General features: G+C 60.8%; 34 protein-coding genes and 1 tRNA gene. 20 read left to right on the top strand and 15 right to left on the bottom strand.

The window, feature by feature from the left end:
* The 3 genes from QUG01_RS16215 to QUG01_RS16205 all read right to left on the bottom strand — a co-directional run.
* Positions 1 to 3,445 (bottom strand): beta strand repeat-containing protein (locus QUG01_RS16215; RefSeq protein ID WP_500831002.1); only part of this gene is annotated, 3,445 nt, incomplete at its 3' end.
* 600 nt (positions 3,446 to 4,045) lie between these two features.
* The gene (locus QUG01_RS16210) at positions 4,046 to 5,446 is read right to left on the bottom strand and encodes an HlyD family type I secretion periplasmic adaptor subunit (RefSeq protein ID WP_500831001.1); all 1,401 of its coding nucleotides are present in this window, start codon (positions 5,444 to 5,446) and stop codon (positions 4,046 to 4,048) included.
* A complete protein-coding gene (locus QUG01_RS16205) occupies positions 5,443 to 7,572 on the bottom strand; it encodes a type I secretion system permease/ATPase (RefSeq protein ID WP_500831000.1) in 2,130 nt (709 codons plus the stop codon). The genes QUG01_RS16210 and QUG01_RS16205 overlap by 4 nt, the downstream gene beginning before the upstream one ends.
* 783 nt (positions 7,573 to 8,355) lie before the next feature.
* Here QUG01_RS16205 and QUG01_RS16200 point away from each other — a divergent pair.
* The gene (locus tag QUG01_RS16200) at positions 8,356 to 9,147 is read left to right on the top strand and encodes a peptidylprolyl isomerase (protein ID WP_500830999.1); all 792 of its coding nucleotides are present in this window, start codon (positions 8,356 to 8,358) and stop codon (positions 9,145 to 9,147) included.
* Between the two features lie 98 nt (positions 9,148 to 9,245).
* Here the strand turns inward: QUG01_RS16200 and QUG01_RS16195 are convergent, their stop codons facing one another.
* The gene (locus QUG01_RS16195) at positions 9,246 to 11,210 is read right to left on the bottom strand and encodes an amidohydrolase (RefSeq protein WP_500830998.1); all 1,965 of its coding nucleotides are present in this window, start codon (positions 11,208 to 11,210) and stop codon (positions 9,246 to 9,248) included.
* 186 nt (positions 11,211 to 11,396) lie between these two features.
* On the opposite strand from QUG01_RS16195, the gene QUG01_RS16190 reads away from it, so the two are divergent.
* The 4 genes from QUG01_RS16190 (at position 11,397) to QUG01_RS16175 (ending at position 17,158) form a co-directional block, all read left to right on the top strand.
* Positions 11,397 to 14,213, top strand: coding sequence for a valine--tRNA ligase (locus QUG01_RS16190; RefSeq protein ID WP_500830997.1), 2,817 nt, complete (start codon positions 11,397 to 11,399; stop codon positions 14,211 to 14,213).
* A gap of 57 nt (positions 14,214 to 14,270) precedes the next feature.
* The gene (locus QUG01_RS16185) at positions 14,271 to 14,798 is read left to right on the top strand and encodes an AbiU2 domain-containing protein (RefSeq protein WP_500830996.1); all 528 of its coding nucleotides are present in this window, start codon (positions 14,271 to 14,273) and stop codon (positions 14,796 to 14,798) included.
* 521 nt (positions 14,799 to 15,319) lie between these two features.
* Positions 15,320 to 15,628 carry a hypothetical protein gene (locus QUG01_RS16180; RefSeq protein WP_500830995.1) on the top strand — a complete coding sequence of 103 codons (309 nt, stop codon included), beginning with the start codon at positions 15,320 to 15,322 and terminating at the stop codon, positions 15,626 to 15,628.
* Between the two features lie 855 nt (positions 15,629 to 16,483).
* Positions 16,484 to 17,158 (top strand): BRO-N domain-containing protein, encoded by a 675-nt coding sequence (locus QUG01_RS16175; protein WP_500830994.1) that lies wholly within the window; start codon positions 16,484 to 16,486, stop codon positions 17,156 to 17,158.
* Positions 17,159 to 17,631: 473 nt separating this feature from the next.
* Here the strand turns inward: QUG01_RS16175 and QUG01_RS16170 are convergent, their stop codons facing one another.
* Positions 17,632 to 18,054 (bottom strand): RrF2 family transcriptional regulator, encoded by a 423-nt coding sequence (locus QUG01_RS16170; protein WP_500830993.1) that lies wholly within the window; start codon positions 18,052 to 18,054, stop codon positions 17,632 to 17,634.
* Positions 18,055 to 18,246: 192 nt separating this feature from the next.
* Here QUG01_RS16170 and QUG01_RS16165 point away from each other — a divergent pair, with 192 nt between their 5' ends.
* The 3 genes from QUG01_RS16165 (at position 18,247) to QUG01_RS16155 (ending at position 20,987) form a co-directional block, all read left to right on the top strand.
* Positions 18,247 to 19,221 (top strand): alpha/beta fold hydrolase, encoded by a 975-nt coding sequence (locus QUG01_RS16165; protein WP_500830992.1) that lies wholly within the window; start codon positions 18,247 to 18,249, stop codon positions 19,219 to 19,221.
* A gap of 341 nt (positions 19,222 to 19,562) precedes the next feature.
* Positions 19,563 to 20,642, top strand: coding sequence for a calcium:cation antiporter (locus QUG01_RS16160; RefSeq protein WP_500830991.1), 1,080 nt, complete (start codon positions 19,563 to 19,565; stop codon positions 20,640 to 20,642).
* Between the two features lie 105 nt (positions 20,643 to 20,747).
* Positions 20,748 to 20,987, top strand: coding sequence for a hypothetical protein (locus QUG01_RS16155; RefSeq protein ID WP_500830990.1), 240 nt, complete (start codon positions 20,748 to 20,750; stop codon positions 20,985 to 20,987).
* 8 nt (positions 20,988 to 20,995) lie between these two features.
* On the opposite strand, the gene QUG01_RS16150 is transcribed toward QUG01_RS16155, so the two are convergent.
* The 4 genes from QUG01_RS16150 to QUG01_RS16135 form a co-directional block, all read right to left on the bottom strand.
* On the bottom strand, positions 20,996 to 21,340 hold the full coding sequence (locus QUG01_RS16150; RefSeq protein ID WP_500830989.1) for a FlxA-like family protein: 345 nt from the start codon (positions 21,338 to 21,340) through the stop codon (positions 20,996 to 20,998).
* A 281-nt stretch (positions 21,341 to 21,621) separates the two neighbouring features.
* Positions 21,622 to 22,530, bottom strand: coding sequence for a DNA-binding transcriptional regulator DsdC (gene dsdC / locus QUG01_RS16145; RefSeq protein ID WP_500830988.1), 909 nt, complete (start codon positions 22,528 to 22,530; stop codon positions 21,622 to 21,624).
* A gap of 3 nt (positions 22,531 to 22,533) precedes the next feature.
* Positions 22,534 to 23,880: a D-serine ammonia-lyase gene (gene dsdA / locus QUG01_RS16140; RefSeq protein ID WP_500830987.1), complete on the bottom strand. Its 1,347-nt coding sequence runs from the start codon at positions 23,878 to 23,880 to the stop codon at positions 22,534 to 22,536.
* 284 nt (positions 23,881 to 24,164) lie between these two features.
* On the bottom strand, positions 24,165 to 24,683 hold the full coding sequence (locus QUG01_RS16135) for a carboxymuconolactone decarboxylase family protein (RefSeq protein ID WP_500830986.1): 519 nt from the start codon (positions 24,681 to 24,683) through the stop codon (positions 24,165 to 24,167).
* A gap of 197 nt (positions 24,684 to 24,880) precedes the next feature.
* Between QUG01_RS16135 and QUG01_RS16130 the strand changes: the two genes are divergently transcribed.
* Positions 24,881 to 25,735, top strand: a complete 855-nt coding sequence (locus QUG01_RS16130; RefSeq protein WP_500830985.1) for a cupin domain-containing protein — start codon at positions 24,881 to 24,883, stop codon at positions 25,733 to 25,735.
* A gap of 40 nt (positions 25,736 to 25,775) precedes the next feature.
* Here QUG01_RS16130 and QUG01_RS16125 read toward each other — a convergent pair whose 3' ends face one another.
* Entirely contained in the window at positions 25,776 to 26,189 is a 414-nt protein-coding gene (locus QUG01_RS16125) for a hypothetical protein (RefSeq protein WP_500830984.1), read from the bottom strand.
* Positions 26,190 to 26,623: 434 nt separating this feature from the next.
* On the opposite strand from QUG01_RS16125, the gene QUG01_RS16120 reads away from it, so the two are divergent.
* The 8 genes from QUG01_RS16120 (at position 26,624) to serC (ending at position 35,071) form a co-directional block, all read left to right on the top strand.
* The gene (locus QUG01_RS16120) at positions 26,624 to 27,373 is read left to right on the top strand and encodes an endonuclease/exonuclease/phosphatase family protein (RefSeq protein WP_500830983.1); all 750 of its coding nucleotides are present in this window, start codon (positions 26,624 to 26,626) and stop codon (positions 27,371 to 27,373) included.
* 335 nt (positions 27,374 to 27,708) lie between these two features.
* Positions 27,709 to 28,446 carry a methionine ABC transporter ATP-binding protein gene (locus QUG01_RS16115; protein WP_500830982.1) on the top strand — a complete coding sequence of 246 codons (738 nt, stop codon included), beginning with the start codon at positions 27,709 to 27,711 and terminating at the stop codon, positions 28,444 to 28,446.
* On the top strand, positions 28,447 to 29,133 hold the full coding sequence (locus QUG01_RS16110) for a methionine ABC transporter permease (protein ID WP_500830981.1): 687 nt from the start codon (positions 28,447 to 28,449) through the stop codon (positions 29,131 to 29,133).
* 34 nt (positions 29,134 to 29,167) lie between these two features.
* A complete protein-coding gene (locus tag QUG01_RS16105) occupies positions 29,168 to 29,977 on the top strand; it encodes a MetQ/NlpA family ABC transporter substrate-binding protein (RefSeq protein ID WP_500830980.1) in 810 nt (269 codons plus the stop codon).
* Positions 29,978 to 30,333: 356 nt separating this feature from the next.
* Positions 30,334 to 32,934 (top strand): DNA gyrase subunit A, encoded by a 2,601-nt coding sequence (gene gyrA, locus QUG01_RS16100; protein WP_500830979.1) that lies wholly within the window; start codon positions 30,334 to 30,336, stop codon positions 32,932 to 32,934.
* Entirely contained in the window at positions 32,934 to 33,401 is a 468-nt protein-coding gene (locus tag QUG01_RS16095) for a PaaI family thioesterase (protein WP_500830978.1), read from the top strand. The genes gyrA and QUG01_RS16095 overlap by 1 nt, the downstream gene beginning before the upstream one ends.
* Positions 33,398 to 33,841, top strand: a complete 444-nt coding sequence (locus tag QUG01_RS16090; RefSeq protein WP_500830977.1) for a PaaI family thioesterase — start codon at positions 33,398 to 33,400, stop codon at positions 33,839 to 33,841. The genes QUG01_RS16095 and QUG01_RS16090 overlap by 4 nt, the downstream gene beginning before the upstream one ends.
* A gap of 141 nt (positions 33,842 to 33,982) precedes the next feature.
* On the top strand, positions 33,983 to 35,071 hold the full coding sequence (serC, locus tag QUG01_RS16085) for a 3-phosphoserine/phosphohydroxythreonine transaminase (protein ID WP_500830976.1): 1,089 nt from the start codon (positions 33,983 to 33,985) through the stop codon (positions 35,069 to 35,071).
* Between the two features lie 79 nt (positions 35,072 to 35,150).
* On the opposite strand, the gene QUG01_RS16080 is transcribed toward serC, so the two are convergent.
* From QUG01_RS16080 to QUG01_RS16070, 3 genes are all read right to left on the bottom strand, one after another.
* Complete coding sequence (locus tag QUG01_RS16080) at positions 35,151 to 35,540, bottom strand: hypothetical protein (protein WP_500830975.1); 390 nt, start codon at positions 35,538 to 35,540, stop codon at positions 35,151 to 35,153.
* Positions 35,541 to 35,749: 209 nt separating this feature from the next.
* On the bottom strand, positions 35,750 to 38,182 hold the full coding sequence (locus tag QUG01_RS16075) for an alpha/beta hydrolase family protein (protein WP_500830974.1): 2,433 nt from the start codon (positions 38,180 to 38,182) through the stop codon (positions 35,750 to 35,752).
* An 83-nt stretch (positions 38,183 to 38,265) separates the two neighbouring features.
* Complete coding sequence (locus QUG01_RS16070; RefSeq protein ID WP_500830973.1) at positions 38,266 to 39,249, bottom strand: LD-carboxypeptidase; 984 nt, start codon at positions 39,247 to 39,249, stop codon at positions 38,266 to 38,268.
* Positions 39,250 to 39,787: 538 nt separating this feature from the next.
* On the opposite strand from QUG01_RS16070, the gene QUG01_RS16065 reads away from it, so the two are divergent.
* On the top strand, positions 39,788 to 42,079 hold the full coding sequence (locus QUG01_RS16065) for a heavy metal translocating P-type ATPase (RefSeq protein ID WP_500830972.1): 2,292 nt from the start codon (positions 39,788 to 39,790) through the stop codon (positions 42,077 to 42,079).
* 381 nt (positions 42,080 to 42,460) lie between these two features.
* Here the strand turns inward: QUG01_RS16065 and QUG01_RS16060 are convergent.
* Positions 42,461 to 42,545: transfer RNA gene (locus tag QUG01_RS16060), tRNA-Leu, on the bottom strand.
* A gap of 185 nt (positions 42,546 to 42,730) precedes the next feature.
* Here QUG01_RS16060 and QUG01_RS16055 point away from each other — a divergent pair.
* A complete protein-coding gene (locus QUG01_RS16055; protein ID WP_043627613.1) occupies positions 42,731 to 43,420 on the top strand; it encodes a Bax inhibitor-1/YccA family protein in 690 nt (229 codons plus the stop codon).
* 73 nt (positions 43,421 to 43,493) lie between these two features.
* Here QUG01_RS16055 and QUG01_RS16050 read toward each other — a convergent pair whose 3' ends face one another.
* Positions 43,494 to 43,832 (bottom strand): P-II family nitrogen regulator, encoded by a 339-nt coding sequence (locus QUG01_RS16050; RefSeq protein WP_071108570.1) that lies wholly within the window; start codon positions 43,830 to 43,832, stop codon positions 43,494 to 43,496.
* A gap of 146 nt (positions 43,833 to 43,978) precedes the next feature.
* Between QUG01_RS16050 and purL the strand changes: the two genes are divergently transcribed.
* Positions 43,979 to 47,938: a phosphoribosylformylglycinamidine synthase gene (gene purL / locus QUG01_RS16045; RefSeq protein WP_500830971.1), complete on the top strand. Its 3,960-nt coding sequence runs from the start codon at positions 43,979 to 43,981 to the stop codon at positions 47,936 to 47,938.
* The last annotated feature ends 175 nt before the right edge of the window (positions 47,939 to 48,113 follow it).

Raw genomic sequence — 48,113 nt, 5'->3', positions numbered from 1 at the left:
CCTGGACGTGATTGCTGGCGAGATCGCTGCTGCCGATCTGCTGGCCGGCATGCTCGGTGATGGAAACCGTCGGCGCGCTCGGCGCGGTCAGGTTCAAGGTGCCGCCGGTCGTTCCGGCGGCCGAGGTGTTGCCCAAGGCGTTGCTTTGGGTGGCGGAGACGCTGACGGCCTGGCCATTGGCTGGCTCGGGAATGCCGAGGCTGAGTACGCCATTGGCGTAGTGGGCGCTGACGGCCGGGTTGCTGCTGGTCACCGAGCCGTCGCTATGGACGGTGACGCTGCTGCTGGCGCCGCCATCGCTGATCGACACCTGGGCGCTGCCGCCGTTGGCGAGGTTGCCGGCATCGAGGCTGACCGTCGCCTGCACCTGGCCGTTGGCGAGATCGCCGCTGGCGATTTGCTGGCCGCTGTGTTCGGTGATGGAAACCGTCGGCGCGCTCGGCGCGGTCAGGTTCAAGGTGCCGCCGGTCGTTCCGGCGGCCGAGGTGTTGCCCAAGGCGTTGCTTTGGGTGGCGGAGACGCTGACGGCCTGGCCATTGGCTGGCTCGGGAATGCCGAGGCTCAGCACGCCGTTGCTATAGTGGGCGACAACGGCGGAGTTGCTGCTGCTCACTGTGCCGTCGCTGTGCACAGTGACGCTGCTGGTCGCGCCGCCGTCGCTGATCGATACCTGGGCGCTGCCGCCGTTGGCGAGGTTGCTGGCGCTGAGATTGACCTTGGCCTGGACGTGATTGCTGGCGAGATCGCTGCTGCCGATCTGCTGGCCGGCATGCTCGGTGATGGAAACCGTCGGCGCGCTCGGCGCGGTCAGGTTCAAGGTGCCGCCGGTCGTTCCGGCGGCCGAGGTGTTGCCCAAGGCGTTGCTTTGGGTGGCGGAGACGCTGACGGCCTGGCCATTGGCTGGCTCGGGAATGCCGAGGCTCAGCACCCCATTGGCGTAGTGGGCGCTGACGGCCGGATTGCTGCTGGCCACCGAGCCGTCGCTATGGACGGTGACGCTGCTGCTGGCGCCGCCATCGCTGATCGACACCTGGGCGCTGCCGCCGTTGGCGAGGTTGCCGGCATCGAGGTTGACCGTCGCCTGTACCTGGCCATTGGCGACATCGCCGCTGGCGATTTGTTGGCCGCTGTGTTCGGTGATGGAAACCGTCGGCGCGCTCGGTGCGGTCAGGTTCAAGGTGCCGCCCGTCGTTCCGGCTGGAGATGTGTTGCCCAGGGTGTTGCTTTGGGTGGCGGAGACGCTGACGGCCTGGCCGTTGGCCAGCTCTGGAATGCCGAGGCTCAGCACGCCATTGGCGTAGTGGGCGGTGACGGCCGGATTGCTGCTGGCCACCGAGCCGTCGCTGTGGACGGTGACGCTGCTGGCCGCGCCGCCATCGCTGATCGACACCTGGGCGCTGCCGCCGTTGGCGAGGTTGCCGGCATCGAGGCTGACCGTCGCCTGTACCTGGCTATTGGCCACATCGCCGCTGGCGATTTGCTGGCCGCTGTGTTCGGTGATCGCTACCGTCGGCGCGCTCGGCGCAGTCAGGTTCAAGGTGCCGCCCGTCGTTCCGGCTGGAGATGTGTTGCCCAAGGCGTTGCTTTGCGTCGCGGACACGCTGACGGCCTGGCCATTGGCTGGCTCGGGAATGCCGAGGCTCAGCACGCCGTTGCTATAGTGGGCGACAACGGCGGAGTTGCTGCTGCTCACTGTGCCGTCGCTGTGCACAGTGACGCTGCTGGTCGCGCCGCCGTCGCTGATCGACACTTGGGCGCTGCCGCCGTTGGCGAGGTTGCCGGCATCGAGGCTGACCGTCGCCTGTACCTGGCCGTTGGCCACATCGCCGCTGGCGATTTGTTGGCCGCTGTGTTCGGTGATCGACACGGAAGGCGTGGCTGGCGGCGTGGTATTTACCGTGGCGGTCAGCGTGCTTGTGGCCGAGGGGTTGCCGATGCTGTCGGTGAATTGAGCGCTCAACGTCAAGTTTTGGCCGTTAGAAGCTGCCGGGACATTCAGTGCCAGACTGCCGTTTTGCAGGTCGGCGGTAGTCAAGACGTGGCTGTAGGCTTCGCCGGTGTTGCTGGTCAGCGTCAGGGTGGTGCCGGCCTGCAACGAGGGATTGTTCAGCGCGACCTGTACGCTGACTTGCTGATTATGGATATCGCCGCTGGCGATGATGCCGCCATGATCTTCTATGGCGATTTGCGGCGCAGCCGGAGGCGCGGTGCTGACTAGGCCTTGGTCGCTGGCCGGGCTGGAAACATTGCCGGCGGCATCAGTCTGGGTGGCCGCAATTTGCAATAACGTACCCGAGCTGGCGGGCTGGATGGACAATGTGACCAAACCATTGGCGTAGCTGGCCTGGATGCCGGAAGTCAGCCCGGTGATGCTGCCGTCGCTATGCACGATGAGCGTGGTGGGATGGCCGCCCTCCGTAATCGTGATGTTGGCCGCGCCTTGCTGTTGGAGATCGCTGGCGTCGAGTTGAACCGTCGCGCGGACAGCGCCATTGATCAGATCGGTCTGGCTGATGGCGGCGCTGCCGGCGCCGTCCGCATGTTGTGAGATATGGATGACTGGCGTAAGCGGTGGAATGGTGTCTACTGTCACCGTCGCCTTCGACTGCGTGCTTTGTCCGGCATTATTGCTGGAGGAGGCGATCAGCGTGCTGGCGCCTTGAGGCAAGGGCTGAGCCGGAGTGAGCGACCAGCTGCCATTGGCTGCAACCACGGCGCTGCCAAGCACCGCGCCGTTCGCTTCGGAAACGGTGACGGTCAGTCCCGGCGAGCCGGTGCCCTGCAGCACGGGTTCGCTTTGATTGGTCAGGCCTATATTGTTGAAAGTCAGCGTTACCGGCGGCGCGGGGGCAGGGGTGAACGATGCGTTAACCGGCGCGGTGGGAATCGGTGTGAAAGAGGAGTGGGTAGCCGTGGGGCCAACACTGGGGATGAAACCCGTTCCCGTGGTCCCTGCTGTATTGGTATTGCCTGTCAGGTCGATAAAAGTGTGATCGATATTCTCGCTGGTGCCGCCCGAAGCGGTCAGGCCGGCCGCAGCAGACTGCAGCTGCGCCAGCGGGTCTTGGCCATTTGCCAGGCTGGCCAGAACCGATTGCGTTTCGGCATTGGCGGTGTTGCCGTCTTGACCGGGTTGTGGCGGCTGGCCATTGATAGCGGTGTTCCAGCCTGGTACGGCTGGATTGTTTGCGTCGCTTGACGCCGTCGTTTGAGGAGAGGCATTGCTGGCGGGCGGCGTGCCAGTTTCCTTGGTGTCGGACAACAGAACCTGCTGTCCGCCATCCTGATTCAACAGTAGCGAGGCGCCCTGTTCAAATACCAGATGATCGTTCGGGTGGATGATATCCCCAATTTTGAGGATGTGTTCCTGCCCTTGGGCATCGATGACTCTGACCGTTCCTTTGAGAGTACCGATCTTCCCCGATAGTGTTGTATTTGCTGCCATCGGCATCTCCCGGCCGTATCATCCCGCGCATCAACCTCTGCTCCTGCGTGCATCTCCTTGTGGTGCGGCCGATATGTTTCAGCGCCTTGCAAAGGCGCCAAGCAAACATCTAGGCGGCTCTGTGAGCCGCTGACTCAACCTTGACTCCCCGCCTCGCGCCTTCTGGCTCAGGGGTTCTGCGTAGTTGTTTAGCGGCTCAAAATGATGGATGGACTACAGGCAGTTTTAACTGTAGCAATTAATAAAGTTATTGCTAGAAATACCTATCTGAAACATCAGGTTGCGGTGGTGAGTCCCCCCTGGCCATGCCGGCAATGGGGAGGGGCTTGGGTTCGAATGGATGTGGAGCGGGGTGATCGATCATCGAGATTCCGCCCGCGAGTCGAAGACTTGCGCGTGCCAGCAGTAGGGCGTGCGGGGCTGGCGCTTTGGGTTTCGATGTCGATTTGCCTACAGAGAGCGGGCGCGTTGGCGCAGTGGGACGGTCATGCCGAGTTCGGCTTGCTTGAGGAGGCCGGCTATCCGCTCGTCTTGATATCCGTCATTCTCCGTCCGTGACGGACTTATGTTGGCATGGCCTGAGAGGGCAGATCGGCGGCTTCATCGCTCGGTAAAGGCTTCAGACTTGGCGCGCAGCACGGGCTTCAGCAGGTAGGACAGAATGCTCTTGGTGCCGGTCATGATGTCCACCTGGGCCACCATGCCGGGAATGATGGGCAAATGGCGGTCGCCCAGCGTGCCTTGCTTGGTTTTTATCTTGGCCAGGTAAAAGGAATTGCCGCGCTCGTCGGTTTCGGTGTCGGCGCTGACGTCCTGCACCACGCCCTCCATGCCGCCATAAATCGTGTAGTCGTAGGCGGTGAAGCGCACGGTGGCGCGCTGCCCGGGGCGGATGAAGGCGATGTCGCGCGGCAGGATGCGCGTCTCCACCACCAGCGATTCGCCCAGCGGCACAATCTCCATGATGTCTTTGCCCGGCGCCACCACGCCGCCTATCGTATTGGCGTAGATCTGTTTGACTTGGCCGTGCACGGGGGAGCGCATTTCGGACAGCTTCACCTTGTTGGCCAGGCCGGAGGTGTCGGCGGACAGGCTGTTGATCTTGGCCATGGTGTCGGAAAGCTCGGCGCTGGCCTGGTTGCGGAACATCAGTTCGTTTTCCTGGATCTTGCGGTTGGCTTCCTCTATGGCGGCTTGCAGGCGGGAAATCTGCGCCTGGGCCATGTCGCGATCGCCTTTGAAGCGCGAAACCTCGCGCTCCAGCCGCAACAGGTCCACATCGGACGCGGCGCCGGAGTCCAGCAGCGGCCGCGTTTGCTCCAGCTCCTTGCTGGTGAACTGGAAGCTTTGATCAGCCTGCTGCCGGCGCGCCTTCATTTCATTCATTTCCTGCATGCGCTGGGCCAATTCCCCCCTGGCGATGGCGAGATTGTTGTCCAGCTCCTGCTTTTTGGCCTGATACAGCGCCATTTCCTGGCGGGCGATGTCCGGGGCCTGCTGGCTAACCTGGGACGGAATGGCCAGCGGCGTGCCATGGGCAATCGCGCCCAGCCGCGCGGCCTTGCCCAACAGCGCCAGATATTGGGCCTGATTGGCTTGCAGCGACGAGACAAACCGGGTGTTGTCTATGCTCAGCAGCAGCTGGTTTTGCTGCACGATCTGCCCTTCATGCACCCATAGTTTGGCTACCACACCTCCATCCAGGCTCTGAATGTGCTGGATCTGCGAAGTGGGCACTACTTTGCCCTGGCCCTTGGTCACCTCGTTGATCTGAGCGAAGGCGGCCCACATGAAGGCTACTAGAAACAAGCCGGCCATGGTCCAGATGAAGACGCGGGGGCGGCCCGGGCTTTGTTGCAAAATCGCCCAGTCGGCGTCGGTGGCGAAATCGACATGCTCTTGCAAGTCGCGCGCCTCCGCCCAGTCCATGACCCGTTCCCAGTATGGGGAGGTCTTGCGTTGGCCGTGTTCCATCCAGCGTTGCCAGAACGGCTGCTTCATGCTTTTCCCCTGGAGACTTGCCCCTGTTGCAGGGCTTGGATGACCTCCGCCTTCGGGCCGTCGGCCACAATGGCGCCGTTTTCGATGATGATGAGCCGGTCCACCAGATCGAGCAGCGCGGCATGGTGGGTGATCAGCACCACCGTTTTGCCCGGCATGATCTTGGCCAGGGTCTGTTTGATATGCGCCTCGGCGCCGCTGTCCATATTGCTGGTGGGTTCGTCCAGCAGCAGGATGGGCGGCGCGTTGAGCAGCGCGCGGGCGATGGTCACGGCCTTGCGCTGTCCGCCGGACAAGGACTGGCCGCGCTCGCCTATGATCATGTCGTAGCCCTGCGGGTGGCCGTTGACGAACTCGGACAAACCCGCCAGCTCCACGGCGGCCTCGATGCTGGCATCGTAGGCATGGGGGGAACCCATGGCGATGTTCTGGCGCAGGGTGCCGTAAAACAGCGAGGCATCCTGCGGCACATGGCCGATATTGCGACGCAGTTCGGTGGGGTCGATCTGGTGGATGTCGATGCCGTCTATGCGCACCGAACCCTGGCCCGGGTGATACAGACCCATGATCAGCCGCTGCAGCGTGGATTTGCCGGATCCGATGCGGCCGATGATGCCTACCCGCTCCCCGGCCTTGAGGTGGAACGATACATTGCGCAGCGCGTTGGCAGGGTTGTCCGGATATTGGAAATCAACATTGCGGAATTCGATGTCGCCTTTGAAACTGGTGCGGTGGAAGAAGTTGGCGTCCTTTTCCCGCTCCACGGGCATCTCCATGAAGGTGTCCAGCGACTTCAGCGACAGCTTGGCGTTATGGTATTGGGTGAGCAGGCCCACCAGCTGGCCCAGTGGCGCCATGGCGCGGCCGGAAAGCATCACCGCGGCGATCACGCCGCCCTGCGAGGCCTGGCCGCGAAAGATGGCATAGACGCCTATCACCAGCACCGCGATGGTCACGCTTTGCTGGATCAAGCCGGAAAAATTATTGGCCGACGCCGCCAGCATTTTCAGCCGGGCGCCGATATGGGCCAGATAGGCGGTGGCTTCTTCCCAGCGGCCTTGCTGCTGGCCCTCCGCGGCCAGAATCTTGATGCTTTCCAGCTCGCTCAGGGTTTCCACCAGTTGGGCATTGCGTTGCGCGGTGGAGCGCAGCGTAGCCTCCGTCAGCGCTTTCATTTTTTCCTGGATCAGCAGGGCGAAAACCAACATCATCGCCCCGCCTATCAGTATCGGCAGCATCAGCAGCGGTTGAATCCATGCCACCGCCGCCAGGAAGATCAGGACGAAGGGCAGGTCGATCAGCGCGGTGATGGAGGCGGAAGCGATGAAGTCGCGTATGGTTTCGAACGAGCGCAAATTGGCGGCAAAGGCCCCGACGGACGCCGGTTTGGCCGACATCCGCACCCCCAGCACGCGCTCCATGATCAGGGATGACAGCTGGATGTCGATGCGTTTGCTTGCCAAGTCCAGCATATAGCCGCGCGTCATTTTCAGCAGAAAATCGAACACCAGAGACAAAATCGCTCCGGCCGCCAGCACCCACAGGGTGTAAATGGCCAGGTTGGGCACCACCCGGTCATACACATTCATCGAAACCAGCGGCAGCACCAGGGCGAACACATTGATCATCAAAGAGGCGAGCAAAGAATCGCGATACAGCGGCAGTCCGCCGATGACCGCGTGCCAGAACCAGTGGCGGGAGCGGATATTGCCTATTTCCGGCGCCCGCCGGTCGTAACGGAAGCGCGGGCGCACCAGGATGGCGATGCCGCTGTACAAGGCGGCGAACTCCTCAAGCGCGCACGTCTCTTCCGATTCCGGCAGCTCGGAATGGCTGAAGCGGACAATGCCGGCCTTGACGTCTATGCCGCGCAGGATGCAGGCCTCCTCGCTTTTCAGCAGCAGCACCGCCGGCAGCAGCGCTTGCGGCAGCTGCGGCAACGGTTTTCTGACCACGCGCGACGTCAAGCCGATGCGGCGCGCAGAACGCGAAAACATGGACGGTGTCAGCCGGTTGTTCTGCAAAGGAATCCCGGCCACCAGCGATTCGCGTGTGGCATTGATGCCGTACTGTCTGGCCAACGCGAACAAGCAATCCAGCAAAGGATCAAGATGGGTGGCTTGCAAATGCAATCCCCCATTAGGTATTTCTTGACTAATGTTTTGCATTTTCACCTCGGGCGGCATGGTGACTACTCCCCGACAGATAGTATGTCCAGCCTTTTTCTGACTATAGCTAGTTTGAATCGCGCCGAAACATTCTTTTGATCCGATCTATGCCTTTGTTTTAATTAATTCTTTATATCGGTGGCATGGTGCGATGCGGCGTGGTTGGGGAGGCAGGTGTGCCTGAAAAATGAAATGTTGGACAGGGGAAAGCAAATAAGGCCAATAAAAAGCGCTTCACCTAGATTCAAGTTTTCGGGATGGCGAACAGGTCGCAAAATGCGCCGCCTGATTCCAGACAGTATGGAATGCGCAGGACAGGGGAAATGGTTCAACTGCAGTATGCGGAAATGGACTAATCGCCGGATGGCGCAGCGGGCTGGGAACCGCCAATAAAACCGCGCAGAGCACTGCGGCGAAGCGCGCCGACGCGATAGCGCAGCCAGGAGACACGACGCGGGAGCAGGGCGGCGGTTCCAAGAAAGCGGCTGCCGCGTTCATGCGACGGCAGGAAAAAGCATTCAGAGACTTGTTGTTTTGGCCGAGTCGCGTATGCAGACATGGCAACGCTTGCTTTATCGCAACGGGATGAACATGATGGACGGATAGCCGCCGGGCGGATTTCCGGCGGCATCGCCAGCGGACGGCCAGCCAATCCAAGCCGCACTTGCGCGGTTGGCCGGCTCTGGCACAATGCATCCACTGCCAACCAATCCAAATGCATATCCAGACAAGGAAACACCCATGCACAAGCCTTCCCGCCTTGCCCTGACCGCCTGCCTGCTTGCCGTCTTTGCCGCGTCGGCAGCCTTTGCCGCAGACGCGCCGGTGGCCATGGTAAACGGCGTAGCCATTCCTCAATCCAGAATGGACCTGATCCTGAAATCGCAGGAAGAGCACGGCGTCAAGGATAGCCCGGAGCTGCGCCAGCAGATCCGCGATTTTCTGGTCACCAATGAAGTGCTGGTTCAAGAAGCCAAAAAGCAAGGGATCGACAAGAGCGACGCGGTCAAGCAAGAGCTGGAAATGGCCCAACGCGGCGTGTTGCTGAATGCTTTTCAGCAAAACTTCATCAAAACCAACGTGATTTCCGATGATCAGCTCAAGGCCGAGTACGACCGCCTGAAGGCGGCCACCCCGTCCAAGGAATATCACGCGCGCCATATCCTGGTGAAAACCGAAAAAGAGGCCAACGCCATCCTGGCGCAGCTGAAGAAGGGCAAGTCGTTTGATGCGCTGGCCAAGGCCAAATCCGACGACTTGGGCAGCAAGAACAGCGGCGGCGATCTGGGTTGGAGCGACCCCAGCCAGTACGTGAAGGAGTTCGGCGAAGCCATGGTCGCCCTGAAGCCGGGTGAAATCACCCAAACCCCGGTGAAATCGCAATACGGCTACCACATCATCAAGCTGGAAGGCGTGCGCGAGGCGGAAGGCCCCAAGTTTGAAGACGTGAAGCCGCAGCTGCAGCAGGAAATGCAGCGCACGGCCTTTGACAAGATGATTCAGGACCTGAAGGGCAAGGCCAAAGTCGAGTAAGCGGTGGGCGCCGTCCGCGCCTGCGCATGGTTGGCGGCGCGGCGGATGAATAAAAGCCTGCCCGGAAACGGGCAGGCTTTTTCATATTGCTTCAGGGTTTAATGCGTAGCCGGATTGGCATACGACCGCGCGCCTGCCAGCCAGGTTTCATGGACCACGATATCGCGCAGTTCTTCCTTGGATGGATTCAGCGGGTCGGAATCCAGAATCACCAGATCGGCCAGCTTGCCCGCTTCCAGCGAACCTACCAGATGGTCCAGATGGCAGTGCCAGGCCGCGTCCAGCGTCACCGCGCGCAGCGCCTGCTCGTGAGTCAGGCCTTCTTCCGCATTCAGCGCCGGTTTTTCCGAGCCTGGCGCGGCTTCCATTTTGCGATAGATGGCCTGTTCTGCCATGCGCAGCGGCCCCAGCGGGGTAACGAAGTGGTCTGAGTGCAGGCTGACGCGCATGCCGGCGTTCAGCGCCGATTGGCAGCGATCCAGCAATCGCGCCTTGCTCTCGCCAAAGATTTTTTCCTGGAAAACGTAGCCCCAGTAGCCGACGTGTCCAATCAAAAAGCTGGGGCTCAAGCCCATCGACGCCATCCTTCTGATGTCTTCATCATCCAGCAGCGAGGCATGCTCCAGGCGGGAGCGCAGGGCGCGGCGGCGCTTGGCCGGCTCGCTGCTGGCTTCGTGCGGGAAAGGATTCAAGGCCTTGCCGTAGGCGTTCAGCACGCGCTTGATTGCCTTGTCGCCATTGGCATGCACCAGCGTGGGCCAGCCCTGGCACAGGGCGCGCAGCACCAGAGATTCGAGATCTGATTTGGGTTTGTAATTGTATTTGCCGTTGGCCGGCACGTTTGGAACCGGGTGATCGGCGGCGCAAAGATAAGGTTTGCGCTGCAAGCCGGTCAGGCCTTGGTTGGAACCGTCGGAAATGATCTTGATGCCCTTGATGCTGAAACGCTGGTCCAGATGATTATCCAGGTCCGGCTTATGGTTCTCCAGCCAGTAGCTGAGATCATCCTGAGTATGAACAAACAAACCGCCTGCCAGTCGCAGCGGGCCAAGATGGGCGACTTGCCGCAGCGCCTCCAGTTCGATCTCTTTGTCGTTCACGCCCATGCTGGGATCGAACAACGTAGTGACGCCCCGCTCCGCCGCGTTTTGCAGGACATCGGCGATGCCTTGGGGAAGCTTTTGTTGAGTCGAGGTGCAAGTACCCACGAAGCGCATTGCGGATGAAACCTGCAATTCGGTCAATATGCCGGTTTTGAGGGCGCTCCCCATCAAATTGCTGGCATGGGGATCACTTTTGAATCTGTTGATGGCGACCGAGTTTGCATAGGCCAGATGGCCGGAAGCGTTGACCAGAAAGAGGGCGAAGTCGCGCCCGTTGATGGTTTTTGCATACTCGGAGCCGTTCTCCCATCCAGAACCCTCCAGCCATTCTAAGTTGATGTTCCCCCAAGGGGTCATCAAGGAAGGATCGACGCCATAGCCGATAAACCAAATGGTTTTACCATCCTTGTCTTCCAGCAGGTATTTGGCGGGATCTTTCTGGGCTGCGTTGATCCACTCTTCCAACACCTTAAGGGAGTAATCAAGATTCAGCGTCTGGCTGGACGACGAGTCCGCATCGGCGCCTTGGCCGTGCCGGAAAGCCGAGACATTGTTCCATGCCTTGTTCAGGGCGCTGCCTAGAATATGCATGTGAGGGTCGATCAGACCGGGCATCAGTGTGCGGCCATCTAATAGGCGCTCGTGGGCATCGTAGCCTTCCTCTGCCATTTTTCTTTGAACTTCTTCAAAGGAACCCGTCGCCACAATCACGCCGTTGGCTATGCCCAGCGCTTCCACCATTCGGCTGGCTGGCGCTTCCATGGTGTGGATGGCTCCGCCATGAAAGATCACGGCTTGTTGCGGGGCCTGGGGAAAGCGCTCGCGCAGCGCCAGTTTGATGGCATCCAGCATGTTTTCATTATCTTCTTGCGTGCTGCCAAACTTGGGTGCGTGGCCGCAGCAGGCGCAGCCTAAGGTGTGGTCGTGAGGCATCGGAGGCTCCTTGATTTGTTCATTCACATGTCATTGCAAGCAAAATGCTAATCTTTTTTCATGAAAAATTTCAAATGGATTGTCAGAAGCCTGCCGAAAGGGACAGCAAGTGGGCGTGGGCTGGGCGTTCCGCAGGCATGGCGGCACTCGGAGAACAGCTGAAAACCGGTTATAATCGAACCATTTTTCCATCCAGAAAACCAAGATTCAGACATGGAACTTGCCAAGAGCTACGAACCGGGCGACCTCGAGCGCCGTTGGTACCAACACTGGGAACAGGCCGGCTACTTCAAGCCGAGCATGGACACCTCCAAGCCGTCTTTCGCCATCCAGCTGCCGCCGCCCAACGTCACCGGCACGCTGCACATGGGCCACGCCTTCAACCAGACCATCATGGATGGCCTCACCCGCTACTACCGGATGAAGGGCCATAACACCGTTTGGATTCCGGGCACCGACCACGCCGGCATCGCCACCCAGATCGTAGTGGAGCGCCAGCTGGCCGATCAGGGCCAAAACCGCCACGACATGGGCCGCGAAGCCTTCACCAGCAAGATCTGGGAATGGAAGGAAAAATCCGGCGGCACCATCACCAGCCAGATGCGCCGCGTCGGCTGCTCGGTGGATTGGGACCGCGAATACTTCACCATGGACGACGCCCGCGCCGAGACCGTCACAGAAGTCTTCGTCCGTCTGTACGAGCAAGGCCTGATCTACCGCGGCAAGCGCCTGTCCAACTGGGACGCCAAGCTGGGCACCGCCATCTCCGACCTCGAAGTGGTATCCGAGGAAGAAGACGGCCACATGTGGCACATCAAATACCCGGTGGTGGATAGCGACGAGTTCGTCACCGTCGCCACCACCCGTCCGGAAACGCTGCTGGGCGACGTTGCCGTAGCCATCGCCCCGGACGACGAGCGCTACCAGCACCTGCTGGGCAAGCAGCTGCAGCTGCCGCTCACCGGCCGCACCATCCCGGTGATCGCCGACGAGTACGTGGACAAGGAATTCGGCACTGGCTTCGTCAAGATCACCCCGGCGCACGACTTCAACGACTACGAAGTGGGCAAGCGCCACAACACCCAGCTGATCAACGTGATGAGCCTGGAAGCCAAGATTCTGGCCAAGGCGCAAATCTTCGGCTTCGACGGCGCCGCCCAAGGCACCATCGAGCTGCCGGCCGCCTACGCCGGCCTCACCGCCCAGGAGGCGCGCAAGGCCATGCTGGCCGATCTGCAAGCCCAGGGCCTGCTGCTGGAAACCAAGCCGCACAAGCTGATGGTGCCGCGCGGCGACCGCACCGGCACCGTGATCGAGCCGCTCTTGACCGACCAATGGTTCGTGGCCATGAACAAAGTCGCCGAGGGCGACGCCACCGGCCAGTCCATCGCCGCCAAGGCCATCGAAGCCGTGGAATCCGGCGAAGTGCGCTTCGTGCCGGAAAACTGGGTCAACACCTACAACCAGTGGATGAAGAACATCCAGGACTGGTGCATCTCGCGCCAGCTGTGGTGGGGCCACCAGATCCCGGCCTGGTACGACGAAGACGGCAACATCTATGTAGGCCGCACCGAGGCGGAAGCCCAGGCCAAGGCCGGCGGCAAGACGCTGCGCCGCGAGCAGGACGTGCTGGACACCTGGTTCAGCTCGGCTCTGGTGCCGTTCTCCACGCTGGGCTGGCCGGAAGAAACGCCTGAACTCAAGGCCTTCCTGCCCTCGCAAGTGCTGGTGACCGGCTACGAAATCATCTTCTTCTGGGTAGCCCGGATGATCATGATGACCAAGCACTTCACCGGCAAGGTGCCGTTCAAGGATGTCTACATCCACGGCATGGTGCGCGACCACGAAGGCAAGAAGATGTCCAAGTCCGAGGGTAACGTCATCGACCCGGTGGACCTGATCGACGGCATCGCGCTGCAGCCGCTGGTGGAAAAACGCACCACCGGCCTGCGCCGCCCGGAAAAGGCCCCGCAGATCGCCAAGGCCACGGAAAAATTGTTCCCGGAAGGCATCCCGGCCTACGGCACGGACGCGCTGCGCTTCACCATGGCCAGCTACGCTACGCTGGGCCGATCGGTCAACTTCGATTTCAAGCGCGCCGAAGGCTACCGCAACTTCTGCAACAAGCTGTGGAACGCCACCCGCTTTGTGATGATGAACGCGGAAGGCAAAGACTGCGGCCAGGACGAAAGCCTGCCGCTGGAATACAGCTTTGTGGACCAATGGATCATCGGCCGCCTGCAGCAGGCCGAGATCGACGTCACCAGCGCGCTGGAAACCTACCGCTTCGACATCGCCGCACAGGTGATCTACGAATTCATCTGGAACGAGTACTGCGACTGGTACGTGGAACTGGCCAAGGTGCAGATCCAGGGCGGCAACGAAGCGCAACAGCGCGCCACCCGCCGCACCCTGGTGCGCGTGCTGGAAGTGGCGCTGCGCCTGACCCACCCGCTGATGCCCTTCATCACCGAAGAGCTGTGGCAAACCGTCGCCCCGCTGGCCAACGCCAAGAAGACCGACTCGCTGATGCTGGCCGCCTGGCCGGTGGCGGAAGAGGGCAAGATCAACGCGCAAGCCAACGCGCGCATGGAAGCCTTCAAGGACATGGTCAACGCGGTGCGCAATCTGCGCGGCGAAATGGGCATCGGCCCCGCCGTGAAGGCCCCGCTGTTCATCGAAACCGCCGACGCGTCCATCGCGGACTTCGTGCCTTACCTGAAACTGCTGGCCCGCCTGACCGAAGGCACGCTGGTGGCCAAGCTGCCGGAAGACGACGCCCCGGTGGCGATGTCCGGCGAAGCGCGCCTGATGCTGAAGGTGGAAGTGGACAAAGCCGCGGAAACCGCGCGCCTGACGAAAGAGCAGGGCAAGGTGGAAGCCGAGCTGGCCAAGCTGACGGCCAAGCTGGAGAAGCCGGGTTATGTGGACAAGGCGCCGGCGCATTTGGTTGAGCGCGACAAGGCTCAGTTGGCTGAGCTGAATGACAAGTTGGAGAAGATTAGGGCGCAGCTTGTGAAGTTGGCTTGATAGCTTATTGTCATTTGTGATAAAACCCCCATCATCGAAAGGTGATGGGGGTTTTTAATGATTGATATGATTGAGAATGTAAATAGACTCAAGGGTGAAATTGAGCGAATTATGAGGTCAGTTGTTCTTTATGATAAATTTTTTGTAGCACAAGAGTGTGTCAGCCGTTTGAATCAAGTTGATATGGCTGCATTTAGCATTATTCAAAGAGCAATGCATGATGAGATTGTCATCTCATTAAGTAGGTTGCTAGATCGGGGACAAACGTGTGGGAGTAAGAATCTATCCTTGAAAGGATTGGGTTGTTCATTAGATGAGGATGTTGATTTTTGGAAGAAGAATTTAAATGTTGAAGGTTGGCGGAATAAGCTTTTGTCGCATAATGATATGAAAGTTTTTGGCGGTACACGCGCTAATGTGTCAGATGTGGTGCATGGTTTATGTACTGATAAAGTCATTGCTTGTCTCAACTTCTTTTATTCGGAGCTTTGTAAGTCTTCTCTTGATTATATGCCGAAGACTTTAGAAGGAAAGGTTGATGGTAAAAAGCTTGGGGAAGGGTTGTTAAGAAAATTAATGAGTTAGGTGAGTTATCGCGTACCTCGGATAATTTATTGGTGCATTGTGTGTGGGTTTGATGTCAAGTACCCCGGATAGTTGATTTATGTTTTTTATTTGATGCGCAGGCTGAATCGCGGTGGAAATCCCGGCTTTGCCGGAATTCCGCCCTACGGTGATCTGGTCTTTTGAAGATTGGTTAATGGGTGCCAGTGTTTTTATGGTTTGAGCTTTGGTGATTCGAGGTATTATCATGTCCAGCAGTTGGCACTGGCGGATGACGGGCGGAACTTATTTTTGATGTTAACGCTGCTGAATCGAGGCTCCTGCAGACGGCGATAGATAGGTTTTTCCTGAACATTAACATCATAAATTTGAAATACAGCTTTGGCTAGATCGAAGCTGATGCGCATAATCTTCAAGGTGGACTTCTCTTTCCGTATTGACATGGTGTTTGACGCTTCCTAGTCTTGGGCCAAGACGCCGCTTTAGGAGGGAGGAGTCCATCTTATTGATTCATAGCCCAATTTTCTCCGCGAGGAAACGAGATGTTCAACGTAGTCTTCTACAAGGCGATCTGGGATGGCCTTACACCTGAGACGTCAAAAACCATGGCCTTGGTTCAGCGAGAGGAAATACTCCCATTTCCCCCAAGTCTTGGAATACAGATGTTCTGGGGCAGAGACAAGCCGCAGGCGCCCGCGAGCGTACGATGGGACGTCTCTGATCAAAAATTTCTTTGTGCTATGCAAGACGAGTTTCCACATGAAATCGATTTAGATGAATACGACTTCGAGTGGTTGCTTGCGAATGCGGAGATCAGTGGCTGGAAATTGATTGTAAAACAAAGCGTCTAGGCTACAACGTATTACGTACCCCGTATAATTGATTGATGCATTGTGTGTGCGTTTGATTACGCCTCGCTTGTATTTCGATGCAATAACTTTTGGGTAGGGCGGAAGCCCCAGCCTTATCGGGGCGTTCCGCCGGCGACCACGCCAGCCAGGTACCGCGTACCCCGGATAATTGACTGATGTTTTGTAGATGGTGCGCTGGCTGCATCGAGGCGGAACTCCTGGCTTTGCCGGGATTCCGCCCTACGTAGGGCGGATGCCCCGAAGGGATGATCCGCCGCAGAAGATAAGCCCATGTTGTGTGGCAGCCAATCTGCCCCTTCGGGACGCGCCGGGAAAAAGGCGGCCGGCAAGGTTTTAAGCGGCCGCCTGTTTGAGCACCGCGACGTTAGCGCGGTGCGAGTTCGGCTGCGCCTTGCCGGTTGGCTTTTTCACGGGGTTTCGCGGGACGCAGGGGCGAGGGGGGATGAAAGGGGGCGGCGGCCCGCCCCCTTCCCGCGTGCCGCGCGGAAAGCGGCCCTAAAATGTCTGTTCGCGTAGCGGACACAGAACAATCTATCCTGCCCTTCTTGCCAGTCTTCCTAGTGTCATTTACCCTTGACCCTCTTGTGCCTGGGTTCTAGCCTTGTCGGATCGTGTTTAACAGCATGATTGGGTTTGGCGACCCAGACTACACGGCAGGCGTAGCATCGGCTATGTCTGCTGTCCTCGTGCGCGTTCATGCACTCCATGGCGGGCCGGGTGGGGAGACCTCCGGGTCTGCCGGGTCCGTGTAGCCGGTTCGCCAACCCCGCCTTGGCCTGCCACCCTCGTTTGGCGACGTGGGGGCAGTTAGTGAAACTGCACGGAGATTCACTCATGGCACAGTCCATCCAATCATCCGCGTCCCCATCTTTGCGGGAATTCACATTTCTCGATAAACCCTTCCATCTCCTGCATCGCCACAACGGCCTGTGGTTCTTCGCCGATGATGTCGCTGCGGCGATCAAGTGCCGCAGCACAGCGGCGCTGCTCAGCAAACTCAACAAAGAAGAAGTCCGTACCCTGCCGGTGGGTGAGGAGGATGTCGTGTGCCTGTCGGAAACCGGCGTGACCATGGCGATTCGGCGCTATCGCAAGCCGGCGGCGCGGCGGTTTCGGCGTTGGCTGGAGGAGGAGTTGTTGCCGGCCTTGCGGCGGGAGGGTGAGGAGGCGTTGACGGCGGATCAGCTGGAGCTGGCCTTGGCGCTGGCGGCGGAGGCGGCGCGGCAGGTGAGCCGGGCGGTGCTGGATGCGGTGTTGGAGAATGGTGACGCGTGCTGGCAGCATAGCCGATGGCTGGTGACGCTGGATTATGAGCGCCACAACCGCCAAAAACACCCGCTCGGCCGCATGATGGGCCTCAACAGTTCCGTCGCCACTCTGGATGCGCTGGCGGAGTTGATCGCTGTGCCGGACGGCATGCCGGCCAGCGATACGGAGCTGGTGAAATTGGCGGCGGCTTGCCATCTGAGGTTGGCGGAGCGAATGAGCCAACGCGTGGTGGATGAATGAGAGTAGGGTGCGTCGCCCCTGTGGGGTGACGCACCCTACCTGACAGAATAGAATGAAGCGTTAATGTTTGTTGTGATGTTTTGCATGGTTTTATCTCTGGGTGTTACATGTTAATTATATTATTTCTTTCCTTGGCAGCGGCAGGCTCTATGTTTCAAAAAAGATGGTGTGAATTGAATGGAGAGGAATTCCATGTTTTCATCACGCCGGACAAAACGGTCTCGTCAAAACTGCATGTCGCATTGCTGTTTGGCTATATTAGGCATCATGATAAAGAGCTAAACTTTTGGGGGGTTATTACTCAATTGCTGTCGGTTTTAATTCTGCTGGTTTTTTATTTTCGATCTTAAGCGGTGCCCGTTGTGTGGACTGATGGCGGGGCTGATTCTGTCTACTACTGTGAGATTAGTAATCTCTGCCATGGATTGCGATTCAGTCCTGGTCTTTGCTCATGGCAGCGGTTTTCACGCTACTCAGCCTGCCGATGCTTTCGCGCGCTGCGCCAGGTCGGAAAGGCGTATTTGCGAGAGATGCCGGAGCAACGCTTCCTCCGCCGAACTCAGGGCGGCGTCGAGAACCTGGTTGACCGTGGCTTCTACCGGGCAGGTCGGGTTGTCATGGGCTGCGCTGATCGCAAACGCGCTCTTGTGTGTGATTGCCACATAAATGTCCCGCACCGTCAGATCGCTCAATTCACGACAAAGCATCCAACCTCCCTTGGGGCCGGGAATCGACGCGACATAACCGGCTTCGCGCAGCGCGGCCATGGTGCGGCGAACGAGCGAGGGCTGGGTGTGCAGCATTTGCGCGATGGTTTCGGAGGTGGTGGCGCCGCCGCGCAGATGCATATGGATGAGCACGTGAAGCAGCCGGGCTAGCCGAGTATCTCTTTGCATAATTCTTTAGACCCGCTAACAAAACCCCTGATCCTGCGTTGCGCCTCCTTGTCGTACTCTCTGTACTGCCTGCGTCGGCGCGCCTTGGCTCAGGGACTCTGCGAGGTTTTGTTAGCGGTTCTTAGTGGTGGAAATTCGTTACATTTAATGTTACGGTTTGGCGTGACTTTAGGCAACTATCGGAGCGCGATCATGTCTGCATTCAATCAGTCCATTCTTGAAATCAACGGCATTCGCCTGAGCGTCGCTGCCCAAGGTGCCGGACCGCTGGTATTGCTGCTGCATGGATTTCCGGAGACGTCGCACGCGTGGCGGCACCAACTGGCGGTCTTGTCGGCCGCTGGGTTCCATGCCGTCGCACCTGATCTTCGCGGCTACGGCGCCAGCGAGAGCCCGTTGAATCCGCAGCAGTACACCACCCTGGACATCATTGGCGACCTTGTTGGAATCCTGGACGCGCTAGGGGAGGCGGATGCGGTGGTGGTCGGGAATGACTGGGGGGCAACTATCGCATGGCAGGCCGCACAGCTGCGGCCTGATCGTTTCCGCGCCGTGGTTGCCTTCGGCGTGCCCATGATGGGCCGGGCGCCGATGGCGCCAAGCCGGCTGTTCCCGCTAAGCGAGCAGGCGTGGTTTTACACGCATTATTTTTCCCAGACGGGGTTGGCGGAGAGCGAGTTCGAGCGCGATGTCGCGACCACGCTGCGGAAGATCTACTTTTGGGCATCAGGCGAGGCCGGGCCGCGTGACGACCGGACGCCTAACCCTTTCGGGATGGTTTCGCGCGAGGCGGGGCTGCTGGAGGCCTTGCCCGACCCCGGGAGGCTGCCCGGGTGGCTGAGCGGCGCTGACTTCGATGCTTTGGTGAGCGCATTCACGGCGTCGGGTTTTCGCGGCGGCTTGAACTATTACCGCAATCTGGATCGCAACTGGGATCTGCAAGCGGCATTCAAGGGCATGCTCGTCCAGGTTCCCGCGCTGTATCTGGTTGGCGAGCACGACCCAGGGTTGGCGATGCCGGGCATGCGCGACATCATCGACGCCATGCCAACGCTTGTGCCCGATCTTCGGGATTCTTTAGTCATTCCGGGCGCGGGCCATTGGTTACAGCAAGAGGCTCCCGATCAAGTCAACGCAGCCTTGATCGAATTCCTGCGCAGGCTGTAGGGTGCGTCACCCCATCGGGGCGATGCACCGTTTGTTTTCATACCTCTCAAATATTGATCCGGCGGGATGTGTCGGCGGTGCGTCGCCACTGCGGGGTGACGCACCCTGCATTGGCCGAGCGGATGAGCCTGCGGGCGGCGGCGTGTGACGCGCCGTTTGTTTACAAAGCCTGAACCCGCTGGCCGTGTCGTGGTCTATTCATTTAATGCTGCTATGCTGTGGCTAATGCAGCCTTCCTGCTGGTTTCTCGATCGCACTCCCAGAATGGTTGCCCGGCTTGTTCCGGCCTGGTTTTTGCCGGGCGAGACAGGCGGCCGTTCATCAACAATAAGGAAAATCCATTGGCTCATAACACGATTCCGCGCTGGACCATTGTCACCCCTGTCTTGGCCTGGGCCGCCATTGCCGCATCGGCGGCGGCGGGCGGGCATGCTATTTATCTTGCCCTGCTGGCAGTGTTGCTGGCGGGAACGGTATTCGCCGCCGTGCACCACGCCGAGGTGGTGGCGCATAAGGTCGGCGAGCCTTTCGGCACGCTGATCCTGGCGCTGGCGGTGACGGTGATCGAGGTGGCGCTGATCATTTCCTTCATGCTGGGCGGGGGCGAGGAGAAGCTGGCGCTGGCGCGGGACACCATTTTTTCCGCCATCATGATCACCTGCAACGGCATTCTGGGCATTTGCCTGCTGCTGGGTGGTTTGCGCCATCGCGAGCAGAATTTCCAGCTCAGCGGCGCCAAGGCGGCGTTGACTGTGCTGGCGGCGATTTCGGTGCTGGCGCTGGTGCTGCCCAACTACGGCACCAGCCAGCCGGGACCCTTGCTGTCGTCGTCGCAGCTGGCGTTTACCGGCGTGGTGTCGCTGGTGCTGTACGGCGCTTTCGTGTTTGTGCAAACCATTCGTCACCGCGATTATTTTCTGGTCGATGGCAGCCATGACGAGAACGAGCACGCGCCGCCGCCGTCCAACAAGGTTGCCATGTTGAGCGTGGGCGCGCTGCTGGTTTGCCTGATCGCTGTGGTGACCCTGGCCAAGCTGCTGTCGCCGTCGATTGAGCGTTTTGTGGTGGATGCCGGCGCTCCGGCTGCGGTGGTGGGCATCATCATCGCTTCGCTGGTGCTATTGCCGGAGGGGCTGGCCGCCGCCAACGCGGCGCGGGCGGATAAGGTGCAGACCAGCCTGAATCTGGCTTTGGGTTCGGCGCTGGCATCCATAGGCCTGACCATTCCCACGGTGGCGATGATTTTCGTGTTCATGGGCGAGCCGCTGATCCTGGGGCTGGAAATCAAGGAAACCATCTTCCTGATGCTGACGCTGGTGGCCTGCTCCTTGTCGCTGTCGGTCGGACGCACCACGATTTTGCAGGGCATCGTGCACTTGGTGATCTTCGCGTCTTTCGTGTTCTTTGCGATCAGCCCCTGAGCGAGCCTCGATGAATGAACGCAAAAGCCGCCAGCGTCTGCGCCGGCGGCTTTTTTGCAGCCTGGCCCCGTGGCGGTCCATAGGTTTTTGCCTGTCGGAACTTGCATGCGACTCCCTCTGCTGGCGGTCTGCTTGGGCTGTTTTCTTGCCGGACCCGCGCTGGTCGATTATTCCGTCTTCTACGACCCGGCCCAGGATTTGCCGCCTGAGTTCCGGCTGGATTTGCCGGCTGAGCGCGGCAAGGCGCTGGAGGCGCGGGCAGCGGCTTGCCGCTGGCACATGACGACTTGGGCCGCTGGCGTCTGCCGCCGCAATGCCGGCAGGTGGAGTGGCGCGTCGCGCTGAAAGAGCCGTCAGGCGAAGTCGTCTATGGCGCTTTGTCCATTCTGTTTTTTGCCGGCAGGGGGGCGCCCGTGATGATTGGCGGGGCGTGCTTCCTGCTGCTGCTTTTGGGCCTTGAGCTGGGTAATCTCGGCTTCCAGTTCCGCAATCTGTTGCTTGAGCTGTTCTGCCAATTTCTCCAGCTCCTGTTTGCTGAGAGTGCCGGCCGCTTGCCCTCCGTTCTGCAAGCCTTGCAACTGTTCTTTCAATTGCTGCAGCTGCTGTTCCAAGCCGGCGATCTGGCTGTCGATGTTGGAACTGTCTGCGCGGATGGGGCTGGCGGGGAGTGCGGGGGAAGCGGAGAGGCTGCTTATCATCGCGGAATCCTTTCTCGTTGAGCGCGCTGAATGGCTGGCGTGGCTGTGAGGGTGATGGTGGAAACGGAGCGCACAATCAAATATTTAGACAAAAAATGCCTTTGTCAAAATAATGTTTTTTCTTGGCCATTTTGTCATTTGCTGCGGCATTCGCTTTACGCTGGAATGAGAAGGCGGGAGCCATGCTGGCTGGATGGGCAAGTACGTGCTTTGTTTCTGTCACTTCGCATCGCTGGCAGCGCTGCCCGTCGACAGCCAGCTGGAGCGAGCGTGGGGCAGGTCTAGCCGGCTTGCCCGCGCAGCCAGTTGATGAGGGCCTGCAGTCTGGCGGATGCCGGGCCGGGCGGGTGAGCCAGGTAGTAGTCGTAATGGCCGGCGGGAATGAAACCGCCCAGCGGCATGACCAGCTTGCCTTCGTCCAGCAGGGTTTGGGCCAGTCGGCGGCGGCCAATGGCGATGCCGGCGTGGTGGACGGCGGCGGCCAGGCACAGGTCGGAACGGTCGAAGGTGAGGCTGGCGGCCGGCAGGCTGGCTTCATGGCCGGCTGCGCGCGCCCACAGCTGCCATTCCGCGTTGTAAGCCGCATGGCGCCAGGCGTGGGCGTCATGCAGCAGCACGCAGCGGCTCAGCGCCAGATGGTTGCCGCGCAGCCCGTGTTTCGCGGCGTATTGCGGGCTGCATACCGGCGCCATCTGTTCGTCCATCAGTTTGATGGTGGCTAGGCCGGGAAAGGTGCCATCCGCGTAGCAAAGCGCCAGATCCACGCCTCCGGCGCGGAAATCGGCGTCCTCGTTGCCTGTGCGGACTTCCAATTCGATCTGAGGATAGCGTTCGCAAAAGTCCGCCAGCCGTGGCGCTAGCCAGCAGTGGGCGATGGAGGGATGGGCGTGCAGCTTCAGCCGCCCGGCGGGAGCGTCGGATTGGGGCTGCAGGGCGGCGTCCAGTTCGGCCATGCCGCGTTGTAAAACCGCGTAAATCCGCTCGCCGTCGGCCGTCAGGCGGATGTGCCGGGTCAGGCGCTGGAATAGCGGGTAGCCAAGCGCGCGTTCCAGCCGCGCAATGCGGTGGCTGACGGCGCTGGGCGTCAGGCATAGTTCCGCGGCTGCGCGCGCGAAGCTGAGGTGGCGGGCCACCGTCAGGAAGGTATGCAGGTTGGCGAGCTGGGCGCCATCCAGCCGAGGCGAACGCATGGCTTAGGCCTGCAGCGCGCGGCCGCGCGCCAGGTAAGCGTCCATTTCCGCCGCAGGCACCATGCCGCCGCCGGTGGCCCAGATCAGGTGGTTGGCTCGGGTCATGCACTCCGGCGTCAGGCCCAGCCGAGCGCGGTAGCGCTGGGTTTCGGCCTGGATGCGGACGATGCCGGGGGCGCCGGCCAGGGCGGACGGCTCCAGCCGCAGGCCTTCCGTCTGTTCCATCATCGCCAGCAGCCGGAACAGTTCCTCATCGCTTACGGTGTAGTAGCCATCGATCAGCCGCTGCATGGCGCGCCCGACGAATCCGGATGGCCGGCCTACCGCCAGGCCGTCTGCCGCGGTGTGGTTGTCGATGCCGAAATCCTGCACGGAAACCTGATCGTGCAGGCCGGTGTAGACGCCCAGCAACATGCATGGCGAGTGGGTGGGTTCGGCAAACAGGCAATGCACGGCATCGCCAAAAGCCAGCTTCAGGCCGAAGGCCACGCCGCCGGGGCCGCCGCCTACGCCGCAAGGCAGGTAAACGAACAGCGGATGCGCGGCATCCACGACTACGCCGGCCGCATCCAGCTGCGCTTTCAGCCGCTGTCCGGCCACAGCATAGCCGAGGAACAAGCTGGTGGAGTTTTCATCATCGACAAAATGGCAGGCCGGGTCGCTTTGCGCCTGCTGGCGGCCTTGCGCCACAGCTGCGCTGTAGTCGGACGGATATTCGATCACCGTCACGCCGTGGGCGCGCAGCATGTCTTTTTTCCATTGGCGGGCATCGGCCGACATATGGACCGTAGTGTGAAAACCCAGTTTGGCGCCGATGATGCCAATGGATAAGCCCAGGTTGCCGGTGGAGCCGACCGCGATCTTGTAGCGGCTGAACAGGGCGCGCGCAGCGGGGCTGTCCAGTTTGGCGTAGTCGTCATCCAGCCTGAGCAGTTGGTGCTGCAGCGCCAGGTCTTCGGCATGCTTGAGCACTTCATAGATGCCGCCGCGCGCCTTGATCGAGCCGGAGATCGGCAACTGGCTGTCCGCCTTCAGCCAAAGCCGGCCGGGTAAGGCCATGCCATGGCGGCGGCCTAGCGCGTCTTGAAAACCGGGCATGGCAAGCAAGGGCGACTCCAGGATGCCGGCGCTGGCAGCGGTTTCCGGAAAGGCCTGGCGGAAGTAGGCGGCAAAGCGCTGCAGTCTGGCGGAGGCGTCGGCCACATCCGCCGCAGACAGGCCAACATCGGCCAGGCTTTCCGCTGCGGAGGCGATGCCGGGGTTAAACCAGCTGCATTCCTGCAGCGCCATCATCTCTATGATCAAAGGATGGCTGTGCTGCCAGTCGGCCAATGATTTAGCGTGTGTCATCTGTTCCCCTGTATGCGCGCGGCCATGCCATCGCGAATAATCCTAGTCGCCAAGCAATTTCATGTCGTAACACGCATTAGACAATCTGGCGGGCCGAAAGGCAAAAGATCATTTTGCAGGCGATGAATGAATTAAATTCATGCATTGGGTGCGCCTTGTCGCGAATAACAGGGGAGTTAATGTGCCGCTTCCTGAGTGGTGGATTCAAGATTGGGATAGAAAAAGCACGCCAGATGCGTGCTTTTCTCTTGAAAGACGGCCTGTTTGTCGCCGCGTATGGATTGTCAGAGCGCAACCTCGGGGAAGTCGATTTCCGTTTGCGCAACATTGTTTATGTAGTTGGTCAGCACATTCAGCGCCACGCCGGCCACGATCTCGACTAACTGCGCGTCTCCCAACCCTGCGGCGCGAGCGGCCTGCAGGTCTTCGTGGCTGATGGCACCGCGCTTTTCCGTAACTTGACGGGCAAAAACCGCCACTGCATTGCCTTCACCCTGGCGCGCGGCGGCAATGGATTCGGGCGACAGGCCGGCGCCCTTGGAGATCAGACTGTGGGCGGACAGGCAGTAAGCGCAACGATTGGCCTGGGCCACGCCTAGCGCGATGCGCTCGCGGTCGGCAGGCACCAACGCGCCCTGGGACAGCGCGCCGGAAAATTTCAGATAGGCGTCGAGCGCGGCAGGCGATTGGGCCAGGGTGCGAATCAGATTGGGCACCATGCCGAACAGGTTTTTGACTTCGGCAAACACGGCCTGGGTTTGCGGGCTGGCTTGCTGGTCGGTGACGCTGGGGATGCGGGTCATGATAGATTCCTTTTCTGGTTGGGCTGCGGCAGCTGTGCCGCACGCTTTGCATCATGGGCTTTTGACTCCATAAGCGGGCGACAGGGCGTCTCAATTTCCATACCAATCGTCTACGGCGGTTTATCATCTCTCTGACTGGGCGCCTGTAGTCTTGCCTGGGTTGTTTGAAGCTATTTTCCACACTGGACCACTCATTCATGGACCCGCTTTCCGATGTGCTAGATGTGTTTCGACTGTCCGCCGGCTTGTTCTACAGCGGGCGGCTTTGCTCCGTGGTGAGTTTGGGCGGTGACGGCGACCCGGGCAGCGGAGCGGGGCTGGGGCAGTTTCATATTCTTACTGGCGGCCGCATGGACGTGCTGGTGCCAGGGCATGGCCACTATCGGTTCGACACGCCCGGCCTGCTTTGTTTTCCGCGTCCCTTGCAGCATCGCTTTGAACCGGATGCCGAACAGCCGCCGGAGCTGGCCTGCGCATCGGTCCGGTTTGGCCTGGATGCGGACAACCCCTTGGCCCGCGCCTTGCCGGATGTGCTGTGGCTTCCCGCTGGCGAGCTAGGGGCTACTGCTGCCTTGATCGGCTGCTTGCGGGATGAAACCCGTTGCGAGTTGCCGGGCAGGGTGGCATCGGTGAATCGTCTGTTCGAGGTGTTGTTGCTGAGGGTGATGCGCCAGATGATCGCCGAATCGCGCCTGGATACCGGCCTGCTGGCCGCGTTGAGCGACAGACAGTTATCGCGCGCCCTGGCCGCTATTCATGTCAAGCCTGAACAGCCATGGACAGTGGAAGGCATGGCCGTCGCCGCGGCGATGTCGCGGCCGCGTTTTGCCGCGCGCTTTCATGAGGTGATGGGGCAGACGCCCGCGCATTATCTGGCAAGTTGGCGCATCGGCTTGGCTCAGCGCTGGCTGCTGCAGGGCAAGCCGATGGACTGGATTGCTGGCCAAGTGGGGTATGACAGCGCCTCCGCCCTGGCCCGCGCCTTTCGTCGGCATGTTGGCCAAGCGCCGCGGCAGTGGCTGGTAGCTAAGGCCAATGCCGGATTGGCGTGACAAACCAGTTTTGTGCAAGGCTGCCGGGCTGTGATCGCGCTTAGCGGTTCTGGTAAGGCGGGAGGGGCTGCAGCATGTGCATGGGGATGGCGCGTTGTTTCCCCGTTTGCGGGTCGATTCCCAGTCCCGGCGTCATGGGCTGGCCGGGAAAGTCTCTGCGCCAGGCTGGAATGGCTTGGTAGCCATGCGGCTGTTCCCAATGGGCATTGGGCGAGCGCATGTCGCCATCGACTGGCTTGGAGGCGTTCATCTCCAGCCACGTCTTGTCGAGGTTGCCTAGCGGGACGCGCGGGCCCACTTCCAGCGCTTGGTTTTTGCTTTTTGCTTCAAATGGGTGGGAGCGATTTGCAGGCGAGTGAGCCGGTTTGACAGCAAAATCGTAGGATGGGAGAGAAGAGGCTGCCAGCGGGGCGCTGCTAAGCGCCAATGGCAACAGGATAATGAGTTTGCGCATATTGATTCCTGCCAGAATGGGCATGCGATGCCCGCTGTTGCATGGGTGGGCGGCATCGCTGTCCTGCCAGACGCGCGGCCTGCCCGAAGGGTCTCCAGCTCTAGGATGTTCAGTTTGATAGATAGAGCATTCTACCTAATTTACATCATGGTAACAATCCGCAGCTCAGGCCCGCAGACTAAGCCTCGCGGAGACGCCGGACTAAGGAACCCTGTGCAGACAGTGCAAGTCTTGCGACAGGAACCGCAACTCGGGTTTTCCTGCAGCCGACTGAAGCCTGGTTATTGCGCTGCGCCTGCTTCATGTGCCGGCTTCTTGGATAAGCTATCTTCTCTGTGTCGGTAGATGAAAAGCCGTATGAAGTTCATGTTTGAGCTGGTGAGGTTGACTGAGAATGCTATGAAGAATGCCTGTGTAAGCTTTTGAGTATTTAGATGAAAAATATCTCAGTCTGTACCTACAACATCCACAAGGGAATGTCTCCGCTGAACCGCCATGTGCGTGTGGGCGACATGGCCGAGGCGCTGGCGGATCTGGCGCCGGACTTGCTGTTTTTGCAGGAGGTGCAAGGCCGTAATCTGGCGCGTGCGCTTAGCCATCAGCGCTGGCCTGTCCAGCCGCAGCATCATTTCCTGGCCAGCCGACTGGCGCACCGCGCGGTATATGGCCTGAACGCCAGTTATGACCATGGCCATCACGGCAATGCCTTGTTGACGCGGTTTCGCGTGGGGGAGTGGTGCAACCGCGATATTTCGGTCAATCGTTTCGAGAGCCGCGGTGTGCTGCAATGCTTGGTGCAGCCGGATGGCTGGGCGCAGCCGGTGGTGGCGTTGTGCGGGCACTTCAATTTGCTGGCGTTTGACCGGCGCAAGCAGTACCGGGGTTTGGCGCGCTATGTGCAGGAAGCCATCGCGGAGTATCAGCCGCTGATCCTGGCTGGCGATTTCAACGATTGGCGGGGAGAAGCCAGCGCTTTGTTGAAAGGCGAGTTGGGTTTGGACGAGGTGTTTCTGCAATTGTATGGCGGCCACGCGCAGAGCTTTCCGGCGCGGATGCCGATGCTGACATTGGACCGCATCTATGTGCGGGGTTTGAAGGTGGAGTCGGCAAGGGTGCTGTCTGGCAGGCCGTGGTCTGGCCTGTCTGATCATCTGCCGCTGTATGCGCAACTCAGTCTGTCCTGATCGGGAAGGCTGCAAGGCGTGATCATTTCCGATAAAACAAAAAACGCTTAATAAAGAACGGTTTTTCATATTGCAAAGCACTTTTTGCAATATGGCGACAGTTTTATATAATCTTTCAAAAGGTGGTTGACGCTAAGCGAAAAAAGATGTTCAATCTCAATCAAATTTATCGCCGATTTGAACACAGCTTGCGGGCGTAAAACAGCTAAAGCGTGGGTAGACAGACCCAGCATCATCTAAATCCGTCTACATCTAATCTCCCGGGTCATCCGAAGATTTCCACAGCAAAGCCCGCCGCAGCTATCGGCGGGCTTTATGCTTTGGGAGTGTTAGGAATGATTCATCTGCAAAATGTCTGCAAGCGGTTCCGTCGCCCGGAAGGCGGCTGGTTTGATGCCGTGGCGGAAACCTCGTTGTCGATTCGCCAGGGCGAAGTCTTTGGCTTGATCGGCTTCTCCGGCGCGGGCAAGTCCACCCTGCTGCGTCTGATCAATCTGTTGGAACGCCCGGACGCCGGCGCCGTCATCGTAGATGGGCAGGATCTGACCAGCCTGAGCGCCAAGCAATTGCGAACCGCCCGTCAAAACATCGGCATGGTGTTTCAGCAATTCAATCTGCTGGCCAACCGCACCGTAGCCGGCAACGTGGCCTTCCCGCTGGAAATCGCCGGCTGGAGCAAGGCGGATATCGAAAAGCGCGTGGCCGAGTGTTTGGCCATTGTCGGCCTGGAAGACCGCGCCAACCATTACCCGGCCCAGCTGTCCGGCGGCCAGAAGCAGCGTGTCGGCATTGCCCGCGCTTTGGCGCCGCGGCCGCATGTGATCCTGGCCGACGAGCCGACTTCCGCGCTGGATCCCAAAACCACCCAATCCATCCTGGACTGCCTGAAAGACATCAACGCGCGCTTTGGCGTCACCATCGTGATCGTCACCCACGAAATGCATGTGGTGCGCAGCATCTGCCATCGCGCCGCGGTACTGGACCAGGGCCGCGTGGTGGAGATCGTCGATGTCGACAATGCCGAAGTGGAGGCCGATTCCGATCTGGCCCGCTCGCTGCTGGAGGCCGCATAAATGGATGCCGTAACCCTGAACGAAGCGTTGCTGAATCTGCAATCGATGGCGCCGGAAATCTGGCAGGCCTGCAAAGAAACCGGCGTGATGCTGGGCATCGGTCTCGCCGCCGCCATCGTGTTTGGCGGCCCGCTGGGCGTGATCCTGTACCTGTCGCAGCCGGGGCAGCTGTTCGCCAACCGCGCCGTCAATGGCGTCTTGAGCTGGCTGGTGAACCTGGTGCGTTCGTTTCCCTTCATCATCCTGATGGTGGTGCTGATTCCGCTGACCCGCGCGCTGGTCGGCAGCACCATCGGTCCGGTGGCGGCTTCGGTGCCGCTGGCTTTCGCCGCTATTCCGTACTTTGCCCGCCTGGTGGAGCAGACGCTGCGCGAGATTCCGCGCGGCGTGGTGGAGGCGGCGGAGGCGATGGGCGCGAGCCCCTTGCAGATCATCTTCAAGGTGCTGGTGAACGAGGCCCGTTCCGGCCTGATTTCCAGCCTGACCATTCTGACCATCAGCTTCCTCAGCTACACCGCGGTGGCGGGCGTGGTGGGCGGCGGCGGCATCGGCGACCTGGCCATCCGCTATGGCTACTATCGCTTCCAGACAGACGTGATGGTGGCCATGGTGCTGCTGTTGGTCGTACTGGTTCAGATTATTCAGCTGTTGGGCAACCGCCTGGCGGCCAAGCTCGACAAACGTTGATTTTCAAGACACGCAAAATTTAAAGGAGAGAAAAATGCGTAGATTCGTCATCAAGGCAGTTGCCGCATCCGTAGTGGGCCTGGCGCTGGCCGGCAATGTGCTGGCCGCCGACCCGGCCAAGAAGGAAATCGTCATCGGCACCACCGTGGGCGACTTTGGCGACATGGTCAAGCAATCGATCAAGCCGCAGCTGGAAAAGCAAGGCTATGCCGTGAAGCTGGTGGAGTTCACCGACTATGTGCGCCCCAACCTGGCGCTGCAGGAGGGTTCGCTGGATGTGAACGTATTCCAGCACAAGCCTTACCTCGACAACTTCGCCAAGGAGCACAAGCTGTCCTTGAAAGAAGTGTTCCAGGTGCCGACCGCGCCGCTGGGCATCTATCCGGGCAAGCTGAAGTCGCTGAAGGACGCCAAGGCCGGCGTGACCCTGGCCGCGCCTAACGATCCGTCCAACTTCGCCCGCGCCCTGGTGATGCTGAACGACCTGGGCTGGGTCAAGCTGAAGCCGGGCGTCAACCCGCTGACCGCCTCCGAGCGCGACATCGCCGAGAACGTGAAAAAAGTGAAAATCGTCCCGTTGGAAGCCGCCCAGCTGCCGCGCTCGCGCAGCGATGTGGACTTCGCTGTGATCAACGGCAACTACGCCACCAGCTCCGGCATCAAGCTGACCGAGGCCGTGTATCAGGAAAAGAGCTATGCCTACGTGAACTGGGGCGTGGTGCGCGCCGCCGATGCGGGCAAGCCTTGGGCCAAAGACGTGATCGCCGCCTACAACTCCCCGGCGTTCAAGGCCTATGCCAAGCAGAAGTTTGCCGGCTACAAGCTGCCGCAAAGCTGGAACTGAGTTTTTCTTGTAACACTCCTGGCTACAAGACTTGCGGAGGGCTGCGGCCCTCCTTTTTTACGTCTGCTTCCGCTCAAGCCATATTGTTTCGAGACGACTTTGGCGTCTTGGCCAAGCCTCGCGCCATAAACCGAACAATCGAAGATGAAGTGAGTGTTTCCATAAAGTGCCCTGTCCGGCGGCGCCGCGCCGCCAAGGCCGCATGCGCGTGGCAAGCGGGCATGCGCGCGGCCTTTCGTGGTAGAATGGAGGGATTGTGACATCACGTCGGCCAGCGCGCCCAGCGGCCCCGAATCGCCAGTGCGACGGGCGCTTGCTTCGCTTCGGCCGGATCATTCTTACGAATCAAGACACTTATGACCGATAACCAGTTCGCCAAGGAAACGCTTCCCATCAGCCTCGAAGAGGAGATGCGCCGTTCTTACCTGGATTACGCGATGAGCGTGATCGTAGGCCGGGCGCTGCCAGACGTGCGCGACGGCCTGAAGCCGGTGCATCGCCGGGTACTGTACGCCATGCACGAACTGTCCAACGACTGGAACCGCGCTTACAAAAAGTCGGCGCGTATCGTTGGCGACGTGATCGGTAAATACCACCCGCACGGCGACTCCGCCGTGTACGACACCATCGTGCGGATGGCGCAGGACTTCTCCTTGCGTTACCCGCTGGTGGATGGCCAGGGCAACTTCGGCTCGGTGGACGGCGACAACGCCGCCGCCATGCGTTACACCGAAATCCGCATGGCGCGCATCGCGCACGAGCTCTTGGCCGACATCGACAAAGAAACCGTGGATTTTGGCCCCAACTACGACGGCTCCGAGCACGAGCCTCTGATCCTGCCGGCCAAAATCCCTAACCTGCTGGTCAACGGCGCATCCGGCATCGCGGTCGGCATGGCCACCAATATCCCGCCGCACAACCTGAATGAAGTCATCGACGCTTGTCTGGCGCTGCTGGCCAACAGCGACATGACGATAGATGAGCTGATCGACATCATCCCGGCGCCGGATTTCCCCACCGCCGGCATCATCTACGGCACCGCCGGCGTCAAGGAAGGCTACCGCACCGGCCGCGGCCGCGTGATCATGCGCGCGCGCACCCATGTGGAGCCGATCGGCAAGGGTGACCGCGAAGCGATCATCGTCGACGAGATCCCGTACCAGGTGAACAAGGCCCGCCTGCTGGAGCGCATCAGCGAACTGGTGCGCGACAAGCAGATCGAGGGCATCTCCGACCTGCGCGACGAATCCGACAAGTCCGGCATGCGCGTGGTGATCGAACTCAAGCGCGGCGAAGTGCCGGAAGTGGTGCTGAACCATCTGTACAAGATGACCCAGCTGCAAGACAGCTTCGGCATGAATATGGTGGCGCTGGTGGACGGCCAGCCGCGCTTGCTGAATCTGAAGCAGATTCTGGTGGAATTCCTGCGTCACCGCCGCGAAGTGGTGACCCGCCGCACCATCTTTGAACTGCGCAAGGCGCGCGAACGCGGCCACATCCTGGAAGGCCTGGCCGTGGCCTTGTCCAATGTGGACGAGATCATCGCGCTGATCAAGGGCTCCGAGGCGCCGCCGCAAGCCAAGGCCGCGCTGATGGCGCGCGCATGGCGCTCGTCGCTGGTGGAAGACATGCTGTCCCGCGTCGAAGGCGACAAGGCGCGTCCGGAAAACATCGACCCGGCCTACGGCATGAAGGACGATGGCTACTATCTGTCCGACACCCAGGCCCAAGCCATTCTGGACATGCGCCTGCAGCGCCTGACCGGCCTGGAGCAGGACAAGATCGTCGGCGAATACCGCGAGATCATGGATGTGATTCTGGACCTGCTGGACATCCTGGCCCGCCCGGAGCGCATCAACCAGATCATCAGCGACGAACTGACCGCCATCCGCACCCAATTTGGCGATCCGCGCCGCTCCGAGATCGAGCCGTACGGCGGCGACATCAATATCGAAGACCTGATCACCCCGCAGGACATGGTGGTCACGATTTCGCACACCGGCTACATCAAGGCCCAGCCTATCGACGACTACAGCGCCCAGCGCCGCGGCGGCCGCGGCAAGCAGGCGGCGGCCACCAAGGACGATGACTTCATCGAAACGCTGTTCGTGGCCAATACCCACGATTACGTGCTGTGCTTCTCCAGCCGCGGCCGTTGTTACTGGCGCAAGGTGTACGACTTGCCGCAAGGCGGCCGCCAGAGCCGCGGCAAGCCCATGGTCAACGTGCTGCCGCTGGAAGAGGGCGAGAAGATCAACGCGCTGCTGCCGGTCAAGGAATTCCGCGACGACCAGTATGTCTTCATGTGCACGGCCAGCGGCACGGTGAAGAAGACCCCGCTGGTGGACTTCTCGCGCCCGCGCACCGCCGGCATCATCGCGGTGAACCTGGAAGACGGCGACAATCTGATCGGCGTGGCGCTGACCCATGGCGACGACCAGATCATGCTGTTCTCCGACGCCGGCAAGGCCGTGCGCTTCAGCGAGACCGACGTGCGCCCGATGGGCCGCAACGCCACCGGCGTGCGCGGCATGATGCTGGGCGATGAGCAGCAAGTGATTTCGCTGCTGGTCAGCAATTCCGAACAGCAAATGGTGCTGACCGCCAGCGACGGCGGCTACGGCAAGCGCACCTGCGTGGGCGACTTCCGCCTGACCAGCCGCGGCACCCAGGGCGTGATCGCCATGGATCTGACCGACAAGACCGGCCTGAAACTGGTGGCGGCCAGCCTGGTGGAGGAAAGCGACGACATCATGCTGATCACCACCGGCGGCGTGCTGATCCGAACCAAGGTGGCGGAAGTGCGCGAAACCGGCCGTTCCGCCCAGGGCGTGCGCCTGATCAATCTGGACGAGGGCGAAAAGCTGATCGGCCTGGAGATCGTGGCCGAGTCCGAAGCTGAGTGCGAGGACGTGGAAGGTGAGGGCGATGCCGCGCCGGAGCAGGGCGAGGCGTGATGATTCCGACTCCCGCCAATCCCCGCGTGTTGGAGGCGATGAGCCAGCTCTTCGTCTCCTTCCCGCACTGCGCGACGCTGGGCTTCGAGTACATCGGCACCGATGGCCGCAAGCCCACGCTGAAACTGCAATGGCGCGAAGACCTGGTCGGCAATCCGGCCACGGGCATCCTGCACGGCGGGGTGATCACCTCGCTGGTCGATACCTGCAGCGCCATCGCCGTGACCGCGCATCTGCCCAGCATTGAAACGATCGCCACGCTGGACCTGCGCATCGACTACCTGAAATCCGCCACGCCGGGCAAAGCCATCCACTGCACCGCCGAATGCTACCGGCTGGCCAGCCAGATCGCTTTCACCCGCGCGGTGTGCTATCACGACAATCCGGCAGACCCGATCGCCCACGGCGTGGCGACCTTCATGCGCGAGTCCAGCCGCACGCCGATGTTGCAGGAGGCGCAGCCATGATGAGCGAATTCATGCAACGCTTCGCCGAACTGCGCGACCGCAGGGCTTTTGCCGAGATCGTCGATTCGCTGCCCTACGTCAAGCTGATGGGCACGGTGATGGCAGAGGACGAAGCCGGCGAGCTGCGCTTCGAGCTGCCGTTCCTGGCGCGGAATGTCGGCAATACTTCGCTGCCGGCGCTGCATGGCGGCTTGATCGGCGGTTTCATGGAAAGCGCAGCGATGATACATCTGATGTGGAATCGCGAATCGCTGGAAGCGCCGAAGATCGTCGATTTTTCGCTGGACTACCTGCGTCCCGGTCGTCCGCAAACGCTGTTTGCGCAGTGCGAAATCACCAAGCAGGGCAAGCGTGTGGCGCACGTGCTGATCGAAGCCTGGCAGGAAGACCGCTCCAAGCCGGTAGCGGTGGCGCGCGCCCACTTCCTACTGAGCAATTGAGCAGGCTTGGCATGCGGAATGGAAAGCAAACCGGCGCTTCCCCTGGGGATGACGCCGGTTTTTTCATGCGGTGCTATTGCGATGCGCGGTTGGCGCCGCCATTTAAACAATAAATCGGACAAAGACAACAGAGGAAAGACCATGGCCAAGGTGTACAACTTTTCCGCAGGTCCCGCCGTGCTGCCGCACGCCGTGCTGGCCGAGGCGCAGAGCGAACTGCTGGACTGGCACGGCTCCGGCATGAGCGTGATGGAGATGAGCCATCGCGGCAAGGAGTTCATGGAAATCATCCATGATGCCGAGCATGATCTGCGCGAACTGATGCACATCCCGGCGGGCTACAAGGTGCTGTTCCTGCAAGGCGGCGCCTCCTTGCAGTTCGCCATGGCGCCCTTGAACCTGCTGGGCGACAAGGACAGCGTGGACATCGTCAACACCGGCCACTGGTCCAAGCTGGCGATCAAGGAAACGAAACGCTACGCCAAGGTCAATGTCGCTGCCAGCAGCGAAGACCGCAATTTCTCCTACATCCCGGAAGAGTCCAGCTGGCAGCGCGACCCGAACGCCGCCTATCTGCACTATACCTCGAACGAAACCATAGGCGGTCTGCAATTCCCCTACATCCCGTCCGAGCAGCATGGCGTGCCGCTGGTTTGCGACATGTCGTCGGATTTTCTGTCGCGCGAGATCGACGTCAGCCGTTTTGGCATGATTTATGCCGGCGCGCAAAAGAACATCGGCCCATCTGGCCTGACTGTGCTGGTGATTCGCGAAGACCTGTTGGGCAAGGCGCGCGCCGACATTCCGACCATGCTGAATTATCAGGTCCACGCCGACGCGGACTCGATGTACAACACGCCGGGCACCTACCCGATCTATATCGCCGGCCTGGTGTTCAAGTGGCTGAAGGAGCAGGGCGGGGTCAAGGGCATCGCCACCCGCAACGAGGAAAAAGCCGGATTGCTGTATCACGTCATCGATAGCAGCCAAGGTTTCTATTCCACGCATATCGAGCAGCCCTTCCGCTCCAAAATGAACGTGGTGTTCAAGCTGAAGGACGAGGCATTGGATGAAATTTTCCTGCTGGAGGCGCGCAAGAATGGCTTGGCGCAGCTGAAAGGCCACCGCGCGGTGGGCGGCATGCGTGCGTCCATCTATAACGCGATGCCGATCGAGGGCGTGAAGTCTTTGGTCAATTTCATGCAGGATTTCGCGCGGCAGTACGGCTGATCCGTTTGCTTATGTCTATGTAAAAGGCAGGTCAGATAGCCTGCCTTTTTCTTATGGCGCCTCAAGCGCCCATCTTATTTCAAGATTCGGAGCAGTCTGCCGCGACGCTGACCTTTAGCGCGTGGCGGATGCCCTTGCTGATATTACCATCCCCCAGCGCCAGGGCGATGTCTATGCTCTCCGCGTCCAGATAAACATTGTGGCGAGCGCCGCCTTGCATTCTGGCCGGCGCGCCGGCGCCGGATGACAGGCCCAGCGCCATTTTCACTTGCCGCTGGTCCACTGGGCGCAACATGCCGGAATTGGCCATGTAGTACACGCCGCTGCGGATTTTCTTTACCAGGGCGCCGCTGCGCCCGGATAGTGTGATGACCCCAGCCATTTCATAGCCGGGCAGATCATCGAACTGATACAGCCTGGGGCGGCCGGGCTGCTCGATGTGGATACGGTGGACTTTGTCGTCGCGCATGGAATTTACCGCCTTGCAGACCTAATGGATAGAGTTTGCTACCCGTCATAATTTATTTTGTACACACAAAATGGGAATGCAAGGGAAATGTGTGTGTATGGCAGTCTCCACATTCAAAAGAGCGCTTGCGAGCGGCATGTTGGCATCAACAATCAAAAAAGGCCCTGACGGACAGGGCCTTGGCTGCGGCAGTCGGTTATCTGGCCGAACTATGGCGTCTCGCGCGGTTTGGCATGCTTGACGTATTGGTCCAGCCAGCGGTCTTCCTCCCATAGCATGTGCAGGATGGATTCGCGCGCGCGGTAGCCGTGGCTTTCCGCCGGCAGCATCGCCAGCCGCACGGTGCCGCCCAGGCCTTGCAGTGCCTGGTATAAGCGCTCGCTCTGGATGGGGAAGGTGCCGGGATTGTTGTCGGCCTCGCCATGGATCAACAGCAGCGCATCTTTGATCTGATCGGCGTAATTGAATGGCGACATCGTCTGATAGACATCCTTGGCCTGCCAGAAATTGCGTTCCTCCGACTGGAAGCCGAATGGCGTCAGGGTGCGGTTGTAAGCGCCGGAGCGGGCGATGCCGGCGCGGAACAGCCGGGTATGCGCCAGCAGGTTGGCCGTCATGAAAGCGCCATAGGAGTGGCCGCCGATGGCGATGCGGTCGCGGTCCGCCACGCCCAGCCTCACCACCTCGTCCACTGCCGCTTGCGCGTCCATCTTCAACTGCGGCAAATAGCTGTCGTTGGGTTCCTGCTTGCCTGCGCCGATGATGGGCATGCTCGGATCATCCAATACGGCATAGCCTCGCGCCAGCATGGCTTCCGGCCCCCAGTAGCCGACGCGGTTGAAACGATACGGCGAATCGGTGACTTGCCCGGCGGCATCCGCGCTCTTGAACTCGGCTGGGTAGGCCCACATCAGCATCGGCAGCGGGCCATCGCGTTTCGGCTCATAGCCGGGCGGCAGGTACAGCGTGCCGGTCAGGTCGACGCCATCGGCGCGTTTGTAACGCAGTTGCTGTTTCTGCACGCCTTTCAGCTGCGGGGCGGGATGCGGGAAGAAAGTCAGCTGGCGCAAGCCATCTTTCTCGCCAAGCGTCTTCACGTACAAGTTGGGCGGCGTTTCCATCTGCTCGCGGCTCAACAATACGCGCTGGGCTTTATCCAGCACGGCCAGGGGCTGTTCATACCAGGGCGCTTGGGATCGCCATAGCCGAGTGGTCTGCTTGCTGGTCAGGTCCAGCTTGTCGATGAAAGGGCGATCGCCCTCGGGGCTGGCGCCTTCACCCAACAGATAGAGGCTGTTGCCGTCCGGGCTGGTTTGCAGCAGCGATTGCCCATTGCGGCCGACCACCATGGTCGGCGTGCCAGGATCCGCATAACGGTCTTCCGAGCTGCGTTGGTTTAGCAGCTCCGCCGCGCCATTGGCTTCGCCGGGGCGGACGCGCCAGATTTTGATTTCACGCGTTTTCCACCAGTATTCGCTGACCAGGGCCAAATCGTCGCGTCCCCACTGGATGCCGGCGAACCGGCTGGCCAGTTCCTGCAGCTTGAACGGCGGCTTCTGGAATGGCGCAGTCTGCAGGAACAAGGCGTCGCGCGTCTTGGCGGGCACGCCCGGGTCGCCGCCGTCCTGCGCTTCGGCCCAGAACAAGGTGGCCGGCGCATCTTCCCGCCAGCCTACGGCGCGCGGGCCGGTTTCCACTGCGTCATTGCCGGAAGGCATCCGTTCCAGCAGCGGCCGCTGGGCGACTACATGCACGCTGCGGCCCTTCAAATCCAGCACTTCGATGCGTTGCGGAAAGCGAATCAGCGGCACCAGGGTGGAGTAGGGGCGCTGCAGCCTGGTGGCCAGCAGGTATTGGCCGTTCGGCGATGGCTCTACGGACAGAAAGCGGTCCGGCGAGCCGATGGGATGGATTTTGCCGTTCAGGTCGGCCAGCGCGAGCTGGCTGCTGAGTTGATAATCCAGCAGGTTGGCGTCGTAAGGCGTTTTCAGCAGATCGGGATAAGTGCGGGTCTGCGACAGCTTGCCGCCCTGGCTTTCCTGGATGTTCGGCCCGCTTGGGCTGCCTGAGGCGATGGGCGCAGGCCCCTGGCGCGCGGGCAGCATCTTGACCAGGAGCTTGTCGCCCATCCAGGCCAAGCCGCTGCCGGTGCTGGCGTTCAAATGGAAATCGCCAAGACGATGGGCGCGGGCGGCGGCCACGTCCAGCAGCCACAATTCCACTCCCTTGTCGCCCCACAGGCTGAGCGCCACATGCTTGCCATCCGGGGCCCAGTGGTGGTCGGCGATGCGTGGCCGCGCGGGCAGGCCGCTGACTGGCCGCGATTTGCCGCTGGCGATGTCCAGCAAGGACAGCCCGTTGCCGAAGTTGAATTGGCTGTAGGCGCGCATCTTGGGATTGAGGCGCAGCCCCGCCAGCCTGAGTTCCGGCTGGGCGACGTCGGCTATGCTGGGCAAGCCGGGACGGCTGATCTGCAGCACGATGTTTTGTTGCGGGCTGAGCGATTGCTGCGGGGTGCGCGGCGCATCGACCAGCGCCGCCAGCTCCGGCGGCGGCGTTTGATAGCCGTCTGCCGCGGCGGGCAAGGGGCTCAACAAGGCGGCAAGAGTCAATCCCAGCAGGGTTTTCTGACAACGGATCATGCATTCTCCATATATTCGGCACGGAATGGCGAGTCAAACTGCATGATGCTCGCCGCTTCGTCAAGCATTTGGCTTGCCAGGCTTCAGGCCGGCTGCGTGTCCAGCAGCGCTTCCGGCTGCAGGCCCAGCGGCGAAATGGTGGGGTAGTTCAGGAACTGCAGGGTCAGGCTGTCGCCATCGGCCCGGAAGCGGGTGGGGAAACCCAGCGGCATGGTGGTTTTATTGGCGATGTGGCCGAATGGCAGGCCGGTGAATACCGGCACCCCGCTGATGCGGCGCAATTCCGCCACTACGGCATCGAAATCGTAGCGCGGGTCATAGACATCAACATGTTTCTGCATTGAGAAATCGCCAAGGAAGATCGCCTGTTGGCGGCTCAGCACCCCGGACAGATGCAGCTGCTGCAGCATGCGCTCCACGCGGTACGGTTGTTCGCCCACATCTTCCAGGAACAGCAAGCCGCCCTTGATGTCCGGCAGGTAAGGAGTGCCGACCAGACTGGACAGCACGCTCAGATTGCCGCCCCAGAAAATGCCTTCGCCGCTGGCGTGCCCGCAGGGGCCGGCAACGTGCAGGCTGCGCTGCGGCGTGGTGAGGGTAGAGAAGAATTCGTTGATGGCATAGCTGCTGGGATGGGCATTGCCGAAGTCGCCCAACATCGGGCCGGCGAAGCTGCCCATGCCGCTTTTGGCCAGCAGCGCCAACTGGATGGCGCAGAAGTCGCTATAGCCTATCAACGGCGTGCCGGACTCGCGCAGCCGCGCGCCGAGCCTGGCGAAATCGATCTGCGGCAGCAGCCGCATCGCGCCGTAGCCGCCGCGTCCGGCTACCACCAGCGACGGCAGCTGCGATTGGGTCAGCAAGGCATTCAGGTCGGCTGCGCGCTCGGCGTCGGTTCCGGCGAATCGCAAATGCCTGCGCTCCAGCGCCGCCGTGTTTTCCAGGGTGAAACCGGCGCGGGCCAGCCGGGGCAGCGCCAGCTGGATTTGCTTGGCTGGGATGATGCCGGAGCAGGCGGTCAGGTACAGGCGATGCGAGGCGGACGGTATGGATTGCGGTGCTGGCACGGTTTGACATCCTTGCAAAATAGCGGCGCCTGCGCCCATGGCGAGGCTTTGCAGCAGCAGACGGCGAGACGGATTGGTGGTGTGGGTCATGAAGGTCGGACGGTCGAGCCGGAGACGAGTTCCGGGGCGCGTGGCCCCAATGCGGCCAGAGTATAAGGCAAAAGAAAAGGTCGCCTCCATCTGGCTTTGTTGCACCGCTTGATCTGGTGCCGCCGAGAGGGTCATCGTTAACGGGTAAGCTTACACGGCAAGTCATTGCCATGTGCGAACCATGGGGTGCGCGATGGCGTGGCCTACATGCTTGGCGCGCGACGTGGTCAAATGAGCCAAGTCACTCTCAAGCATGCAGGCTGACAACTTGTTTCTGCAGTGATTGCCGGGCAACTGCTGTACTGTCAAAGCAACCGCTGCTGCCCATAATAAACAATGGTGCTTTCACATCGGCAGCCATTGATGCATCTGACAAACCAGGGGTGGTTCCATATGAGTCAGGGCTGCCTCAACCAGAGATTCTCCGCGCAAATAAGGAGCCTCCACAATGGCGCAGCGAGATATGGTGCTGAATATCACGCTACTGGGCATCCCTGCCTCTGCATTATTGGCGGCGTTGTCATACCGCTTCGGCGGATGGGGGCCTGACTGGCCTGATGCACTCGCATGGTCTGCGCTACCTGCTTTGTTTGTCCTGGTATGCGACTCCGTGCGTGCGCTGTGGCAAAAGCACATGGGCGTGGATATTCTGGCGATTTTGTCCATCCTGGTCGCCCTGCAGATGGGGGAGCATGCCACTGCTGCTGTCATAGCAGCCATGGCGGCCAGCGGCCGTTTGCTGGAAAGCTTTGCAGCCGGCCGAGCCGTTAGGGAAATGGAAGCGCTGCTGCAAAAAGTGCCACGACTGGCTCACCGCCTTAATGGGGACCAGATCCAAACCGTTCCTGCAAATGACATCCGTCCCGGCGATATGCTGCTGGTGAAGCAGGGCGAGATGGTTCCGGTGGATGGTCCTCTCGCCAGCCCCTCTGCATCGCTAGATGAATCCTCGCTGACTGGCGAGGCGCTGCCCATTTTGCAAACTTCCGGCGACTTGCTGCGCAGTGGAACGCTTAACGCTGGCGACAGCTTCCGCATGATCGCTGCCAAGAGCGCGGCAGACAGTACATTCAGTGCCATTGTCATGCTGGTGAGGCAGGCCTCCGCCGCTAAATCGCCAGCCACCCGAATGGCAGACCGTTACGCGGCCTGGTTTATTCCGTTGACGGTTATCCTGGCAGGAGCGGCGTGGCTTATCAGTGGCGACCCAATACGCGCGCTGGCCGTGCTGGTTGTCGCTACCCCTTGTCCGTTGCTGCTGGCGGTGCCGGTTGCCCAGGTGTCCGGCATCTCTCGTTGTGCCGGGCGCGGTGTCCTGGTCAAGGGCGGCGCGGCGCTGGAGAGCTTGGCTCAAGCTGATACGCTGTTTTTCGACAAAACTGGCACCCTGACTGGCGGGCAGGCCAAGCTGATTGGCATCCGCGGACATGGCCAGCATGAGGCTGGAGAGTTGCTGCGGCTGGTTGCCGCCCTGGACCAGATGTCGTGCCATGTGCTGGCTACCTCGATTTTGCGTGCCGCGCATGAGCGGGGTGTGACTGAGCTTCCTCTGCCTGAGGGGGTGGAGGAAACTGCCGGAGCCGGCATCTGCGGACGGGTGGATGGCAGGCTCGTTGCTGCCGGCACGCTGGCATTCATACTGGGCCAGGCGGCAAGTGAGCCATGGCTGGATACCGAGATCGAGCGCCTGGCGGTGGAAGGATCCACGGCGGTATTCGTCGCTATAGATGGCAAGCTGGAAGGTCTGTTGGAGTTGTCCGACCCGCTGCGGCTGGAAACGCCGCGCGCTTTACGCTTGCTGCGGCGGGCGGGGGTGCGACGCATTTCTATGCTGACAGGAGATAAGCGCGAGGTCGCAGAGTCAATAGGTAGTGGCATCGGGGTGGATGAAGTACATGCAGAGCTGTCGCCGGCCGGTAAACTGGCCCGTATTGCGGAAGCTGCAAAATCGCATTGCACCATGATGATAGGCGATGGCGTTAACGACGCGCCGGCACTTGCGTCGGCTCAGCTTGGCGTGGCCATGGGCGCCCGCGGTGCGGCGGCTGCGGCGGAAAGCGCTGGGGTGGTGCTGCTGATCGACAAGCTGGACCGCCTGGCTGAAGCCAAGATGATAGCGGTGGCGACGATGCGGATTGCCCGGCAAAGTGTAGCGCTGGGTATGGCGTTGTCGTTGTTGGCGATGGTCGTCGCGGCCGCGGGCTACTTGCCGCCACTGGACGGGGCGCTGCTGCAGGAGGCGATTGATGTGGCGGCCATCCTGAACGCCTTGAACGCTTTGAGGATACGTCCGCTGCTGAGCAACCGGACCAACCTGACCGCCGACAAAGTTCAAGCGCTGCGCGAGGAGCATCAGAAACTGGAGCCGCTGTTGGTCCAGTTGTCGGACTTGGCCAGGGCCTTGCCGACGATGATGCCCGACCGGCAGGTGCAGGCATTACAGGCCCTGCATGGCCTGTTACGAAATGAGCTGCTCCCGCATGAGCAGGCTGACGAGCAAGCGCTCTATCCGGCGGTGTCGTCTCTTCTAGGCGGCGATGATCCGCTGGCAGCCTTGAGTTGCAGCCATCAGGAGATTTTTCGCTGCATCCATCGGCTGTCACGGCTCTTCGATCCGCTGCAGAGTCCGATCCCCGAGCCTGCCATTCAGGACATCCAGCGCACGCTTTATGGTTTGGAAGCGGTGTTGCGGCTGCATTTCGCACAGGAGAACGAGCTGTTCAGCAGCCTAAGCTCCTGAAGGCCCAGGATAACCCACTCTCGGCGGACGGTTGGCTGTCTGACCGACTTCAAGCGTTCATCGCGCCAGGCGGCGAAAGTCTCGGGGTCGATGTCTGGCAGGCGGGTTTCGCAAAGGGCAGGGTGCTCGCGGATAAACAGGTCGATGCGGAGTTGTTCCCGGCGCGCTGTCCTTTACGGACGCGGACGCGCCACTTATCGCCGCGTGGTTCTATCGTTGCTATTCTTGGGACACTCGGTGGGACACGTACGGGACAAACTGTAGCGTAAAACGGGGGTGTTTTGGTGGTAAGTCGTCGAATGCAAGAAAGGCAGAAAGCCTTGATTTGCCTAGGTTTGAGGGATGTTGAGGGTGTTTGTGAAGGGGTGTGAAAATACTAGTTGGTGCGAAAGGAGAGACTCGAACTCTCACGCCTTGCGGCGCTGGAACCTAAATCCAGTGCGTCTACCAATTCCGCCACTCTCGCATTGTGGTGTGGGCTTGCAATTGCAGGGTTCGCCCACATCTGCTGCCTTGAAGAGGACGGAATAATAACGCAAGGAATTTGGCATGACAAGTCTTGTCGACGGTCGGAAACTTATTCCCTTCGGCATGGTCTGTTGCTTACAATTCCAAAATATTTCCAGAACAACCAACTCAGGAGAGCTTCACATGCACCCCGACTTCCAGACGGCCTACCAGTCGACCCCTATGGCCGATGTGCGCAACAAAGTGCTGCGCAATACCTACGGCCTGCTGGGCCTGTCGATGATTCCCACCGTGATGGGCGCCATTGTCGGCACCCACATGAATTTCGCATTTCTGGCGGGCAGCCCCATCATGGGCATGCTGCTGATCATGGCCGTGTTCTACGGCCTGGTGTTCGCCATTGAAAAGAACCGCTACAGTTCTCTGGGCGTGTTCCTGATGCTGGGCTTCACCTTCCTGATGGGCGTGCTGCTTGGGCCTTTGCTGCAGTTCGCGCTGAAGTTTTCCAATGGCGGCCAGCTGATCATGACCGCAGGCGCGGCCACTTCCGTCGTGTTCTTCGTGATGGCCGGCATCGCCTCCACCACCAAGCGCGACCTGTCCGGCCTGGGCAACTTCCTGATGGTCGGCGCCATCGTGCTGATGGTGGCCGTGGTGGCTAACCTGTTCCTGCGCATGCCGGCCTTCCAGCTGATGATCTCCGCGGCCTTCGCGCTGTTCAGCTCGCTGATGATCCTGTGGCAGGTGAAGACCGTGGTCGATGGCGGCGAAAACAGCTACATCTCCGCCGCGCTGTCGATCTACATCAGCATCTACAACTTGTTCACCAGCCTGCTGCAATTGCTGCTGGCCTTCGGCGGCAACCGCGATTGAGTGCGAGCTTAGCCCGCTTGACGGGCAGCAAAAAGCCCTCCGGTTTCGGAGGGCTTTTTTTTATGGGTGCGGATCAGATCGCCTGTTCGTTGGTTTCGCCGGTGCGGATGCGCACCACCTGTTCCACCGGGGTGACGAAGATCTTGCCGTCGCCGATCTTGCCGGTGCGGGCGGCGGCCACGATGGTGTCGATGGCGCGGTCCACCAGATCATCCGGCAGCACCACCTCGATTTTCACCTTGGGCAGGAAATCCACCACGTATTCGGCGCCGCGATACAGCTCGGTGTGGCCTTTCTGGCGGCCGAAGCCCTTGACTTCAGACACGGTGAGGCCGTTGACGCCGATCTCCGACAGCGCCTCGCGCACTTCGTCCAGCTTGAACGGCTTGATGACGGCTTCAACCTTTTTCATTGGGCAATGCTCCTGATAAAGCGGATGATGTTCGGGTAAATCAAAAAAAATTCCAATGCGGCCCCGGAAAGTCCGGTTCCGCCTTAAATGCGGCGATGTTTTGCTGTATTATGACGCCCTTTCCTGGTACTTGTCGCGGGTGTCTAATGTCTTACATTACCAAGCTGCGCGGTGGCATCGCTCTGTCACCGTTTCGTCTTGAAAAACTGCAGGCGGCAGCGGCCGATGCCGGTTTTAAGGATATCGTCCTGACAGCCGAGTATTGGCATTTCGCGGAAAGCGACAGCGAATTGACGCTGGAGGAAGTCGGCGTGCTGGGCCAGTTGCTCAGCTACGGCGAACCGCCGCTGAGCGAGGAGCCTAGTGGCGAGCTGTTCCTGGTCACGCCGCGCCTGGGGACCTTGTCTCCATGGGCGTCCAAGGCGACCGACATCGCCCGGCACTGCGGATTGCCGAACATCCGACGGATAGAACGCGGCACTGCATTCCGAATCCAGTCCGCCGATAAATCTTCAAGTAAAGAGGCTCGCCACATCCTGGCGAGCCTCTTGCACGATAGGATGACAGAGACCGTTCTATCCTCGTTCGACGAGGTGGAAAAGCTGTTCGTCCATATCGACCCGCAACCGATGACCACGGTTGACGTGCTGAACGGCGGCCGCGCCGCCTTGGAGCAAGCCAACGCCGAATTGGGCTTGGCGCTGTCCGACGATGAGGTGGAATATCTGGTTGAGAATTTCATCAAGCTGAAACGCAATCCCAGCGACGTCGAGCTGATGATGTTCGCCCAGGCCAACTCCGAGCACTGCCGCCACAAGATCTTCAACGCGCAGTTCATCATCGACGGCGTGGAGCAGGGCAAATCGCTGTTCCGCATGATCCGCGACACCCATGACGCCCATCCGCAAGGCACGCTGGTAGCCTACAAGGACAACGCCTCAGTCATCGAGGGCGCTTTCATCGAGCGCTTCTACCCGCAGCCGGGCAGCAATCAGTACGCCTACAACAGCGAACCCACCGACATCCTGATGAAGGTGGAGACGCACAATCATCCGACGGCGATTTCGCCGTTCCCCGGCGCATCCACCGGCAATGGCGGCGAAATCCGCGACGAAGGCGCCACCGGGCGCGGCTCCCGTCCCAAGGCCGGCCTGACCGGCTTTACCGTATCCAACTTGAACATCCCTGGCTTCAAGCAGCCGTGGGAGCGGTACCGCGACGAACAACCGGAATACGGCAAGCCGGGCCGCATCGCCTCGGCGCTGCAGATCATGCTGGAAGGCCCGATCGGCGGCGCGGCGTTCAACAACGAGTTTGGCCGCCCCAATCTGGCCGGCTACTTCCGCACTTTCGAGCATGAGTTCGGCGGCGAGATGCGCGGCTACCACAAGCCCATCATGCTGGCCGGCGGCCTGGGCAACATCCAGCAGCAGCAGATCCATAAGAACGAGATTCCGGAAGGCGCCTTGCTGATCCAACTGGGCGGCCCTGGCTTGCTGATCGGCCTGGGCGGCGGCGCGGCTTCTTCGATGGACACCGGCGCCAACAGCGAGAATCTGGACTTCGACTCCGTGCAGCGCGGCAATCCGGAAATCGAACGCCGCTGCCAGGAAGTGATCGACCGCTGCTGGCAGCTGGGCGAAGCCAACCCCATCGTCTCCATCCATGACGTGGGCGCGGGGGGGCTGTCCAACGCCTTCCCGGAACTGGTGAACGACGCCGGCCGCGGCGCCATCTTCCACTTGCGCAAGGTGCATCTGGAAGAGAAGGGCATGACGCCGATGCAGATATGGTCGAACGAGGCGCAAGAGCGCTACGTGATGGCCATTCTGCCGGAGGATTTGGACCGCTTCACCGCTATTTGCGAGCGAGAACGCTGTCCGTTCGCGGTCATGGGCGTGGCGACCGACGACGGCCGCCTGCAGGTGCGCGACGACTACTTCGACAACAATCCGGTGGATATGCCGCTGGACGTGCTGCTGGGCAAGCCGCCGCGCATGACGCGCGACGCCAAGACCGTGGAGTCGCCATTCGAGGTGCTGGACGCCTCGCAGTATCCGCTGCGCGAAACCGCCTACCGCGTGCTGCGCCACCCCACCGTGGCCGACAAGTCCTTCCTGATCACCATCGGCGACCGCACCGTAGGCGGCATGACCGCGCGCGACCAGATGGTGGGCCGTTGGCAGGTGCCGGTCGCGGATGTGGCCGTCACCACTATGGGCTTCAACACCTATCGCGGCGAGGCCATGGCGATGGGCGAGCGCACGCCGTCCGCGCTGCTGAATGCGCCGGCTTCCGGCCGCATGGCCATCGGCGAGGCGCTGACCAATATCGCCGCCGCCTTTGTCGGCCACCTGGGCAACGTCAAGCTGTCCGCCAACTGGATGGCGCCGGCCGGCCACCCGGGCGAGGACGCCAATCTGTACCGCACGGTGGAGGCGGTGTCCGAGTTGAGCCAGAGCCTGGGCGTCAGCATCCCGGTGGGCAAGGACTCGCTGTCGATGAAGACGGTGTGGCAAGAGGACGGCGAACAGAAGTCGGTCACCGCGCCCTTGTCCTTGGTGATTTCCGCCTTCTCCCCGGTTGAGGATGTGCGCAAGACGGTGACGCCGGAGCTGAAGGACGTGAAGGACAGCGACCTGATCCTGATCGATCTGGGTTACGGCCGCGGCCGCCTGGGCGGCTCCATCATGGGGCAGGTGTGGAAGGATATGCGCGGCCGGTCGCCGGACGTGGAGAACCCGCTGCAGTTGTCCGCTTTCTTCAACACGGTGCAGTCGCTGCTGCGCGACGACATGTTGCTGGCCTACCATGATCGTTCCGACGGCGGCCTGTTCGCCACGCTGGCGGAAATGATGTTCGCCAGCCATATCGGCATCAGCGTGGACCTGCAAGAACTGGTGATCGAGCGCCAGAACACCCAGCGCATGATAGACGACTACGTGCCGCCGGCGCAGGAAGCCGCCACCCATGGCCGCATCATGCGCGTGCTGTTCTGCGAAGAACTGGGCGCGGTGCTGCAGGTGAAGAAGTCCGACACCTCGGAAGTGATTTCCCGCTTCATGAAGGCCGGCATCGGCCGCGAGCTGTTCGTCATCGGCCGCACCAACAGCTACGACCGCCTGGTGATTCGCCACAAGGGCAAGGATCTGTTCAGCGAGAGCCGTAGCGAGCTGTTCTGCGCCTGGTCCGAAACCAGCGCCCGCATGCAGCGTCTGCGCGACAATCCTGCCTGCGCCGACAGCGAGCAATTGCTGCGCAGCCACGCCAAGTCGCGCGGCCTGTTCGCGCAACTGTCGTTCGACGTGCACGGCGATCCGGCCGCGCCGTACATTTCCACCGGCAAGCGTCCGCGCATGGCCATCCTGCGCGAGCAGGGCGTCAACGGCCAGCTGGAAATGGCCGCCGCCTTCGACCGCGCCGGCTTCGACGCGGTGGACGTGCATATGAGCGACATCATCGCCGGACGCGTGGCGCTGGCCGACTTCAAGGGCCTGGCCGCCTGCGGCGGCTTCAGCTACGGCGATGTGCTGGGCGCAGGCGAGGGCTGGGCCAAGAGCATCTTGCTCAACCCGCGCGCGCGCGACGAGTTCGAGGCCTTCTTCGGCCGCGGCGATACCTTCGCGCTGGGCGTGTGCAATGGTTGCCAGATGATGTCCAATCTGTCGGCCATCATCCCGGGCGCGGAGCACTGGCCCAAGTTCCGCCGCAACGCGTCGGAACAGTTCGAAGCGCGCTTCAGCATGGTGGAGGTGGTTGCCTCGCCTTCCATCTTCCTGTCCGACATGGCCGGCAGCCGCCTGCCGGTGGTGGTCAGCCATGGCGAGGGCCGCGCGGTGTTCGCGCCGGGCGCGCAGGACAAGGCGTTGACGGCGTTGCGCTACATCGACTTCGATGGCCGCGCCACCGAAACCTATCCGCTGAACCCGAACGGCTCGCCGCTGGGCGTGACCGGCGTCACCACGCCGGACGGCCGCTTCACCATCATGATGCCGCACCCGGAGCGGGTGTTCCGCACCGTGCAGAACAGCTGGCATCCGGCGGATTGGGGCGAAAACGGCGGCTGGTACCGCATGTTCGCCAGCGCGCGGCGCTGGGTGGGGTAAACCCGACTCGCATGCAAAACGGAAGCCCTTGGGCTTCCGTTTTTTTTGCGGGTCAGCCTAGGGGCTGTTGACGTTTGCTGCGAGGATCGCGTTTGAGTCGATTTGGGCCGGAGGCAAGGCGCGCAGTCCGACGCATAGTCATTCTATGCAAGGACTGGGCAACGCGGCCTCCGGC

The sequence above is a fragment of the Chromobacterium sp. CCUG 76385 genome (assembly GCF_059916625.1).
This window is presented reverse-complemented; position numbering and strand designations above follow the sequence as displayed.

Excerpts from the sequence above, each read along its gene's own strand:
- QUG01_RS16210 (WP_500831001.1), bottom strand. The coding sequence starts at position 5,446 with ATGAAGCAGCCGTTCTGGCAACGCTGGATGGAACACGGCCAACGCAAG.
- QUG01_RS16200 (WP_500830999.1), top strand. The coding sequence starts at position 8,356 with ATGCACAAGCCTTCCCGCCTTGCCCTGACCGCCTGCCTGCTTGCCGTC.
- QUG01_RS16190 (WP_500830997.1), top strand. The coding sequence starts at position 11,397 with ATGGAACTTGCCAAGAGCTACGAACCGGGCGACCTCGAGCGCCGTTGG.
- QUG01_RS16185 (WP_500830996.1), top strand. The coding sequence starts at position 14,271 with ATGATTGATATGATTGAGAATGTAAATAGACTCAAGGGTGAAATTGAG.
- QUG01_RS16180 (WP_500830995.1), top strand. The coding sequence starts at position 15,320 with ATGTTCAACGTAGTCTTCTACAAGGCGATCTGGGATGGCCTTACACCT.
- QUG01_RS16175 (WP_500830994.1), top strand. The coding sequence starts at position 16,484 with ATGGCACAGTCCATCCAATCATCCGCGTCCCCATCTTTGCGGGAATTC.
- QUG01_RS16170 (WP_500830993.1), bottom strand. The coding sequence starts at position 18,054 with ATGCAAAGAGATACTCGGCTAGCCCGGCTGCTTCACGTGCTCATCCAT.
- QUG01_RS16165 (WP_500830992.1), top strand. The coding sequence starts at position 18,247 with ATGTCTGCATTCAATCAGTCCATTCTTGAAATCAACGGCATTCGCCTG.
- QUG01_RS16155 (WP_500830990.1), top strand. The coding sequence starts at position 20,748 with ATGCGACTCCCTCTGCTGGCGGTCTGCTTGGGCTGTTTTCTTGCCGGA.
- QUG01_RS16150 (WP_500830989.1), bottom strand. The coding sequence starts at position 21,340 with ATGATAAGCAGCCTCTCCGCTTCCCCCGCACTCCCCGCCAGCCCCATC.
- dsdC (WP_500830988.1), bottom strand. The coding sequence starts at position 22,530 with ATGCGTTCGCCTCGGCTGGATGGCGCCCAGCTCGCCAACCTGCATACC.
- dsdA (WP_500830987.1), bottom strand. The coding sequence starts at position 23,880 with ATGACACACGCTAAATCATTGGCCGACTGGCAGCACAGCCATCCTTTG.
- QUG01_RS16135 (WP_500830986.1), bottom strand. The coding sequence starts at position 24,683 with ATGACCCGCATCCCCAGCGTCACCGACCAGCAAGCCAGCCCGCAAACC.
- QUG01_RS16130 (WP_500830985.1), top strand. The coding sequence starts at position 24,881 with ATGGACCCGCTTTCCGATGTGCTAGATGTGTTTCGACTGTCCGCCGGC.
- QUG01_RS16125 (WP_500830984.1), bottom strand. The coding sequence starts at position 26,189 with ATGCGCAAACTCATTATCCTGTTGCCATTGGCGCTTAGCAGCGCCCCG.
- QUG01_RS16120 (WP_500830983.1), top strand. The coding sequence starts at position 26,624 with ATGAAAAATATCTCAGTCTGTACCTACAACATCCACAAGGGAATGTCT.
- QUG01_RS16115 (WP_500830982.1), top strand. The coding sequence starts at position 27,709 with ATGATTCATCTGCAAAATGTCTGCAAGCGGTTCCGTCGCCCGGAAGGC.
- QUG01_RS16110 (WP_500830981.1), top strand. The coding sequence starts at position 28,447 with ATGGATGCCGTAACCCTGAACGAAGCGTTGCTGAATCTGCAATCGATG.
- QUG01_RS16105 (WP_500830980.1), top strand. The coding sequence starts at position 29,168 with ATGCGTAGATTCGTCATCAAGGCAGTTGCCGCATCCGTAGTGGGCCTG.
- gyrA (WP_500830979.1), top strand. The coding sequence starts at position 30,334 with ATGACCGATAACCAGTTCGCCAAGGAAACGCTTCCCATCAGCCTCGAA.
- QUG01_RS16095 (WP_500830978.1), top strand. The coding sequence starts at position 32,934 with ATGATTCCGACTCCCGCCAATCCCCGCGTGTTGGAGGCGATGAGCCAG.
- QUG01_RS16090 (WP_500830977.1), top strand. The coding sequence starts at position 33,398 with ATGATGAGCGAATTCATGCAACGCTTCGCCGAACTGCGCGACCGCAGG.
- serC (WP_500830976.1), top strand. The coding sequence starts at position 33,983 with ATGGCCAAGGTGTACAACTTTTCCGCAGGTCCCGCCGTGCTGCCGCAC.
- QUG01_RS16080 (WP_500830975.1), bottom strand. The coding sequence starts at position 35,540 with ATGCGCGACGACAAAGTCCACCGTATCCACATCGAGCAGCCCGGCCGC.
- QUG01_RS16075 (WP_500830974.1), bottom strand. The coding sequence starts at position 38,182 with ATGATCCGTTGTCAGAAAACCCTGCTGGGATTGACTCTTGCCGCCTTG.
- QUG01_RS16065 (WP_500830972.1), top strand. The coding sequence starts at position 39,788 with ATGGCGCAGCGAGATATGGTGCTGAATATCACGCTACTGGGCATCCCT.
- QUG01_RS16055 (WP_043627613.1), top strand. The coding sequence starts at position 42,731 with ATGCACCCCGACTTCCAGACGGCCTACCAGTCGACCCCTATGGCCGAT.
- QUG01_RS16050 (WP_071108570.1), bottom strand. The coding sequence starts at position 43,832 with ATGAAAAAGGTTGAAGCCGTCATCAAGCCGTTCAAGCTGGACGAAGTG.
- purL (WP_500830971.1), top strand. The coding sequence starts at position 43,979 with ATGTCTTACATTACCAAGCTGCGCGGTGGCATCGCTCTGTCACCGTTT.